Here is a 55,569-nt window from a genome sequence, read left to right as displayed (position 1 = left end):
CAATGTTCGTGAGGGCGGGCTTGCCGATCTGCCGGGCGCGCTGAGACGCGTCATGGCGGGTGGCCCCGACTACATCAGCATCCAGCCCGGCGCTGCGCGTCACCTCTGGTCGGATTATGCCGGAAAGGCGGCCCTCGTCATTCAGGGCGGCTGCTTCACCGCTGACGACAGGATTCGCCAGCTCATTGCCACCCCGGAAGACGCGGTGCGTTATGGTGCGGACGCTCTGGCCGTCGCCATTCCGGTGCGCGGCGCCACCGAGGGAGAGTATATCCGCTGGCTGACCGATACGGTCAACGCCGCCGCCCGCTACGAGATGCCGGTCGTTGCCCATGTCTATCCCCGTGATTTCTCCGACGGCGGCAAGATCGTCTTCACCCCGGATGAAATCGCCTATGCGGTGCGCATCGGTTTCGAAGCCGGCGTCGACGTGATCAAGGTCGGCTATACCGGAGATTTCGAATCCTTCCGCGAGACCGTCGCGACCTGCCCGGTCCCGGTGGTGATTGCTGGCGGCCCGAAGACCGATACGCTGCTTGGCGCGCTCGTCCAGACATCGGAAGCCTTGCGCGCCGGCGCCAAAGGCGCGGTCGTCGGCCGCAACCTCTGGGGCCACGGCGATACGACGATGGCCGCACGCGCCTTCAAATTCGTCATTCATAAAGGCATGGCGCCGGAGGAGGCGCTGGCGGCTGCCGGCGCTTGAGACGTGTCGCGCCCGCTCCAGGTTCTGGGCTTCGGCGCCCTTGCCATCGATGACATCATCTATGTCGATCGGGGGCTTTCGGCCGGCAAGGGAAAGGTGACCAAGCGGGCCATGGACCATGGCGGCAACGTGGCGACGGCCCTTGTCGCTGTCGCCAGGCTTGGTGGGCGCGCCGGCTTCATCGGCTGGCTTGGCGAGGATCCCGTAGCCGATCCGGCCGGCACCGAGCTCGAGCGCGAGGGCGTCGACATATCCCTGGCGCCGCGCCATGCCGCTGCCGCGCCGATCCGCTCGGTGATCACCGTCGGTCCTGACGGCGACCGGTTCATAGCCTATGACGACGATGTGCTGCACGGGACGTCGGATGCACTGCCCGACGATGTTTTGATGCAGGCCCCGGTCCTGCTGATCGATGGCTATGCCGTACACTCGGAAAGGGTGGTGGCACGGGCGCGCGCGCTTGGCCTTGCCGTGATAGCCGATATCGAATGGACGGTCGGTGCCGAGACGGACCGGCTCCTCGCCTGCGCCGACCATCTGGTGCTGCCGCTCGCTTTCGCCAGGGAGTATACCGGTGAAGGTGATCCGGCGACCATTCTGGAGAAGCTCTGGTCAGCGGAGCGGTCCGCTGTCGTGCTGACCGATGGCGAACGAGGGACCTGCCTCCGCCAGAAAGGCGATCCCACCCGGTGGCATTTGCCGGCCTATCAGGTTCAAGCGGTGGACACGACCGGCGCCGGCGACTGCTTTCACGGCGCCTATGCTCTTGCCCTTGCCGAGGGAAAGAGCCCGCTTGATTGCGTAGCCTATGCCACAGCGGCTGCCGCCATTTCCGTGACCGCGCGGGGAGGGCGCAGGGGCCTGCCGGACAACCGGACCTGCCTGGCATGGATGGCAGGGGAAAATGCACCGGCGCCGCGCCCGATGCCGGGATGTCACGATTAGCGCGCCGTTGATAGGTGTCGACCTTGTTGGCCGCCCGAGCGGAACCACACGCCGATCGTAGGGTTTGAAAGAGCCTTCAACAGCTGCCGTACCGGCTATAAAAATTACGCGCGTAAAAAAATATTAGCGCGCAAATAAATTGAATTAATGCGAACAATTTCAAAATGATATGCTGACACATAGATAACGTATGGCGAAATCACCTCGATTCTTCTGTTGACTTTAAAGCTCAGGCCTGAGCCTTCTTATCGAAAGGATCGGAGGTGGCGGGGAGCGCCGGTCGAAGACGTGAGCGGATTGATACGGGAGGATGAGACGTGGCTGTGGTTGTACTGGACAAAATCTGCAAGACCTACGGAAACAGCTACCATGCGATCAAGGATCTGAGCCTGACGATTCATGACGGCGAGTTTCTGATTCTGGTCGGTCCGTCCGGATGCGGAAAATCGACCGCGCTCCGCATGATTGCCGGCCTTGAGGAGATCAGCAGCGGAACCTTGAGCATCGGCGGTCAGGACGTCGTCGATCTTGCGCCCAAGGACCGGGACATTGCCATGGTCTTTCAGAGCTATGCTCTTTATCCGCACATGACCGTGTTCGACAACATCGCCTTTTCGATGAAGCTGGCGGGAAAGAGCAAGGCCGAGCGAACCAAGCGCGTGCACGAGATTGCCAAGATCCTGCAGCTGGAAACCCTGCTCGGCAACAAGCCCGCCCAGCTTTCCGGCGGCCAGCGCCAGCGTGTCGCGATGGGGCGCGCCATGGTCCGTGAGCCCGCGGCATTCCTGATGGACGAACCGCTCTCCAACCTCGATGCCAAGCTGCGTGTTCAGATGCGCGCCGAAATCGCAAGCCTGCAGCGACAATTGGGGGTGACGACGATCTACGTGACGCACGACCAGACCGAAGCCCTGACCATGGGCGACCGTGTCGCCGTGCTGAAGGGCGGCGTGCTTCAGCAGGTGGACACGCCCAAGGCCCTATATCACCGCCCGGTCAATGCCTTCGTCGCCGGCTTCATCGGCTCGCCGTCGATGAACCTTTTCGAGGGGCGTCTGGAGGGTATGCGAATCCATTTGCCGGGTTTTTCCATCCCCTTGTCCGACGGCGTCTTCGAGCGGGCGCCCGGTCTTTCCGCCTTCGAGGGAAAGGCATTGATCTTCGGCGTTCGGCCCGAGGATCTCTATGACAGCCAGCTGCCCTCCGGAGCCTCCTATCCGACGATCCCGGTTGTCGTGAAGTCGATCGAGGAGCTTGGCTCCGAGTTGATCGTGCATTTGAAGATTGACGCGGTTCGGATCGACTCGGGCGACCCCGATGCCGTCGAAGACTTGAGCGGTGCCGCCAACGCCGTTGCCCGCTTCGAAGCTGTCAGCACGGTCGAAACAGGCCAATCGATCAATCTGGCAATCGACCCGGCGAAACTTCATTTTTTCCATCCTCAAACACACATGGCTTTGAACTGACGAGGCAGAGCCGGCAGGCGGGTGATGTCGGGGTTGATTTCCAGAGAGCGATGCCATTCGGCGCCGAAACCGGCGTTCATCTTCAACATTCGATCCAGAGGGCTTATCGATGCCAGCAAAACAGGAACGGCGCCTCCGCATCGGCGTACTGGGAGCCGGCCAGATTGCCCAGGCCGCGCACTTCGAGAGCTGCACGAAGGCTATGAATGCCGATCTCTATGCGATTTGCGACGTCGCCGAGGATCTGCGCGAACGAATGGCGATCACCCATGGGGTCGGTAAAACCTATAACGACTACGACAGGATGCTGGCCGATCCCGACCTCGATGCGGTGATCATCGCCACCGCCGATGCCTTTCACGTCCCGGCCTCCATCCGCGCCCTTCAGGCGGGCAAGCATGTGCTGTGCGAGAAACCCGTCGGGGTCACCGTCGAGGAATGCCTTGAATTGAAGGCTGAAGTCGAGAAGTCGGGAAAGGTGTTTCAGGTCGGGCATATGAAGCGTTTCGACGCCGGGCTCCAGGCGGCGAAATCCTTCATCCGCGACGAGATGGGCGAGATGGTTGCTTTGAAGGCATGGTATTGCGACAGCACCCACCGCTATCCGATGACCGATGCGGTCCAGCCGCTGATCGTTGCCAGCGCCAATGCGCGAAAACCCGCCGCCAATCCGAAAGCCGACCTGCGCCGCTACTACATGCTGGCGCATGGTTGCCACCTGATCGACACGGCGCGTTATTTTGCCGGCGACATCGTTTCCGTCACCGCGCGGCTGAGTGAGCGAGCCGGTATCTGGTGCTGGTTCGTCGACGTGGAGTTTGCCTCCGGCACGCTCGGTCACCTCGATCTCACTGTGCAGGTGCGCATGGACTGGCACGAAGGTTTCCAGATCTATGGCAGGAACGGCAGCATTTTGGGCAAGACCTATAACCCGTGGTACTACAAAACCAGTGAGGTCGACATTTTCCGGGAAGCCGATGGCGCGACCCATCGCGTTCTCGGCGCCGACGGCCATTTCTATCGTCGTCAGGTCGAAGGCTTCGCCCGCACCATCCTGGATGGCGCAGTGATGGAAGGCGCCGACATCGATGATGGCCTGGCCTCCGTACGGGCCATGGTCGCCGTCGCGCGCTCCGTCGAAACCGGCAAGGCGGTCGCGCTGGCCGACGTGACGGGTGGCGTGTGATGAAGCTCGGCATCTTCGCAAAGACCTTCGAGGGAACGGAACCCTCGACCGTCCTCAATGCGGTCGCCCGGGCCGGCTTCGCCGCAGCACAATACAACATGGCCTGCTCGGGCCTGCCGCCGATGCCGGAGACGATTTCCGAGGCCCAGGCGCGCGCAGTCAGCGAGGCGTCTCTCAAAAGTGGTGTCGAGATCGTCGCCGTTTCCGGCACCTACAATATGATCCATCCCGATCCCGCCCTGCGCCAAGCCGGCCTTCGCAACCTGGCGACGCTGGCCGCGCGCTGCGCCGGCATGTCGACCGCCCTGATCACGCTCTGCACCGGTACACGCGACCCCATCGACCAGTGGAAAGCGCACGCCGACAATGACACGCCGGAGGCCTGGCGCGATCTTCTCGAAGCCATGGAGGCGGCCATCGAGATCGCCGAGCGCTATAATGTGGATCTGGCCATCGAGCCTGAGCTTGCCAATGTCGTCAACTCGGCTGAGAAAGCCCATCGGCTGATCGCAGCGCTCAATAGCCCCCGCGTCAAGATCGTCCTCGATCCGGCCAATCTTTTCGAGGTCGCAACGTTGGATGAGCAGCGGCGCATCGTTTCCTCAGCCATCGATCTTCTCGCCGATCGGATCGTCATGGCGCATGCGAAAGACCGCAATCCCGACGGCAGTTTCGCGACCGCCGGCAAGGGCGTCCTCGATTACGCGCATTATCTCGGCCGTCTCAAGGCAACCGGCTTTGGCGGCAGTCTCGTCACGCACGGTCTTTCGGCCTCGGAGGCGGCCAATGTGGCGTCCTTCCTGAAAAGGGCCCTCGACGGCGACGGCGCAGGGAGAGGACGATGAGACGGGCTGAACCGTTCGAAACCAGCGACGGAACCATTCTCAATGTCGATATGGCGGGCGAGGGCGCGTCGGCAATATTCCAGCACGGCCTCTGCGGAGACGCGGCGCAGACAGACGAAGTCTTTCCGTGCGAAACCGGATATCGCCGGGTTACGATCGAAGCCCGCGGCCACGGGCGTTCTCGGGCCGGCAATGTCGAGCGGTTGTCGATTTCGGCCTTCTGCGATGATATTGCCGCTTATATCGAGAAAAACCTTGCGGCGCCGGTCGTGATCGGCGGTATCTCGATGGGGGCCGCGATCGCCTTGCGTGTCGCCGTCAAACGGCCCGATCTCGTCAAGGCACTGATCCTGGCAAGGCCCGCCTGGCTGACGGCATCGGCGCCGGACAATATGGCGCCCAATGCCGAAGTCGGGCGGCTTCTGAAAACCCTGCCACTGGGCGAGGCAAAGCAGGCATTCCTTGCCGGGCCGGTCGGCGTGCGGCTCGCCGCCGAGGCGCCGGACAATCTCGCCTCGCTTGCCGGGTTTTTCTCCCGCACGCCTCTGGATGTGACCGCCGAACTGCTGACCAGGATCTCCAGCGACGGCCCTGACGTCACCGACGCGGAGGTCGGCAATCTCGCCCTGCCGGTGCTCGTCATCGGTCATGATCGCGACAGCATCCACCCTCTCGGGCATGCGCGTGCGCTTGCCGCGCAGATTGCCGGCGCGCGTTTCGTGCAGATCACGCCGAAAACGGAGAGCCGTCCGCAATATGTTGCCGACTTCAGGCTTGCCGTCGGCAATTTTCTAAAGGAGCTCTGAAACAATGCCTGTCCCCTCCAAGACCTGGATCGCCGATCTTCCGAAGGATCGATTGATTGCCGAATTCTCCGTCTGGTCGGCCGATCTCATGCGTCTCGCCGATGATCTCGCGCGTGTCGATCCTCACGTCGACATCCTCCACATCGATGTCGCCGACGGCCATTTTGCGCCGGCGATGTTGTTTTTCCCTGATCTCGTCGCCGGTGTGCGCAAAGCCTCCGCGCGCCCGATCCATGTTCACTTGATGGTTGCCGACAGCATTATCCTGTCGCAGATCGAGCAGTTCGCCGATGCCGGCAGCGACCTGATCAGTCTTCATGTCGAAAACGAAAGCGTCGCCGACCAGGCTCTCGATCTTCTCGATCGCCGCGGTGTCGCAGCCGGCATGGTTCTCAAGGTCGATACCCCCGTCGAGCGGATCGAGACATATGTGTCCCGGCTGCGTTTTGTGACGCTGCTCGGCACGGCGATCGGCGTCAAAGGTCAGGGCCTCGACGAGAAGGCCGGCACCCGGCTTCAACAGGCAAAGCAGATCATCGCCGGCTGCGGTGCGGCCGATCGGATCGTGCTGGCGGCCGATGGCGGCATTCGCGAGCATACTGTGCCTCTGCTTCGCCAGTCCGGTGCGGAAACGGTCGTTCTCGGTTCCCTGGCTTTCAATGCGCCGTCGCTCGATGAGCGGATGGCATGGATGCGCGCACTCTAACCGGCGGTCTTCACATGCAGCAGGTTGCCATTGGCATAGACCTCGGCGGAACGCAGGTGCGCGCCGCCCTTGTCGACGAGCAAGGCAGGATCCTGATGCGATTGGCCGAGCCAACGGATGCGCTGGCCGGCCCCGACCGGGTGCTCGCCCAGATTTGCGGCCTCGCCGATCGGCTGCTTGCGGCATCGAAGACTGCTTCGATCGTGGGCGTCGGCGTATCCGCCCCAGGCCCGCTCGATACGGTTGCCGGTGTTGCGACCGATATCCCGACCCTTTCCGGCTTCGTCGATTTTCCGCTGAAGGCGGAGTTGCAGAAGCGGTTTCCGTTTCCGGTCGATCTCGAAAACGACGCCATTGCCGCTGCGATCGGCGAGTGGCAGTTCGGCATCGGCAAGGGGCTTGATAACCTCGTCTATGTCACGGTGAGCACCGGGATCGGCGGCGGCGTTATCTCGGACGGTCGCGTGGTGCGCGGCCGCAAGGGCATGGCAGCCCATGTCGGCCACATGTCGGTCATGCCGAACGGAGACCTCTGCCCTTGCGGCAACAGGGGCTGTTTCGAGGCCTATGGATCCGGACCGGCTTTTGCTCGGCGCGCCCAAATGCGGGCGATGGAAAGCCGGGAGACGATGTTGGGCAGCAACGGCGGCGCCATCGACAGCCGCGGCGTTTTTGCGGCAGCCAGAAATGGCGATCGGCTCGCCAATCAACTGGTCGACGAGGAAGCGGAAATTCTCGGACGCGGCTTCACCAGCCTGATCCACATCTTCAGTCCCGATATCATCGTCATGGGGGGAGGGCTCTCCCACGAGTTCGACCGTCTGCAACCGGGCATTCAAGCCTATATCGGCCAATGGGCGATGCCGGCATTCAAGGATGTCAAGGTGATGCTGGCGGCATTGGATCAGAACTCGGGCCTTGTCGGCGCGGCGGCGCTGGCGTTCCTAGCGGGGAAGGTCGCTCCGATCGATCATCTTTAGAGAACACTCGGATCCTGTGCGCGCAGAGAGGCTGCTCCGTCAGGGCGGTGGCGCGGTACTTTCCCTGAGGATCAGTTCGACCGGCCACAATTCATGGACCTCATCCGCGGCACGTCCGGCAATGAGCTGTAGCGTTAACTCGGCACAGCGCGTGCCCGCAGCACGCATCGAGGATCGCGTTGTCGAAAGCGACGGCACCATGTTTTCGGCCGTCAGATAAGGGAAGACGTCGTCATGGGCGATGACCGACACATCCTGTCCCACCCTCATCCCGAGCGAACGGACGGCGCGGTAAACACCAAGCGCCGTCATCGTGGAGCCCGCGACGATGGCGGTCGGCGCATTCGCTCTCTCGAGGAAGGAGCGGGCATGGCGAAAGCCGCTTTCGTCGGAGAATTTATCGCAGACCATCAGGTTGGGATCGGCAGTCAGCCCACGCTCCTGATGGGCCAGCCGAAAACCCTGTTCGCGATGGATCGAATAGGTCTTGCCCCTGAGGCCGTTGATCATGGCGATGCGCCGGTGCCCGAGGTCGAGCAGGTGTTCGGTGGACCTGCGCACCGCATTTTCATTATCGATATCGAGCCAGGCGTGAACGTGTTCGGTCTCCGAGCGGCCGTGAACCAGGAACGGCAAGCCCAGGCTGCTGAGCAGCTCAATCCGCGGGTCCTTGGGACGAGGCGAATGAATGATCATCGCATCCACCCGGCGGCTTTCGACTAGGCGCCGGTAGGCCTGCATTTCGTCGTCGTCATTGTCCGCGGTAATCGGCGTGATGAGAATGTCGGTATCGGCAGTTTCCAGGCGTTGCGCCATGCCCGACATGAATTCGGCGAAATGGATTTCTCCCGACCGCGCCATCATGACGCCGATCGCCCCGGCTCTCCCGGTCTTTAGCCGCACGGCATTGATGTCGGGGCGATAGCCAAGCCGCATTGCTTCGCTTGCAACCCGCGCACGCGTGGCTTCGCTCACCTCTGGGTAGCCGCTGAGCGCACGGCTGACCGTCGTCGGAGAAAGTCCAAGCTGCTTTGCAAATTCACGAAGTTTCATCGGATGTCTTCTTTGTCCAGGCAATCAATGGACGATGCGTTGGCGATGCGCAACCGCCACCTATCCAATCAGATAATAATTGAAATCGATTTCAAATAAATCCGCTTGGAGCGTGGCCCTTGGGCGCCTAAAACTTTCTCTTAAGCTGTATTTTGCACCAAAATCACCGATATGTGCAACGGTGAAGTGCTCATTTAGCGGGTTGACGCCGTCCATGCCTTCTGCAATGTTCTGTTGGCCAAATCGATTTCAATTTCTGGGAGGAGATCATGAAAAAGTTTGCTTCAGGCCTGTCCGCGCTCGGCGTCGCCATTGCGGTCGCCGGCCCGATCCACGCCGCTGAAATTTCATTTGCCGCCAACACCACGGGAAAAAACGTCGAATTCCTCAACAAGCAGCTGGGGATTTTCGAGAAGGAGACCGGCAATCAGGTCAAGCTCGTTACCATGCCGTCATCGAGCAGCGAGCAGTTCTCACAATATCGCCTGTGGCTTGCCGCCGGAAACAAGGACATCGACGTCTATCAGACCGACGTCATCTGGGCGCCGCAGCTTGCCGACCAGTTCATCGATCTGAAGGAAGCCACCAAGGACGTCGCCGGTCAGTTTTTCCCGTCGATCATCGCCTCGCAGACGGTCAACGGCCGGCTCGTGGCGCTGCCGCTGTTTACCGACGCTCCGGCGCTGTTTTACCGGAAGGACCTGCTTGAGAAATACGGCAAGCAGCCGCCGAAGACCTGGGACGAGATGGCCGCGACCGCCAAGGAGGTTCAGGATAAGGAACGCCAGGCAGGACAGAAGGACCTCTGGGGCTACGTCTTCCAGGGCAATTCCTATGAAGGGCTGACCTGCAACGCGCTGGAATGGGTGAAGTCATCGGGCGGCGGCCAGATCGTCGAGCCGGACGGGACGATCTCGATCAACAATGGGAAGGCGGCGGCTGCGCTTGAACGCGCCAAGGGCTGGATCGGCACGATCTCACCCCCAGGCGTGCTCGCCTATCAGGAAGAAGAATCGCGCGGCGTCTGGCAGACCGGCAACGCCGTCTTCATGCGCAACTGGCCCTATGCCTATTCTCTCGGCAATGGCGCCGACAGTGCCGTGAAGGGCAAGTTCGACGTCATGACGCTGCCGGTTGCGGCGGCCGGCGACAAGCCGTCCTCGACGCTTGGCGGTTGGAACCTGGCGGTTTCGAAATATTCCGAAAAGCAGGAAGCAGCCATTGCGCTGGTAAAATTCCTGGCGTCGAAGGACGTCCAAAAGGCGCGCGCCATCGAGCTGTCCAACTTGCCGACGCTGAGCGACCTCTATGACGACAAGGATGTTGCCGCCGCGCAGCCCTTCATGCCGAACTGGAAACCCATCTTCCAGGATGCCGTGCCACGTCCGTCGGCGACCGCCAAGGTCAAGTACAACGAAGTGTCTTCGAAGTTCTGGACCGCGGTGCACAATACGCTGTCCGGTAGCGGCTCGGCTGCTGAGAACCTCGAGCTTCTCGAAGCCGACCTCACCACCCTCAAGGGCGACGCCTGGTAAGATTCCGGCCGGCGGCTGTGAAGCCGCCGGCCCGGTTTCGGACGAGCGAACGGGGAGAGGTGTTTCATGACTGAAATCGTAGTTTCGCAAGCAGTTGAACCCAGGATATCCAATCTCAGAGCCTCCACGGAGCTGCGATCCGAGCGTGTTCGGTCGGCGTGGATGTTTCTGGCACCGACGCTGCTGATCCTGGCGATCGTCGCCGGATGGCCGCTGTTCAGAACGATCTATTTCAGCTTTACCAATGCGTCGCTCAACGACCTCGGCAACGCGCAATTCGTCGGCTTTTCCAATTATCTGTCGTGGGTGACGCTGAAGAGCGGAAAGACCGTCTATCGCGGGCTGCTTGCCGATCCGGTCTGGTGGAAAGCCGTCTGGAACACGGCCAAATTCACCATGCTTTCGGTCACGATCGAGACCGTGCTCGGATTGATCGTCGCCCTGGTGCTGAACGCACGCTTCGTCGGGCGTGGCGTTGTTCGGGCCGCGATCCTCATTCCCTGGGCGATCCCGACGATCGTCTCGGCCAAGATGTGGGCCTGGATGCTCAACGACCAGTTCGGCATCCTGAACGACATCCTGCTTGGCTTCGGGCTTATCACTGAGAAGATCGCCTGGACCGCCAATCCGGAGACGGCGATGATCGCCGTGCTGATCGTCGACGTCTGGAAGACGACGCCCTTCATGGCGCTTCTGATCCTTGCCGGGCTGCAGATGGTTCCGGGAGACATCTACGAGGCGGCCAAGATCGATGGCGTCAATCCGATAAAAGTTTTCTGGCGTCTGACGCTGCCGCTGATCCGGCCGGCCATCATGGTTGCCGTGATCTTCCGGATGCTCGATGCGATGCGCATATTCGATCTGATCTATGTGCTAACGCCCAACAATGCGCAGACGAAAACCATGTCCGTCATGGCGCGCGAGAACCTGTTCGACTTCGACAAGTTCGCTTACGGCGCGACCGCCTCGACGGTGCTTTTCCTGATCATTGCCTCCGTCACCATCCTTTATATCTGGCTCGGCCGCGTCAGGCTCGGCGGGGAGGAACGCTGATGATGCTGTCGCTCACCAAGAACACGCTCTTCTACCTGCTCGTCACGGTCATCGTCGTCATTGCGGTCTTTCCGTTCTACTATGCGATCCTCACGAGCTTGAAGACCGGCACGGCCCTTTTCCAAGTCGATTATTGGCCGACCTCGATCTCGTTCGGCAACTATTTTTCCGTGATGGGGCAGGGTGGGTTCGTCCGCAGCCTCGCGAATTCCGCAATGATTGCCTGTGTCGTGGTTTCGGCGTCGCTGTTGCTCTCGATCACCGCTTCCTTCGCCTTGGCACGGGTGCACTTCCGCGGGCGGGCGCTGCTGATGCTGACCATCCTTTCGGTGTCGATGTTTCCGCAGATTGCCGTCCTTGCCGGCCTGTTCGAGCTCATTCGCTGGATCGGCATCTTCAACACGCCCTTCGCGCTGATCTTTTCCTACATGATCTTCACGCTGCCGTTCACCGTCTGGGTGCTGACCACCTTCATGCGCGAGTTGCCGATCGAGATCGAGGAGGCGGCGATCGTCGATGGCGCCTCGCCATGGGTCATCGTCACCCAGGTGTTCATGCCTCTGATGTGGCCGGCGCTGGTGACAACAGGGCTGCTCGCCTTCATTACCGCGTGGAACGAGTTCCTTTTCGCGCTGACCTTCACATCGTCGGATACGCAGAGAACCGTCCCGGTCGCCATCGCCCTGCTTTCGGGCAACAGCGAGTTCGAGATCCCGTGGGGCAACATCATGGCGGCTTCGGTGATCGTCACCGTGCCGGTGGTCGTGCTCGTTTTGATATTCCAGCGCCGGATCATTTCGGGGCTGACCGCCGGCGGCGTCAAGGGTTGAGGGAGTAAGACATGGCAGAGATCCGACTGGAGAATATCCGCAAGAGCTTCGGCGCTTTCGAGGTGATCAAGGGCGTAACGATGGACATCCGCCGCGGCGAGTTCATGGTGTTCGTGGGCCCGTCGGGATGCGGCAAGTCCACGCTGCTCAGGCTTATCTCCGGCCTCGAGGACATTACGTCGGGAACCCTCGCTTTCGACAACGTGATGGTGAACCGGCACGCGCCCTCGAAGAGAGGGATCGCCATGGTGTTCCAGTCCTACGCGCTCTATCCGCATATGACTGTTTTCGACAATATGGCTTTCGGCATGAAACTGTCCGGGCGCACCAGAGACGAATGCCGCAAGCGCGTTGAGCAGGCGGCCGGCATGCTGCAGCTCTCATCTTATCTGGAGCGTCTGCCGCGGCAGCTTTCCGGTGGCCAGCGTCAGCGCGTCGCAATCGGCCGGGCGATCGTCCGCGATCCGAAGGTCTTTCTCTTCGACGAGCCGCTGTCCAATCTCGATGCGGCGCTGCGCGTGGCGACGAGGCTGGAAATCGCCAAGCTTCATCGCAGCATGCACAATACGACGATGATCTATGTGACGCATGATCAGGTCGAGGCCATGACGCTGGCGGATCGGATCTGTGTGTTGCGGGACGGCGTCGTCGAGCAGATCGGTACGCCGCTGGAACTTTACGAAAGCCCGAATTCGCTCTTCGTTGCCGGCTTCATCGGCTCGCCGAAAATGAACTTCCTGTCGGGCGAGCTGGCAGACCCCTATGGCAGCCATACGATCGGTGTGCGCGCAGAGCATGTTCGCATCGCCCCAGAGGCGCCGGTTTGGAGCGGCACGGTCGTCCATTCGGAAATCCTCGGCTCCGACAGCTTCGTCTATGTGGATATCGGAACGGACGAGCCGCTCATCGTGCGCGAGGCCGGCGTCTCTCGCCACGAGCCGGGCCAGATGCTTGGCCTTGCCCCGCTTGCCGGCCATGTCCACCGTTTCGACCGTTCGGGCCGGGCGCTCGAGCGGCAATCCATGCAGGCTGCCTGACCTTCCCAGGATCGACGTTCCTCCCAAGGCTCGATCCGTTTTTAACGACAAGGAGAAAATGATGACCATTCGCACTATTGTGTGGGGTGAAAACATCCACGAGAATACCAATGAGATCGTCCGCGGCATCTATCCCGAGGGCATGCACACGGCGATCGCCAATGCGCTGAATGCCGACCCCGCCATCTCGGCGACGACCGCGACGCTGCAGGAGCCGGAACACGGGCTGAGCGAAGCCCGGCTTGCCGAAACCGACGTGCTGACCTGGTGGGGCCACAAGGATCATGGCGCGGTCTCCGACGTCGTTGTCGAGCGCGTCGCCAGGCGGGTGTGGGAAGGCATGGGCCTGCTGGTGCTGCACTCAGGCCATTTCGCGAAAATCTTTAAACGGCTGATGGGCACGCCCTGCGCGCTGAAATGGCGCGAGGCGGGCGAGCGCGAGCGGCTGTGGACGATCAACCCGCGCCATSCGATCGCCGCCGGCATCGGCGAGCATTTCGAGCTCGAAAACGAGGAAATGTAYGGTGAGCAGTTCTCGGTGCCGGARCCGCTGGAAACGGTGTTCATCTCCTGGTTCCAGGGCGGCGAAGTRTTCCGCTCGGGCCTGACCTGGCGGCGCGGCGCCGGCAACATCTTCTATTTCCGCCCCGGCCACGAGACCTATCCGACCTATCACGACGCCACCATCCAGAAGGTGCTGATCAACGGCGTCAAGTGGGCCTATAACCCTGAAGCAGCGTTGACGAGTATTACCGACGCCCCAAATGTGCCGGTAGAAAAGGCCCTGGAGCCGATCGTCGAACGCGGCCCGAAACTGCACCAGGCCGGCGAAGCCGGTTACCGCTGAGAGATGAGACGCTGTGGGCGCGGACGGCCCGCTCGGCCCCGCAAGGCGCCGCGATGATCTCGCGGCCGCTCACGCTTTGATGGATAACCATGAGGATAAAAAGAATGCGCTTGATCATTCTCGGTACCGGAGGATGGGCAAACACCCATGCCATGCATTTTTCGGAAATCGCCGGCGTCAAAATTGTTGCTGCCGTCGATACGGACGAGGTCCGGCTGCGGGCCTTCGCGCTCAGGCATGCTATCCCGTTGACGTTCACGTCGCTCGATGACGCCCTTGCCTGGGGTGAGTTTGACGCGGTGACCAATGTCACGCCGGATCGCGCGCATTATTCGACGACGATGAAGTTACTCGGCGCCGGCAAGCATGTGCTCTGCGAGAAGCCGCTGGCGGTCAACTACCGAGAGGCCAAGGAGATGGCCGACGCCGCGGCGGCCTCCGGCAAGGTCACGATGGTAAACCTGACCTATCGCAATGTGGCGCCGCTGCAAGCCGCCCGCAAGATGGTGCTGGGCGGGCGTCTCGGCGCGATCCGCCACTTCGAAGCGTCCTATCTTCAGAGCTGGCTGGTTTCGAAGGCCTGGGGCGACTGGACCAAGGAATCGCAATGGCTCTGGCGGCTCTCGACAAAACACGGTTCCAATGGGGTGCTGGGCGATGTCGGTATCCACATTCTCGACTTCGCGGTTTTTGCCGCAGGAAGCGACGTCAAGGCGGCCGCATCGCATCTCAAGGTGTTCGACAAGAGCCCCGGAAACCGGATCGGCGAGTATGATCTCGATGCAAACGATAGTTTCCTGATGATGGCCGAACTCGAAAACGGCGCGGCCGGCGTCATTCATGCGACGCGCTGGGCGACCGGCCATCTCAACGAATTGCGGCTGCGTCTGCACGGAGACAAGGGCGCGCTGGAGGTGTTGCATACGCCTGAAGGTTCGACCCTTAGGGCCTGTGAAGGCGCGGATGCCGACAAGGCGATCTGGCGCACGATCGAGGTCGAACCGGTCATCACGAACTTCCAGCGATTTGCAAACGCCGTGCAAAAGGGGCAGCCGGATGAGCCAGGCTTCGGCCACGCGGCCAAGCTGCAATTCGTCCTCGATCACGCCGTGAAGACGGCGGGCGCTCTGACTGAGCTTTAGACAAAGACGCTTCGGTTCAGGGCGGCTTCTGCAGATTGCTCGGTTCGTCAGATGTGCCGGTTCAACTCGTCCTCGCTCACGCCGAAGTGGTCGAGGATGATGCCGACGTTGCGGCGGTGAGACTTGAAATAGACGTCGAAAATATCGCCGATCAGCGGAACCGTGCCGCAGGCGGCGTCGACGCCGAGATTGACCGCCATGCGGGCGAGCTTGTGGGCGGGAAGGCCGAGCCGCCTTGCCTCGTCGATGATGAAAAGCCCGACCAGCGATCCGGCAATGTCGCCCACCGCCGGGATAAGGCCGAGAACCGAGTCCGCACCGATCCGTACACCGACGACCGGCAATCGGACCGCCGTATCCATCAGACGGGCTATGCCGGCAGCGCGCCGAATTCGCCCGAGCTCGGCAGAGGTGAGGTATGTCGTTTTGCCCGTGTCCATGGCCGTGAAACGCCGCAAAACCGATAAGGTTCGGCGCCGCGCGTGATCGGAGATCCCGCTATCTCTGCTCGGGAAGCACGACCAGTTTGCCGACGAAGTTCTTCGCCATGAAATCGGTCTGGGCGCGGTGGAATTCCGACAGCGGGTAGACGCCGCCGACGAGAGGCCGGATTTTCCGGCTTTCGATATAGCCGACGAGCCGGCGGAAATCGGCGCGGCTTCCCTGGCTCGAACCGTGCAATTCCAGCTGCTTCAGATACATGGTCCTGAGGTCGAGCTGGACGACCGGGCCGGCAATCGCGCCGGCCGTGGTATAGCGGCCTTCGGGGCGCAGGACCTTCAGGAGGTCGTTGAATAACGGCCCGCCGACGAGATCGGCGACGACATCGATCGGCTCGCCGCGGCTGGCGGAATGCACGGCTTCGACCAGATTGCCCTTGCCGCGGGTGACGACCGCTTCGGCGCCGATCTCGAGCATCGCCGCCTCCTTGCCGGGACCGGCGACAGCGATCGGGATGGCGCCGCGGGCACGCGCCAGCTGGATGATCGCCGAGCCGACGCCGCCGGAGGCGCCGGTGACGAGGACACGCTCGCCGGCGGCAAGCCTTGCCCGCTCCAGCATGCGCTCGCCGGTCAGATAGGCGCAGCAGAAGGTGGCGAGTTCGACGTCGGTCAGATCGGTTGCGACGACATGGGCGTTTTCGGCCGGCAGCGCCATATATTCGGCATAGCCGCCGTCGCGGCCATGGCCCATGTAATCGATGTCGGCGAGGCTGTCGTCGTCGCGATTGTAGATCGAGAAATCGACCATGACACGTTCGCCGATGCGCTTGGGATCGACGCCGGCGCCGACGCCGACGATATGGCCGACCGTATCGGTGCCCTGAATGCGCGGGAAGGTCAGCGTGTTGCCCTGCCTGCGCCAGGTGGAGACGGCGGACGGATCGTCCTCAGTGCCGTAGGCGCCCTGGCGCACCCAGACGTCGGTGTTGTTCATGCCGCAGGCAGTGACGCGGATCAGCACTTCGCCCTCCGGCGGCGTGGGAACGGGTACCTCCCTGTCATAGACGAGCTTGTCCAAGCCGCCGTGGCCGGTCAGCAATACCGCGGCCATCTTTTCCGGGATCGTCATGCGGCTTCTCCTCAGATTGCCTTGAAAACGCTTTCGATCGCGTCCGCTGCCGCCCTGACGACGACGTCCGCCTCTTCGCGTGTCAGGCAGAGCGGTGGCGCGAAGCCGAGAATATCGCCTTGCGGCATGGCGCGGCCAATGACGCCGCGTTCGAGAAGAGCAGCGGCGACCTGCGGCCCGATCTTGCGGGCGGCATCGAAGAAGCGACGGTCGTCTTTATCTTCGACGAATTCGACCGCGGCCATCAGGCCGTCGCCGCGGACGTCACCGACGTTGCGATGGCTGCCCACCGCTTTTGCCAGTTCCGAGCGGAAATAGGCGCCGGTCGCGCCGGCATTTTCGACGATGCCGAGTTCGTCGATCAGCTCCAGATTGGCGATGCCGGCGGCCGCGCAGATCGGATGGGCGGAATAGGTCCAGCCGTGGCCGATCGCCCCCATCTGATCGGAGCCCTGCACCAGCACCTGCCACATCTTGTCCGAAACGATGCTGCCCGAAAGCGGAGCGTAGGCTGAGGTCAGGCCCTTGGCGATGGTGATCAGATCCGGCTTCATGCCGTAATGATCCGAGCCGAACATCGTGCCGAGACGGCCGAAGCCGGTGACGACTTCGTCGGCGAGGAGCAGAATGTCGTATTTGTCGAGCACCGCCTGGATCTTCTGCCAGTAGCCCTTCGGCGGCGGCACGATACCGCCGGTGCCGAGAATGGGTTCGCCGATGAAGGCGGCGATGGTATCAGGACCTTCGGCGAGGATCATTTCCTCGAGCTTATCGGCGCAATATTGCGAGAACTGCTCCTCGTCCATCGAGCGGTCGGGCCGGCGGAAATAATAGGGCGCTTCGGTGTGCAGGATCGGCGCACGCGGCAGGTCGAAGGCATTGTGGAAGAGCGCCAGGCCGGTGAGGCTGCCGGTCATGACGCCGGAGCCGTGATAACCGCGCCAGCGCGAGATGATCTTCTTCTTGTCGGGCCGGCCGAGGATGTTGTTGTAGTACCAGATGAGCTTGATGTTGGTCTCGTTGGCGTCCGAGCCCGAGAGGCCGAAATAGACGCGGCTCATGCCATCAGGCGCGCGATCGATGATCATCTTCGAAAGCGTAATCGAGGCTTCCGTGCCGTGGCCGACATAGGCATGATAATAGGCGAGATCCTTCGCCTGTTCGGCGATGGCATCGGCAATCTTCTGGCGGCCATAGCCGACATTGACGCAATAAAGCCCGGCAAAGGCATCGAGGCTTTTGCGTCCGCTCGTGTCGGTGATGTAGACGCCTTCGCCGCCGGCAACGACGCGGGTCGGCGTCTCGCCGCGCGCATGCATGCCCATATGGGTGGAGGGATGGAAGAAGTGATCGCGGTCCCAGGCGGTGAGTTCGTTGCTTTTCTCGAGCATGTCCTGTCCTCTTCTTGAAATGGGCGGCTTAGTCCATGTCGCCCGGAAGTGTGGTTCCGGGATAACGACATGCATAAAAACAAAGAGCTTTAAGCGGCGGTGTCGATGCAGAGATATTTGAGCTCGGTGAAGGCTTCGAGCCCATGGCGTGAGCCCTCGCGGCCAAGACCTGATTGTTTCCAGCCGCCGAAGGGTATCGGGCCGCCGGTGATCTTCACGCGGTTGACCGCCACCATGCCGTATTCCAGCGCGCGCCCGAGGCGCATCTGCCGCGCGCCGTTTTCCGTGACGATATAGGCGACGAGGCCGTATTCGGTATCGTTGGCGCGGGCGACGACCTCGTCTTCGGTGTCGAAGGTGGTCAGTGCCGCCACAGGCCCAAAAGTCTCCTCGCGCATGATCAGCGCATTCGCCGGCACGTCCGTCAAAAGCGTCGGCTCGTAGAACAGCCGGCCGGCCTTGTGGCGCTTCCCGCCGGTGACGAGCCGGGCGCCGCGCGCCAGCGCGTCGGCGACCTGTTCCTCGACCTTGACGACGGCGCGCTCATGCATCAGCGGCCCGATCTCGGCGCCATCCTCAAGCCCGGCGCCGACCTTCAGCGCGGCGATGCGGGCGGCAAAGGCTTTGGCGAAGTCGTCAGCGATCCGCCGCTGGACGAAGATCCGGTTGGCGGCAAGGCAATCCTGGCCCGATGTGGCAAACTTGGCGTTGACGGCGATCTCGACTGCCTTGGCGATATCGGCGTCGTCGAAGACGATCAGCGGAGCGTGGCCGCCGAGTTCCATCACCAGCCGCTTCAGGGTCGGCGCGCATTGGCTGACAATAAGCTTGCCGATGCTTGTCGACCCGGTAAAGCTCAATGCACGCACCCGGACGTCTTCACAGAGAGCGCCCACAATCGGCGCGGCTTGGCCGGTAACGACATTGAAGACACCTGGGGGAATGCCGGCCCGTTCGCCGAGTTCGGCAAGGGCGAGCGCGGAAAGCGGCGTCTCGGAGGACGGGTGAGCGACGACCGTGCAGCCGGCGGCAAGGGCGGCGGCAGCCTTGCGCGTGACCATGGCCGAGGGAAAATTCCAGGGTGTGACGATACCAACGACGCCGAGCGCCTCGCGCCGGACGATCATTTCCGCGTCCGGCAGATGGCTGGTGACGCTTTCGGCATTCAACCGCTTACCTTCCTCGGCATACCATTCGAGGAAGGAGGCAGCGTAATCGATCTCGCCGCGCGATTCCGCCAGCGGCTTGCCCTGCTCGAGCGTCATGATCAGCGCCAGATCCTCCTTGGCCGCAAGGATCAGCGCGTGCCACTTCCGCAGGATCGCTGCCCGGTTCTGCGGCAGCATGGCGCGCCAGCCGGCAAAAGCCTCTGACGCTGCATCGATCGCCGCCCCTGTCTCGTCCGTGCCGAGGCTTGCAACCCAAGCCAGCGTCGCTGAGGAGGCCGGATCGGTAACCTCGAAACTTTCGCCGGTTTTGCCGGCGATCCAGCGGCCGCCGACATAGGCGAGATCGCGCAGGAGATGGCGGTCGGAAAGCCGCGACAGCGCATCATGATAGGCGGGGCGAGCAAAAACGGCGGTCATGTCCAGTCTCCTCGTGGCGGTGACGAGGAGTCTTCCACGGGAGCGGGCGAGAGATTGTCTGTTGGCGGAGGCGAAAAGAGAGAGACGGTCTAAAGAACGGTGGCGTGGCAGAGAGATTGTCTATGACGCGCTCTGGTCCTCGCCGGACGGGGCGAAAGAAGTGACCGGGAGCACCGTTTCCTCCTTCACCGTCTTGGTGACGATGTAGGTGAAGTAGCGGTCGATGCCGAGTTCGCGGTCGAGAAGCCCGTCGACCAGCCGCTGATAAGCGTCGATATCAGGGGCGATGATCTTCAGGATGTAGTCGACGCCGCCGCCGACCGACCAGCAGGCGACGATCTCCGGGATTGCAGCGACGGCGCGCTCGAAGCGCTCGAAATCCGCCTGGCGATGATTGGCGAGCGTCACCTCCATCATGACGCTGGCGACCGGCGCGATGCGCCGTGGAGCGATGCGGGCGTGGTAGCCGGTGATCACGCCTGCCTTTTCGAGCTTGCGCAGCCGCATCCAGCACGGGGTCGGCGACAGCCCGGCCCTTTCGGCCAGCGCCAGCTTGGTGATGCGGCCGTCGCGCTGGACGGCGTCGAGAATGCGCAGGTCGATGGCGTCGAGCTTCATGGTGCTTTCTTTAGAAAGAAATCATTTCAAACGCGGCGAAAAGACAATGGGAGCGCATTTTGGCATTGTCAATTGAACTGATTTTTAGCAGTGTTAAAATCATGACAAAGTGGCGCCCCGATCCCTCGCAACTCCGCCGGCCGGCCTACCTTTCGCTCGCCGAGCAGATCGCCAATGCAATCACCGACGGCAAGCTCTCCGACGGGGCGCAATTGCCGCCGCACCGCAAGCTGGCGGATGATCTGCATCTGTCCGTGCAGACGGTCAGCCGCGCCTATGATGAGCTCAGCCGCCGCGGGCTGATCTCGGGCGAGATTGGCCGCGGCAGCTTCGTCCAGACCAGGCCGCGCGAGCCGGAGCCGCCTTATCTGCCGGAGCGGCTGGGCGAGGTGATCGATCTGTCGATCCTGAAGCCGGTCTGCGAACAGATCCATCTGGAAAGGCTGCGCCAGGCCTTCGGCTGGCTTTCGGAAAACCTGCCCTCCAGCTCGGCCCTGTCGTTCCGGCCGAACATGGTGTTCCCGCGCCACCGCACGGTCGCCACCGAATGGTTGGCGCGTTGCGGGCTCGAGGTATCGCCGCTGAATATCAGCGTGACGAATGGCGCGACCTCGGGCATGACGGTGGCGCTCATGAGCGTCGCGCCGCCCGGTTCGACGATTGCGACCGAAGCGGTCAGTCACCATACGCTGGTGCCGCTCTGCGGCTATCTCGGCCTGCACCTCGAGGGGCTGGCGATCGACGAGGAGGGCATGATCCCGGAGGCGCTTGACGAAGCCTGCCGCACGGGGCCGATCCGGGCGATCTTCCTGCAGCCCTCGGTGATCAATCCGATGGCGGCGCTGATGAGCGCCGAGCGCCGCCAGGCACTGGCCGCCGTCGCCGCCAAGCATGACATAGCGATCATCGAAAACGACATTCTCGGGCCGATGGTCGAGGATCGGGCGCCGCCGATGGCGGCGTTCGCGCCGGAGCGGACGCTCTACGTCACCAGCTTCACGAAGATCACCGTGCCCGGCCTCAGGATCGGCTACCTCGTCGCCCCCGACCGCTATGTCGCCGCCGTCGCCAACCGGCATCTCGTTTCCAGCTGGATGGCGACGCCTGCCATGGCCGAGATCGCCAGCCGCTGGGTCAGCGACGGCACAGCGATGGAACTGGTCAACTGGCAGCGCCGCGCCCTTGCGAGCCGCCACGCGATCGCGGCGGAGATGCTGGCCGGGCTGCCTTACCGGGCGCATCCGCAAAGCCTGCACGTCTGGCTGCCGCTCGCCGGCCACCATGCGGAGGACGGGTTTGTCTCGCAGGCCAGGCTGCGCGGTGTGGCGATCGCGCCCGGCAAATCGTTCCGCACCGCCGATCAGGGCTCGACGCCGGCCGTGCGCATCTCGCTCGGTTCGACGACGGAAAGCGAATTGCGGACCGGCCTTGGGATCGTCGCCGCCTTGGCGCAGGGAAATCCGGAAGAGCTGCTGCTGGCGATTTGATGCCATTGCCCCTCGTTTGAGCACATGCAGAATAATTGTCATGATATTATTTTGCGAATTGACATGATTTCGATGGGCCGTCATCGTTAGGGCATTGCTTGTCTCAACAGGGAGAGACATGAATGCCTCAGCCCATCATCCGCATCGATAACATCGTCAAGAGATACGGCCCGCTGACCGTGCTCGATGGGCTGTCGATGAATGTCATGCCGGGTGAGAAGCTGGCGCTGATCGGGCCGTCCGGCTCCGGCAAGACGACGATCCTGCGCATCCTGATGACGCTGGAGACGATCAGCGGCGGCCATATCGAGGTCGACGGCGAACAGCTCTACCATATGTCTCGCGGCAGCAGTCTGGTGCCGGCCGATGAGCGGCATCTGCATCGCATGCGCGAGAAGATCGGCATGGTCTTCCAGCACTTCAATCTCTTTCCGCATAAATGCGTCCTCGACAATGTGACGCTGGCGCCGATGCTGACCAAGGGCATCAAGCGGCCGCAGGCCGAGAAGCGGGCGATGGAGCTTCTCGATATGGTCGGCCTGGCCGACAAGGCAAAAAGCGTCCCGGCGCAGCTTTCCGGCGGGCAGAAGCAGCGCGTCGCCATCGCCCGGGCGCTGGCGCTGTCGCCGAAAATCATGCTGTTCGATGAGGTAACCTCGGCGCTCGATCCGGAACTGGTCGAGGAGGTGCTGAACGTCATGCGGCGGCTGGCGTCGGAGACCGACATGACCATGCTTCTCGTCACCCATGAAATGGGTTTCGCCCATGATTTTGCCGACCGTGTGCTGTTCTTCGATCGCGGCAAGATCGTCGAGGAAGGCAAGCCGGGCGACATCTTCCGCAATCCGACGCAGGAGAGGACGCAGACCTTCCTGCGCAAGATCATAGCGGCGGGGCACCGCGTCTGACCTCAGACATTGCCCGCAAAGAACAAACTCAAAGGAAAGCCAGAGGAGTTGGGAACGATGAAAGCAGGATATGTTTTGAGTGCCGTCAGCCTGTCGGTGCTTCTGGTTACGGCGGCCGTCCCGGCATCCGCCGCCGATGACAAACTCGAACAGCTGAAGGAGCAGGGCTTTGCCCGCATCGCCATCGCCAACGAGCCGCCATTCACCGCCGTCGGCGCCGACGGCAAGGTTTCGGGCGCCGCCCCCGATGTGGCACGCGTGATCTTCGAAAAGCTCGGCGTCAAGGAAGTGGTCGCCTCGATCTCGGAATATGGCGCGATGATCCCCGGCCTGCAGGCGGGCCGCCACGACGCGATCACCGCCGGCCTGTTCATGAAGCCCGAGCGTTGCAATGCCGTCGCCTATTCCGAACCGATCCTCTGCGATGCCGAAGCCTTCGCTCTCAAGAAGGGCAATCCGCTGAAGCTGACGAGCTACAAGGATATTGCCGACAATCCGAACGCCAAGATCGGTGCGCCGGGCGGTGGCACCGAGGAAAAGCTGGCGCTCGAAGCCGGCGTGCCGCGTGACCGCGTCATTGTGGTTCCGGATGGGCAAAGCGGCATCAAGATGCTGCAGGACGGCCGCATCGACGTCTATTCGCTGCCGGTTCTGTCGATCCACGACCTGATGGCCAAGGCTAAAGATCCCACTCTCGAAACCGTCGCTCCCGTCGTCAATGCACCGGTCTATTGCGATGGCGCCGCCTTCCGCAAGCAGGACGTCGCACTGCGCGACGCCTTCGACGTCGAGTTGAAGAAGCTGAAGGAATCGGGCGAATTCGCCAAGATCATCGAGCCCTACGGCTTCTCGGCCAAGGCGGCGATGTCGACGAGCCGCGACAAGCTCTGCGCCGCGGCGAAGTAAATCGAGGCGGTATCCGGCCATGTCATCGGCATGGCCGGATTGTCGCAAAATAATCTCCAGAGAAGCGAGTTGCCGATGTCGGTATGGTCCGGCTATCTGACACTGATCCTTGAGGGCGCCCTGGTGACGCTCCAACTGACGGTCATGGGTTCTGCGCTGGCGCTTGTCATGGCCTTCCTGGCGGGGCTCGGCCGGCTGTCGCGCTTCTTCGCCGTTCGGGCTCTGGCGACGGCCTATATCGAGTTCTTCCGCGGCACTTCGATCTTCGTGCAGCTCTTCTGGGTCTATTTCGTCCTGCCTTTTGCCGGCTTGACCCTGACGCCGCTGCAGGCGGGCGTGCTGGCGCTCGGGCTCAATGTCGGCGCCTATGCGGCGGAAGTGGTGCGCGGCGCCGTCAAGGCCGTCGGGCGCGAACAGTCGGAAGCCTGTGTTGCGCTCAACCTGTCGCACTATCAGCGCATGCGCCACGTCATCCTGCCGCAGGCGCTGCCGCTGATGCTGCCGACCTTCTGCAACAATGCGATCGAGCTTTTGAAGGGCACGGCGGTCGTGTCGCTGATCTCGCTGACGGACATGACCTTCCAGGCGCAGGTGGTACGGGCGCAGACCGGCAATACGCTGGTGCCCTTCGCGACGATCCTCATTCTCTATTTTCTCATGGCCCTGGCGATTTCGGCGGCGATGCGCTGGCTGGAGCGGCGCATGGCCCGCAGCCTCGACGGCATAAGGACCTGATCGGATGGAATGGGATTGGGACTTCGTCTGGCAGATCATGCCGACCCTGCTCGAAGGGTTCAAGATCACTATTCTCGCCACCGTCCTCGGCGCTGCGGTCGCCATGGTCGTCGGGCTCGGCCTCGCCATCGCGCGGCGATCGCCGGTCGCCGCTATTTCCAGAACGGTCGGCTTCGTCTCGGAATTCATCCGCGGCACGCCGCTGCTGGTGCAGCTCTATTTCATCTTTTACGTGCTGCCGGATATCGGCATCCGGCTGGCGCCGCTCACCGCCGGCGTCATCGGCATGGGCATTCACTATGCGACCTATACCGCCGAGGTCTATCGCGCCGGCATTGAGAATGTGCCGCGCGGACAATGGGAAGCGGCGAAGGCCACCAATCTGACGACGCGCCAGGCCTGGATCCACGTGGTCCTGCCGCAGGCAATCCCGCCGATGATCCCGGCGCTCGCCAATTATTTCATCGCCATGTTCAAGGAGACGCCGCTGCTTTCGGCGATCACCGTGCTCGAGCTGATGAACCAGGCCAAGAGCATCGCCAACAGCAACTATCGCTACATCGAACCGATGACGCTGGTCGGCATCTTCTTCCTCGTCATCAGCCTGATCTCGGTCGTGGGCTTGCGCTGGCTCGAGGAACGTTACGCCAGGATGGATGACTGACCATGACAGCAAGGATCGAAATCATCCCCGCCGGCCGGCTGCCGCGACTGGATGACCGGCCGCTCGAAAAGCGCATCGGCCTGATCATCCTGGCGACGGACCATACGACGGAAGTCGATTTCCGGCGCATGGTCGCCAGCGACCGCATCGGCGTCTATGTCAGCCGCATCCGCTACGCCAATCCGGTCACGCCGGAAAACCTGCTGAAAATGCAGCCGTCGCTGACGGAAGGTGCTGCGCTGATCCTGCCGGATGAGACGCTCGATGCCGTCATGTATTCCTGCACCTCCGCCTCGGTCGTCATCGGCGACCGCAACATCGAAGCGGCGATCCACGCCGCCAAGCCGGGTGCTTCAGTGGTGACGCCGACGGCGGCGGCCGCGGCAGGTCTGAAGGCGCTCGGCGCCAGACGGATTTCAGTGCTGACGCCCTATACGATCGAGACCAGCCGGCCGATGGCGGATTATTTTGCGGATCTCGGTTTCGACATCGACCGCTTCACCTGTCTGGGCCTGACGGATGATCGCGAGATGGCGCGGATCGCGCCGGATGAAATTGCAGCCTTCGCACTTGAGGCGCTGGCGCCGCAATCCGATGCGCTGTTCATCTCCTGCACGGCGGTGCGCGCAGCCGAGATCGCCGCCCGCATCGAAGCGGAGACCGGCAAGCCCGTGGTCACCAGCAATCTCGCTACCGCCTGGGCTTGCATGAGGCTTTGCGGCGATGATCGGGCGCGGCCCGAACTCGGTCAATTGATGACCAAGCCCTACGGGGAAGGCTGAGATCATGGCGAGCACCTTGCCCGTTTCATTGGAGGATATTCGCGTGGCGGCGCGGCGGATCGCCGGCCGGGTTCTCGAAACACCGATGGCACAATCCGCAGCACTTGGCGACATTGCCGGTGTTCCCGTCTGGCTGAAGCTCGAACATCGTCAGACGACCGGCAGCTTCAAGCTGCGCGGGGCGACCAATGCGGTGCTCGCTCTGTCGCCGGCAGAACGTGCGCGCGGCGTCGTCGCCGCCTCGACCGGAAATCACGGCCGGGCGCTTGCCTATGCGGCGAAGGCTGAAGGTGCCGTCGCGACGATCTGCATGTCGCGGCTGGTGCCGGAGAACAAGATCTCGGAGATCCGCCGCCTCGGCGCCGAGATCCGCGTCGTCGGGCAATCACAGGACGAGGCGCAGCAGGAGGTCGATCGGCTGGTCGGCGAGGACGGGCTGGTGATGGTGCCGCCTTTCGACGACCCGGCTGTGGTGGCCGGACAGGGGACGCTCGGGCTTGAGATCATCGACGCCTTGCCGGAGGCATCAACGGTTCTGGTGCCGCTTTCGGGCGGCGGTCTTGCGGCTGGCGCTGCGGCCGCGATCAAGGGCGTCAATCCGAAGGTGAAGGTGATCGGCCTGACGATGGAGCGGGGCGCGGCGATGAAGGCGAGTCTCGATGCCGGCCGACCGATGCAGGTCGAGGAGTTACCAAGCCTTGCCGACTCGCTCGGCGGCGGCATCGGCCTCGACAATCGCGTGACCTTCGCCATGTGCCGCGCCCTTCTCGACGACGTCATCCTGCTGACGGAGGCGGAAATCGCGGCCGGTATGCGTCACGCTTATACCGCCGAACGCGAGATTCTGGAGGGTGCGGGTGCAGTCGGCATCGCCGCCCTGCTTGCAGAAAAGATCCGCTCCGGCGGACCCGTCGTTGCGATCCTGTCCGGACGGAATGTCGACATGGAACAGCACCGCCGGGTGATCAACGGCCAGATGGTGACGTTCGGGGAGGATGGCCGATGAGCCGGATGATCATTCTGACGGAAGCGCAATTGCGAGAGATCGTCGGGCTCGACCGCGATGCCGTCGCCTGTATCGAAGAGGCTTTCGCAGCGCTTGCAACCAAGGCGGTCGCCATGCCGCCGATTCTGCGGCTCGACATTCCGGACTATCGCGGCGAGGTCGATGTGAAGACTGCCTATGTCCCCGGCATCGAAGGTTTCGCGATCAAGATCAGCCCCGGTTTCTTCGACAATCCGAAGATCGGCCTGCCGAGCACCAACGGCATGATGGTGCTGCTGTCGAGCCGGACCGGGTTGGTGCAGGCGCTGCTCTTGGACAATGGGTATCTCACCGACATACGCACGGCGGCGGCCGGTGCGGTCGCGGCCAAACATCTGTCACGTGAAAATGCGTCCGTGGCCGCCGTCTTCGGGGCGGGCATGCAGGCGCGGCTGCAGCTTGAAGCCTTGACGCTGGTGCGTCCGATCCGCGACGCCAGGATATGGGCGCGTGATGCCGCAAAAGCCGAGGGCGCCGCGGCGGAACTGGCCGCAAGGCTTGGCTTTCCCGTCACCGCGATAAGGGATCCGAGAGAAGCAATCTCCGGCGCCGATCTCGTCGTGACCACCACACCCTCGGAGACGCCGATCATTAAGGCCGGGTGGCTGGAACCCGGACAGCATCTGACGGCCATGGGCTCGGATGCGGAGCACAAGAACGAGATCGCCCCCGCCGTCATCGCCGGCGCCGGCCTCTATGTCGCCGACAGCCTGAAGCAGACGCGGCGTCTTGGCGAGCTGCATCACGCCATCGACGCCGGCCTGATCGCGGCCGATGCGGTCTTCGCCGAGCTCGGCGAGATCGTCGCCGGCAGGTTACCGGGACGGATGAGCAACGACCAGATCACCATCGCCGACCTCACCGGAACCGGTATCCAGGACACCGCGATCGCCACGCTCGCCTTCGCCCGCGCCGGTGCGGCGAATATAGGCACCCCATTCGAAAGCTGACCGACGGAAAAGAAGGGAAAAAACATGACCCAGCCCAATCTCAAATTCTCGCTCGGCGAATATGCCGCGCGGCTGGAAAAGACGCGGCGCGCCATGGAGGCGAAGGGCATCGACCTGCTTATTGTCAGCGACCCCTCGAACATGGCCTGGCTGACCGGCTATGACGGCTGGTCCTTCTACGTGCACCAGGCAGTGATCGTGCCGCCGCAGGGCGAACCGATCTGGTTCGGCCGCGGCCAGGATGCCAACGGCGCCAAGTTCACCGCCTATCTGCAGCACGACAACATCGTCGGCTATCCCGATCATTACGTGCAGTCGACCGAGCGCCATCCGATGGATTATCTCTCCGGCATCCTGACGGAGCGCGGCTTCGGCAAGCTGACGATCGGCGTCGAAATGGACAATTACTGGTTCTCGGCGGCCGCCTTCGCGGCGCTGCAGAAGCACCTGCCGAACGCGCGCTTCGTCGACGCGACCGCGCTGGTCAACTGGCAGCGCGCGGTCAAGAGCGAGACCGAAATCAAATATATGCGCAACGCCGCCCGCATCGTCGAAGCCATGCATGCCCGCATCTTCGACAGGATCGAGGTCGGCATGCGCAAATGCGATCTGGTCGCGGAAATCTATGATGCCGGCACCCGCGGCGTCGACGGCATCGGCGGCGATTATCCGGCGATCGTGCCGCTGCTGCCATCCGGGATCGAGGCATCCGCGCCGCATCTGACCTGGGACGACCGGCCGCTGAAGAAGGGCGAGGGGACCTTTTTCGAAATCGCTGGTTGCTACAACCGTTATCATCTGCCGCTGTCGCGCACGGTCTTCCTCGGCAAGCCGACCCAGGCTTTTCTCGATGCCGAGAAAGCGACACTCGAAGGCATGGAGGCCGGTCTTGCCGTCGCCAAGCCCGGCAATAGCTGCGAGGACATCGCCAACGCCTTCTTCGCGGTCCTGAAGAAATACGGCATCGTCAAGGACAACCGCACCGGCTACCCGATCGGCCTGTCCTATCCGCCGGACTGGGGTGAGCGCACCATGAGCCTGCGGCCAGGCGACCGGACGGAGCTGAAGCCCGGTATGACTTTCCATTTCATGACCGGCCTCTGGCTCGACGACATGGGTTTCGAGACGACCGAAAGTATTCTCATCACCGACAGCGGCGTCGAATGTTTCGCCGACGTGCCGCGCAGGCTGATGGTCAAGGATTGAGGCTGTCATGAACGAGATTGGCTTACAGCCGTCGCCGATCAGCGCGACGGTGGATTTCGCCGCCGAGGGTGTGCAGCACGGCTTCCTCAGGCTGCCTTACAGCCGCGACGATTCCGCCTGGGGGTCGGTGATGATCCCGATTATGGTCATCCGGAACGGCAAGGGACCGACAGCGCTGCTGACCGGCGGCAATCACGGCGATGAATATGAAGGACCGATCGCCCTCTTCGATCTTGCCCGCAGCCTGAAGGCCGAGGAGGTGAGCGGCGCTGTCATCATCGTGCCGGCGATGAATTATCCGGCGTTTCAGGCGGGAACCCGAACCTCGCCGATCGACCGGGGCAACATGAACCGCAGCTTTCCGGGTCGGCCGGACGGCACGGTGACCGAGAAGATCGCCGATTACTTTCAGCGTGTGCTTCTGCCGATGGCGGATCTCGTGCTCGACTTTCATTCCGGCGGCAAGACGCTCGACTTTCTGCCGTTCTGCGCAGCCCATATCCTGCCGAACAAACAGCAGGAGGCGAAGGCTTTCGATTTCGTCACGGCCTTTGCCGCGCCCTATTCGATGAAGATGCTGGAGATCGATGCGGTGGGCATGTACGACACCGCCGCCGAGGAGATGGGCAAGGTCTTCATCACCACGGAACTCGGCGGCGGCGGCACCGCCACGGCCAAGAGTGCGGCGATCGCCAAGCGCGGCACCATGAATGTGCTGCGCCATGCCGGGATCGTCGCTGGCGCTGTCGATGCCGGTCCGACGATCTGGCTCGACATGCCGGACGGCCGCTGTTTTTCCTTCGCGGAGGAGGGCGGATTGGTCGAACCGGTCATCGATCTCGGCGAAGCTGTCACGGAGCACGCCGTCATCGCCCGCATCTATCCGACCGGAAGGACGGGGGTGGTCCCCCGCGAAATCCGCGCCGGCATGGACGGCATTCTCTGCGCCCGGCATTTCCCGGGCCTGGTCAAACCAGGCGATTGTGTTGCCGTCGTCGCAACCGTCGACAAGTGAGGTGAAAGGAGCTTGGCCGCAACCGGTCAAGCGGCTTGACGCGGCCTAGACATGCTGGTTGCCGCATCGATCTGAAAGCGCCTGACGACCCCTTCCAATGTCTGCGTTTGGGCGCCGAGCGCGCGGCAGGCCGAAGCGGTTTCGACGGCCATTGCCGCGTTGTGTTGCGTCACCTGGTCGAGAGCATTGACGGCGGCGTTGATCTCGCGGATCGCGACCGCCTGCTCGGAGGATACCGAAACGATCCGGGCGATGAGCCCGGCAACCTGCTCGACCTGTCCTTCGATTTCCTGAAGCGCCTTGCCGGTGCGGTTGACAAGCTCCACGCCGGTGGAAACCTGAGACGAGGATGTGGAAATCAGGGCCCTGATCTCCTTGGCGGCGTTGGCCGAGCGCATGGCGAGTTCGCGCACCTCCTGCGCCACGACGGCGAAACCCTTGCCGGCTTCGCCCGCACGGGCGGCTTCGACGCCGGCATTGAGCGCCAGGAGATTGGTCTGGAAGGCGATTTCATCGATGACGTTGACAATGTCGCCGATCTGCGACGACGAGCCTTCGATCCGTTCCATGGCGGCGATGGCTTCGCGAACGACGGCCGCCGAACGCTCGGCGCTGGTGCGGGTCTCAGTCATCATGCCGGTTGCCTTGCCGGCATGTTCGGCGGCGTCTTTCGCCTTGGCATTCATCTCGTCGAGCGCGGTTGTGGCCTCTTCGAGCATGGCGGCCTGCTGTTCGGTGCGCGATGCGAGACTCTCGGTTGCACCCGTAATGTCGGCCGAGGAGCTATCCACTTGTTTGGAGGTCTGGGCGATCTCGGCCATCGAGGCGCAAAGCGCGTCCATGCTGTCGTTGAACTTGGCGCGCAAAGTCTCGTAAGCGGCGGCAAAGGGTGTGGCGATCCGGCAATCGAGATTGCCGTGCGATAGCTGGTCCAGGCCGTGGGTCAGCTGAGCGATCACCGTTTCGCGTCCCTGCTCCTCGGCGGCTTTGTCGGCCATCTGGCTGCGTTCGCGTTCAAATTCCGCATCGCGAAGCGCCGTCTCGCGCTTCTGCGCGTCCTGCCGCTCGAGCGCGTTTCGGCGGAAGACCGCCACGGCCTTGGACATGGCGCCGATCTCGTCGGAACGGCTGGCATAGGGAACCTCGGTCGAAAAATCGCCGTCTGCGAGATTGCCCATATAGGCCTTCATGCCGTCGAGCGGCACGATCGCCCGGCGGCGCAGGAGATAGAGCCCGACCAGCAACAACGCGAAGGATCCGAGGCCGGCGCCACCTGCATAGATCGTCCAGGTGACGATTTCCGAGGCGGCATTGCGCTCCTCGCCCTTCAGGAAGGCGTCGGAATTGGCGACGAGTTTTTCGACCGCGTCCTGGTGCGAATGAAAGGCGACGCGCAACTGCTCGATCGCCCCGTGCGCCCTGTCCTCGTCCTTGGCGGTCAGGGCCGGGATGATCTCGCGGTTCATCACGTCCCAGAATGTATCGCCCTTGGCAAGCACATCGTTTTCGAGTTCGTCCTTCAAAGACTGCGGCAGCCGGGTGGTTTTCCAATAGGCGCGGCGGTCGTCGTAAGCGGCCTTGAGATTGGCGATCTTGGCAAGATTGGTGTCGGTGAGTTCGGGAAATTTGCTCGCCTCGAAGGAAAGCATGTAGGATTCGACGACAAACAGCGGCGGCGGCAGGATATCGGCGATCAGATCCTTGCCGTAGACGACCTGCTCATAAACCGGGCCGTTGACCTTCAGCCTTTCGAGCGCCGATTGCTGCAATCCAATCGACATGAAAAGGCCTGCTGAAACGGCGACACCAAACGCCACTAAACTGCGGGCAATAGTAAAGGCCAAGGTTCGTCTCCAAATAACTTTTGGCTTCTCGTTCGCGAGATGCCTGATCTACGTACCGCATTATTTCGCACGAACGCTGAAATATGGTTAATTCTTCTGGGTATCAGAAGTTGATCGGCCCGCCCGGGGCGGAGGCAGGCGTCCAAAATTGGGGTGATCAGCGACAATGGCTATTTTGGTAGCATTACCTTCGTCTGGCTGACGGGGTCAGGCCGAGCACGAGCCAGCCATGGCCTTCTATGCCCGCCCTTCAGCGCAAGCCGGCACGGATATCGATCTTGCCGCGAGATTCACAAAGGCATAGAGCTTTGAACTTCTCGATGAATGGCCACCGGGCCAAAGCTTTTGGAACTCCTGGCTCATCTCACGCGCCATGCATGATTTCGATGATTTGCGTGCGGTTTTCCCAGGTTGCGACGATGGTCGGCTCGTCCATCTCGATCGGCATCTCCGGTGCGCGTTCCAGCAAAAGCAATTTCTGATTCCTCTTGGGCAATGATGATCTGGTGCGGGCGGCGCCCATCGAGCCGGCGGCGGGCATACTTGCAACTACGCGTGCACATGGTTTGACTTAAAAATCGTTTTAAAATCAAACGATTGGCTAGCGCCAGGCGCCGGAAATTTCGAACGCCTACGACATTCTGGGCGACAGCGCGCTTTTCGAGTTTTTTACAACCAGATTCAACCTGTCCAGCTATGTCTCGAACATGGACGTCGACAAGCAGGCCGAGATGGTCGAGATTTTCATCGACATCAAGGATCTGCGGGATTCTGACAAAGTCGACAATCTGATCAAACGCTTCACGGCCATGTTGACGTCGCCACCGGCACGGGCACCACGTCGTCAGCGCTTCGGTCCTGGCTCAGCGACGATAAGCGCAGACACGCTGCTTGCGATGGCGCAACTGAAAACCGGCTGAGCCATTAAACCTTATATTAATCATTAAATCCCCATTAATAAGCACAGTAAAATATTCGTGACGTGTCCGAATTGACTGCGATGAAATCTGGGGGGATTTACGAGTGAGCATTCTTGATCGTGGTGCAAATGCCGTTGCGGCTCTTGCCGCTCTATCGAACTCGCAAGCCATGATCGAATTCGACCTGTCGGGCATAATCCTTACCGCGAACGAAAATTTCTGCCGGGCGCTCGGCTATGAGTTGCGGGAGATCGCCGGACAACATCACCGCATGTTCGTCGAGCCTGCCTATGCGGCCTCGGCGGAATACAAAGCCTTCTGGACGAAGCTGTCAGCCGGGAAATTCGATCAGCAGCAATATAAGCGGCTCGGAAAAGGCGGCCGCGAAGTCTGGATCGAAGCGTCCTACAATCCGGTGTTCCGGCGCGGCAGGCCGGTCAAGGTCATCAAGATCGCAACCGATATCACCGCGCAGAAGCTGAAATCCGCCGAGGATGCGGGCAAGATCGACGCATTATCGCGCGCTCAGGCGATCATCGAATTCACCCCGGCCGGCGAAGTTTTGAACGCCAACGACAATTTCCTCGCCGCCCTCGGCTATTCGCTTGCCGAGATCCGGGGCAAACATCATTCGATGTTCTGCGAAACCGACTATTCGAGATCGGAGGCTTACAAGGAATTCTGGCGCAAGCTTGCGAGCGGCCAGTTGATCGCCGACGAATTCATGCGTGTCGGAAAGGGCGGGCGGAAGGTCTACATCCAGGCCTCCTACAATCCGATCTTCGACCTGAACGGCCAGGTGTTCAAAGTCGTCAAGTTTGCCACCGATGTCACGGCGCGCGTCGAGAATGTCGAACAACTTGCCCGTTGCCTGACGAACTTCGCCGACGGCGACCTGTCGCAGGCGATCCGGATGCCTTTCATTCCCTCATTGGAGCGGCTGCGCACCGACTTCAACAGCGCCTCGGAAAAACTGAAGGACGCAATGGCAACGGTTGCCGAAAATGCCAAGGCGATTTCGGCTGGTTCCAACGAAATCCGCACGGCAGCCGATGACCTGGCAAAACGCACCGAGCAGCAAGCGGCCTCGGTCGAAGAGACGGCGGCCGCGCTTGAGGAAATTACCACCACGGTCAAGGATTCGAGCCGCCGCGCCGAGGAAGCCGGTCAGCTGGTGGCGCGCACCAAACACCATGCGGAGCATTCCGGCCAGGTGGTGCGGGATGCGATCGGAGCGATGGATCAGATCGAAAACTCGTCACACGAAATTTCCAACATTATCGGCGTCATCGATGAAATCGCCTTCCAGACGAATCTTCTGGCGCTCAATGCCGGCGTAGAGGCGGCGCGGGCAGGGGAGGCCGGCAAGGGGTTTGCGGTCGTTGCACAGGAGGTCCGTGAGCTGGCCCAGCGGTCGGCGAAAGCCGCGAAAGAGATCAAGAGCCTGATTACCGCGTCCGGTTCCCATGTCGCAAACGGCGTCGCTCTCGTCACGAATGCCGGATCGGCGCTGCGGGAAATCACGAGCCAGGTTCATGACATCAATACCAACGTCACGGCGATCGTCGAGGCGGCGCGCGAGCAATCGACGGCGCTTGGCGGCATCAGCCAGACCATCAACACCGTCGACCAGGGAACGCAGCAGAATGCCGCGATGGTTGAGGAGCAGACTGCCGCAAGCCATGGCCTTGCCCGGGAGGCTGCGGCACTCTTCAAGCTTCTTGAGCAGTTCCGTTTCGAGGACGCGCCGAAATCACGCTCTTCGTCTACGCAGGCCGGGCGTCATCCTTCGGTGCCGGCGGCTTTGAAAGTCGTCCGCACGGCCTCGGCTCATGGATCGGCGGCCGGCGCGCTGAAATCCGATTGGGAAGAATTCTGATTCAGCTCAAATTAAAGGTCTGAAAAAAGCGCGGCGGGCCTGACAGCCGCTTCGCGGGATATTGGGCTTCTGCCTCGTTCCAACGCCGAAGACATTGCCGACGCTTACGACGCGGCTTCCCTATCCATTCACCGAAACGATCGGAACGCGGCCAGGCGATCAGCCTCGGAGGCGGGCGGAAATGCTGCACTGCCAAAAAAATCGTCACGCGCGCGCCTGCGCGTTTTTTCGGCATGACCCATTGACAATTCATCCTTGATGGCACTTGATACGTTATTCCAGTAAAACAGACAGAAGTCCATTATACTGGAACAATCGGAAAGCATCCATAAGGGGAACGCCATGACCATTTCCTTTCGCACCGGCGTGATGTCGCTGATCGCCGCCGCCTTGTTGTCCACGCCTGTGCTGGCCGAGGGCAGCAAGCTCGATGAAGTGCTGGCCCGCGGCCACCTCGTCCTCGGCACGGGCAGCACCAACGCGCCCTGGCACTTCAAGAGCGCGGACGACAAGCTTCAGGGTTTCGACGTCGACATGGGCCATATCATCGCCAAGGCACTGTTCGGCGATCCCGAGAAAATCGAATATGTGAACCAGTCTTCCGACGCCCGCATCCCGAACATCACCACCGACAAGGTCGACATTACCTGCCAGTTCATGACCGTGACCGGCGAACGTGCCCAGCAGGTTGCCTTCACCATTCCTTATTATCGCGAGGGTGTCGGCCTGATGCTCAAGGCGGACGGAAAATATGGCGACTACGCCGCGCTCAAGGCCGCCGGTTCCTCCGTCACCATCTCGGTTCTGCAGAATGTTTATGCCGAGGCAATGGTGCATGCGGCCTTGCCGGAGGCGACCGTCGATCAGTATGATTCCGTCGACCTGATCTATCAGGCGCTGGAGTCGGGACGCGCCGATGCCGTCGCCACGGACCAGTCGTCGCTTGCCTGGTACATGACGCAGAACCCGGGCCGCTACAAGGACGCCGGTTACGGCTGGAATCCGCAGACTTACGCCTGCGCCGTCAAGCGCGGCGACCAGGACTGGCTGAACTTCGTTAACACCGCTCTGCACGAAGCCATGACCGGCGTCGAGTTCGACTTTTACGCCAAGTCCTTCAAGACCTGGTTCGGCAAGGATCTGGCGCCGCCGCAGATCGGCTTTCCTGTTGAGTTCAAGTAACGGCCACGCGGAGCGGGATTGTTCTCCCGCTCCGCTGACGCGCCGCGCGTCTTTCCAGACGCGCAAAGGACGCTGCAACACTTCGAATCTGCGCATCGTGCACGATGCGTTAGTCTGAAAGGGCGGCCCGTATGGGTTACACGCTGAATTTTGCTGCCGTCTGGCGCAATTTCGATTTTCTTTTGAGCGGGCTTGCGCTCAGCCTCGGCCTGGCCGTGATCTCGATCCTGATCGGGGCGGCGATCGGTCTCGTCGTCGCCTTCGCGCTGACGTCCAAGAGCCGCTTTGCGGTGGTGCCGGCGCGGGTCTATGTCACTGTCATTCGCAACCTGCCGATCCTCGTCCTGGTGCTTTTCGCCTTTTTCGCGCTGCCGCAGATGGGCTTGCGCCTCGACAAGATAAAAAGCTTCGTGCTGGTTTTATCCCTCTATTCCGGCGCCTATCTGGCCGAGGTGTTCCGCGCCGGCTTGTTGTCGATCCCGAGAGGGCTGACCGAGGCGGGCCTCGCCATCGGCCTGACGGGGATGCAGATCCGCAGCTCGATCATCGCTCCGCTGATGCTGCGCAACGTGCTGCCATCGCTGTCTTCGACGATCATCTCGCTCTTCAAGGACACCTCGCTTGCCGCCGCCATCGCCGTGCCGGAACTGACCTTTGCCGCCCGCAAGATCAATGTCGAAAGTTTCCGCGTCATCGAAACCTGGATGGTCACCTCGGCCCTCTATGTCGTGACTTGTTTCCTCATCGCCGCCGTGATGCGCTTCGTCGAGCGCCGTCTGGCCCTGCCGAGATAGATCTGATGTCCCACACCTTTCTCGAACAGCTCTGGATCGCCCGCTACGTCATCATCAACGGCATCGGCGTGACCGTGTCGATCTCTCTGCTGGCCATTCTCGCAGGGTCGGTCCTCGGCGTTTTCGTCGGCCTGGCGCTCGTCTATGGCGGCGTTGTTTTGCGTCTGATCGTGCGTGCCTACACGGATATCATCCGCGGCACGCCGGTGCTCGTGCTGGTGCTGGCAAGCTATTATGTTTCCGCCGCCGTCGGGCTCGATCTCGGGCCGTTCTCCGCTGGCGTGCTCGCCCTTGCGATCTTCTGCTCCTCGCATGTCGGCGAGATCGTCCGCGGAGCGCTTCAGGCGATCCCTAAGGGGCAGACCGAAGCCGCCAAGGCGATCGGCCTGACCTTTACCCAGACCTTCACCTCGGTGCTGTGGCCGCAGGCCATGCGCCAGTGCCTGCCGGCCTGGGTGAATACGGCGGCCGAAATGGTGAAGGCCTCGACGCTGCTCTCCGTCATCGGCGTCGCCGAGCTTCTGCTGCGCACGCAGGAGATCATCTCCCGCAATTTCATGAGCCTGCAGTTCTATTTTCTGGCCGGCGGTCTCTATTTCCTCGTCAATTACGGTATCGAGCACTTCGGCAAATATGTCGAGCGCAAGACCGCCCTGCCGTCTTAAGGAGCCCCCGATGGCCAAGACCATTCTCGACATCAAGGGTCTGCGCAAGACTTACGGCATCCACGAAGTCCTCAAAGGCGTCGATTGCGCCGTGGAAGAAGGCGAGGTCATTTCCATCATCGGCTCGTCCGGCTCCGGAAAGACCACCTTGCTGCGCTGCGTCAACATGCTGGAAGAATTCCAGGGCGGCACGATCAGCCTCGATGGCGAAGAGATCGGCTACCGCGTCGACGGCGCAGCCCGCCGCCGCAAGGGCGAGAAAGAGATTGCCCGCCAGCGCGCGCTGACCGGCATGGCCTTTCAGCAGTTCAATCTCTTCCCGCATATGAGTGCCGCCGAAAACGTCATGCTCGGCCTCGTCAAGGTGAAGAAAATGACGAAGCCGGATGCCCGCGCCGTCGCGGAAAAATGGCTCGATCGCGTCGGCCTTTCCGCCCGCGCGAACCATTATCCCGGACAGCTTTCCGGCGGCCAGCAGCAGCGCGTCGCCATCGCCCGGGCCATTGCCATGTCGCCGAGACTGATGCTGTTCGACGAAGTGACCTCGGCGCTTGATCCGGAGCTGGTGGGCGAAGTGCTGCAGGTGATCAAGGGGCTTGCCGCCGACGGCATGACCATGCTGCTCGTCACCCATGAAATGCGCTTTGCCTACGAGGTTTCGTCGCGCGTTATCTTCATGAACCAGGGCGTCATCTGCGAAGAAGGCGATCCGAAGGAGATGTTCGTGCGGCCGAAGACCGAACGGCTCGCGGAATTCCTCAAAACCTCGAGTTTCAATTAGAGCATGATGCCGAAAAGTGTGAGCGGTTTTCGGGTAACATCATGCTTTAACTCTTTAATTTAGAACAGAATGATTTTAGGTCAACCGGGCCTTAAATCATCCTGTTCTAAAGGCGAAGACGATCGGCGCGGCTGTTCGACCGCAGAGCTGAAAGATCGCGGTCGCACCAACCGGCGTCTTCGGGCGCCGGCGCCCGCACAAATTACGTTCAATCTGCATTCCCGGCAGGCAAATTTCCCGCACAGCATTCGCGGCATCTTGAAAATCCTGAATACAGGATTTTGGCATGCGCTTTGCTTTCTGTCTTGTATGCAAGATAGCCACACATCCGAGACCACGCAGAAATCCATCGAGGCGACGATCGTCTCCGGCATCCTTTCTGCCAAGATTCGGCCCGGTACGCGTCTCGGCGAAAACCAGCTGGCCGCGCTCTTCGGCGTGTCCAGAACCCGCGTCCGCGAAGCGATGATGCGCCTGGAGACACGCGGCATCGTGCATGTCAGTCCTCGGCGTGGCTGGTTTGTCGTCGAGCCGTCCGCCGAAGATGCGATCGCGGTCTATGAGGCGCGGCGTATCGTCGAGGCCGGTCTGCTGCGCAGCATGCGGACGCTGACGGACGAGGGTAGCAAGGCGCTCGACGCGCATCTTACTGAGGAACGAAATGCGATGGCGGCCGGCGACCGCCAGCGCCTGACCTATCTGATGGGCGATTTCCATATCCGCATCGCCGAATTGAGCGGCAACGCCATCATCGTCGATATCCTGCGCGACCTGACCGCTCGGACGATCCTCATTTCAATGCTCTATCAATCCGAATTTCATGCCGCACAGTCCCATGACGGGCATTGCCGCATCTTCGAGGCCATGCAGGCGGGCGATTTCGTCAGGGCTGCGGAACTCTCTGTCGAGCATCTCGACGAAGTGGAAATGGGCCTCGACCTCACGACCCGCCCGGACCCGCTCTCTGAACTGCGCAGTTCCCTGTCGCTTCCCCCCAGAACCGCATCCTCACCTCTCGGATCTAAAAAACCACAACTTCAAAGGAGTCATTAACGCATGCTGACAAGACGAGTTTTCTTCGCAATCGCGACCCTGGCGGCAACCTTCGGCTTCGGCTCCGCGTCTCATGCCGATGCTCTCGCCGACATCACGGCGCGCGGTACGCTGCGTGTCGCCGTCCCGCAGGATTTCCCGCCATTCGGCAGCGTCGGCACCGATATGGCGCCGATGGGCTACGATATCGACGTTGCCAATCTCATTGCCGAAAAACTGGGCGTCAAGACCGAGCTCGTGCCGGTCACCAGCGCCAACCGGGTGCCTTATCTGCAGACCAACAAGGTCGATCTGGTCATATCAAGCCTCGGCAAGAATGCGGAGCGCGAAAAGGTGATCGATTTCTCCGCAGCCTACGCTCCCTTCTTCAACGGCGTGTTCGCGCCGGCCGATGTTTCGATCGCCAAGGCGGAAGATCTCGCCGGCAAGAGCATCGGCGTCACGCGCGGCTCGGTCGAGGATCTGGAGCTGACGAAGATCGCGCCGGCCGACGCCACGATCAAGCGTTACGAGGACAATAACGGCACGATCTCGGCCTTCCTGTCCGGTCAGGTCGACACCATCGCCACCGGCAACGTCGTGGCTGCTGCGATCCTTGCCAAAAATCCCCCCAAGCGCCCTGAGCTCAAATTCCTGATCAAGAACTCGCCCTGCTATATCGGCCTCAATAAGGAGCAGGCGGCTCTTCTGGAGAAGGTGAACGGAATCATCGCTGCCGCCAAAACCGATGGCGCGCTGAACGCCATATCGCAGAAGTGGCTCGGCACCGATCTTCCGTCGGATCTCTGATGGGCTTGTTCTTACGGATGTCATTCTCGCCTGCAGGCGGGATGACATCCGCTCGTCACTGCAAGAGGGGACAATTCCTTGAGCTATCATTTCGAATTCGGCTGGCTGCTTCAATATTACCCTGAGATCATCAAGGGCATACTGGTCACCCTGGAACTGATCGCGATCGGCGGAGTGCTTGGCATTTCGCTCGGCATCGTCTGTGCCTGGGTGCGCGCACTCGGGCCGGTCTGGCTGAAACCTGTCGTTGCCAGCTATGTCGAACTGATCCGCAACACGCCGTTCCTGATCCAGCTGTTTTTCATCTTCTTCGGCCTGCCGTCGCTCGGCCTCCAGCTTCCCGAATTGACCGCCGCCAACCTGGCAATGGTCATCAACCTCGGCGCCTATAGCTGCGAAATCATTCGCGCCGGCATCCAGGCGACCCCGAAGGGGCAGTTCGAGGCAGGCGAGAGTCTTGCCATGACGCGCTTCGAAACCTTCCGCCATGTCGTTCTCGTCCCGTCACTGCAGCGCATCTGGCCGGCGCTGTCGTCGCAAGTCGTCATCGTCATGCTCGGCTCGTCGGTCGTGTCGCAGATCGCCGCCGAGGATCTGACCTTTGCCGCGAATTTCATCCAATCGCGAACCTTCCGCGCCTTCGAGGCGTACATCGTCTCGACAGCGATCTATCTGGTGATGGCAATCCTCCTTCGGCAGCTGCTGGGGATCGTCGGCGGTTTGATTTTCCCGAGGAGAAAAGCACGATGATCGAGTTCACCCTCTGGGACATCCTGCGCAACCTGCTGCTGGCAACGCGCTGGACCATTCTCCTCTCGCTCGTGTCCTTCGCCGGCGGCGGTGCGGTCGGGCTGGGGCTGCTGTTCCTGCGCATCAGCAAGCGCAAGACATTCAGGGTGCTCGCGAAATACTACATCGAACTTTTCCAGGGCACTCCGCTGCTGATGCAGCTCTTCATCGCCTTCTTCGGGCTCGGCCTGTTCGGCATCGACGTGCCGGCCTGGCTTGCTGCGGGACTGACGCTTACCCTGTGGAGTGCCGCCTTCCTCGCCGAAATCTGGCGCGGCTGCGTCGAGTCGATTGCGAGGGGCCAATGGGAAGCGTCCGCCAGCCTCGGCATGGGACGGTTGCAGCAGATGCGCTATGTCATTCTCCCGCAGGCGCTGAGGGTCGCCATACCGCCCACGGTCGGTTTCTCCGTTCAGATCGTCAAGGGTACGGCGCTGACCTCGATCATCGGCTTCGTCGAACTGTCAAAAGCCGGCACCGTGGTCACCAATGCCACCTTCCAGCCCTTCACTGTCTACGGGCTCGTCGCCCTCATCTACTTCGCCCTTTGCTGGCCTTTGTCGAAAAGCAGCCAGATCCTGGAAAGGAAGCTCAATGTCGCTCATCGAAATCACTGAAGTCCGCAAAAGCTTCGGAACCACCGAGGTGCTGAAAGGCATCAATCTCGATGTGCAGGCTGGCGAAGTCATCGCCATTATCGGCAAAAGCGGTTCGGGTAAGTCGACACTGCTTCGCTGCATCAATGGCCTGGAAAGCATCACCGACGGTTCCATTTCGGTGGCCGGCGCGCAGCTCCTCGACGACGAAGTGCATCTGAAGGCATTGCGGCTCAAGGTCGGGATGATCTTTCAGCAGTTCAACCTCTTCCCGCACCTGACGGTCGGAGGCAACGTCATGCTGTCACAGACCGTGGTCAAGAAGACCCCGAAGACCGAAGCAGAGGCCACCGCCCGCAAAATGCTGGAGCGGGTGGGGCTCGGCCACCGGTTCGGCGCCTATCCCGACGAGCTGTCGGGCGGCCAGCAGCAGCGCGTCGCCATCGCCCGCGCGCTCGCCATGCAGCCGGCAGCACTTCTTTGCGACGAGATCACCTCGGCGCTCGATCCGGAGCTGGTCGCCGAAGTTCTGGCCGTCGTGCGTGAGCTTGCCGCCGAGGGAATGACGCTGCTGATGGTCACGCATGAGATGAAGTTCGCCCGCGACGTCTGCAACCGTGTCGTCTTCATGCATCAGGGCCGGGTCCACGAGGTGGGCCGGCCCGAGGAAGTCTTCGCTAACCCGCAGACGGCAGAGCTGAAGCAGTTTCTCGGCGTCAGTTAGAAACGCCGGCGTCGTCGAAGAGGATGGCGCACGAGCCGTTTTCAACCAACAAGCGCGCCGGCGCTCGAATCCGCAGACGTGCTGGGAACGGCAGGCAAGGCTGCCGTTCCCAGGGATTGTCAGTCATTCTTGCCGGCGGGCGCGGGCAGCAAGACGGGCTCGGCCGAATGTTTGGGGAGCATCAGTTGCGCCAGAATGTCGTCGGCCGAATGGCTGGAACCGCCAATGCCGGCTTCGCGCAACTGACGATCGAGATCGCCGCCGTTTTCCAGTGCGGCGAGCTCAGCACCGGCTTCGATGCGGCCGGCAGTGACTTCCTGGCGTTTCTTGATGCGTTCGAGACTTTCGACGGCGCTGCCGAGACGGGTATTGATGCCCGACTGGTTATGGGCGATCGCCGACTGAGCGCGCAACAGCGACTCGTTGGCTTTGACGTTCTCCACCTCGCGCTTCATCTGAGCAATGCGTGCTTCGGTGTCCTGGATCGTGCGCAGCATCTGTTGCTGGCGGGGCAGCAGCCGATCGAGTTCTTCCTGGTCGCGCTGCACTTCGGAACGGCTGGTGGCGATGCGCTGCGCCAGACCCTGGGCGAGATCCGTACGGCCCGCCGAGATCGCAGCGCGCGCGCTGTCGGTATCCTTGGTTTCCTTTGCGCGGTTTTCTTCAAGCCGGCGCATGACGCTCTTGTTGGAGGCCATGATGCCGGCCAGATCGGATCGCGCCCGGCGCAGCGACTGTTCGGCGTCGCGGATTTCCTGGTCGAGAATGCGCATGGACTGGCTGTCGGCGGCGGCTTCCGCTGCCTCGTTGATGCCGCCGCGAATGGCGGTGAAAATCTTTCCCCAGGTGCTCATGCGGCAATCTCCCCGCTCTTCCATTCTTCAATCATGTGTGCCGCATCGACGGCATTGGCCGCCAGAATCGCCACCTCTTCGACCACCGTGTCGGCCGACGAGTGCGCCGACAGCGAACCGAACAATTCATACCATTCCTCACCGTCGATGGTGGTGATGCCGAAGCTAGAGAGCGGCACGAACTTATGCGTCTTGAGCACCATGCGTTCGAAGGCTTCGCGCTTGGGCACGTCCTTGCACGGCAACAGAACGGCGCTAACAAGGATATCGCGCTCCCCGCTCACCGCGACGAAGACGTCGAGATCGCCTTTTTCCTTGAGAGTCACGCATATGACGTCGCCCTGTTCGGGTACGGCCACATCCACATCACCGAGTGCCTCCGGATCGGCGGCGAACAGGCGCGTTAAGGTGGTGAGGTTCCAGGTCTCCAAAAAATCCTCCATCGGTTAGAATTTCGAAAAATATCTGGGTATTCGATATGCCACTTAAAGGGGTGGCGCGCTAAATAAATTTCGCTAGGCTACGCATCGGGAACGGGGGCGAATCGCGTGCCATTTATCGCTTCATTACTGCGGCGTGTATATCTCTCGCTCAGCGAATTGGCCTGGTCCGCTCTTTTTATTCTTCTCGTGATCCACTTGGCCGCCTCCTGCCTGCTCTTTATGCTGGCCGGCGAAGGCGATCTTGTCGGCAGTCCGATCGATTTTCTTTATTACTATATGGTGACGGCAACGACTGTCGGCTATGGAGATTTGTCTCCAAAAGCGGGATTTGGCCGGATCATTGCCGTGCTGTTCGTTCTTCCCGGCGGCATTGCCATCTTCACCGCTGTTCTTGGCAAATTGTTGACAACGATCGGCACGATCTGGAGGAACCGTATGCGCGGATTGGGTGACTACAGCGAACGCACCGGCCATATCATCGTCCTCGGCTGGCAGGATGGGCAGACACACCAGACGCTGCGGCTGCTGCATGCCGAACGGCAGGCCAACGAACCGATGAGCGTTCTGGTTGCCAAGGACCTGGCGGAAAATCCCGCCAGCGATTTCGCCGACTATATCAGAACCGAGCGGCTCGCCGATGCCGAGGCTCTGGCCCGCGCCGGAGTGGCGCAGGCCCGGGCGATCATCGCGCGCGGAGCAAATGACGACGAGACGCTGGCCGCCGTGCTGATTGCCGAGGACCATGCGCCCAATGCCCATATCGTCGCCTATTTCGCCGACGATCGCACAGCTCAGATGGTCAAACAACTCCGGCCGCGCGTCGAGGCGGTGGGCTCGCTAGCCGAGGAGCTCTTGTCGCGTGCAGCCCGGGACCCGGGCTCTTCGGAGATCACCGCACGGTTGCTGTCGGCCGCGTCCAACGATACGGCCTTTTCCCTGCCGGTTCCGCCTTTGCAAAAGCCGTTGCTCTATGGAGATGTGTTTTTGAGCCTCAAGCGTCAGCATAATGTGACGCTGGTGGGCTTGCTGAGCCAGGGCATAACCGACCTCAATTGCCGGGACGAGGTGCTGATGCGGGGCGGCGAGACCCTTTACTACATCAGCGGAATGCGGCTAGATCCCGCTGCCATCGCTTGGGCTCGAATGGGAGACGTATCATGATCGGCTGGTTCGGCAGAGACAAGAATGAAAAGCCCTTGCCCAGAGAGCTTGGCCCCTTGAGCGCCGCCATCGGCGGGGCTCTGGAGATCGATTTCCTCTCCCTCGAGGCCGAGGCTTTGGGGGGCGAGCCGGCCATGCCGCTGCCACGGAGCGGCCCCTTCATCATTGCCGGCTACGGCGAGAGTTCGCTCGATGCGGCAACGGTTCTGTCGCGTTACTACGATGAAGACCACCGGATGATTCAGGTAATGTCGGCGTCGGGCCAGCCGGGCGATGCCGTCGACGACATCAGCTTTTATCAGTCCTGGGACAGCGTCGTGCCGGCCGGGCAGGGCGAATGGAACCGCTGGACCGGGCCGGGCGGCCTGATCGGCCAGCCATCCTACGATGCCGACGGTATCCTCTATAGCCGCTTCTGGGGCGAAGGGCCGGAGCGTGCGCAACTGGTGGAATTTGTCGAAAAGGTCGACGATGGTGACGTGCAGCGCTCCATTCACCAGACCTGCATGCTGTATTACCGCCCGCTTGGCTCGACGCGCGAAATGCTTCTGATCAACGTCGAGCGCGATCTCGACCTCGGACAGAGCCAGGCGGGAAGCTCGGTGGAATTTCTGATCGGTTACGGACTGGCTCCCGCTGATGTCCGCCGCGTCTGACACCCTATCAATTTTTGACGGAGGAGTTTTTCAATGCTCGATTACGTGGCGGGTCTGCCTGCCTTCCTTGGTTATTTCGCCGTCGGTCTTGGCGCCTACGTTGTTTTCGCGGTGATCTACACATTCCTGACGCCGCAAAAGGAAGTCCAGCTCATTCGTGCCGGCAATCTCGCCGCCGTCACGGCATTCCTCGGCGCGCTTGTCGGTTTCAGCCTGCCGCTGGCTTCTGCCGCCGCCAATTCGGTCAGCATCATCGACTACATCATATGGGCGGCGATCGGCATTCTGGCGCAGATCCTTGCTTTCTATATTGCGAATTTCACCATGCCTGATCTGCACGAGAAGATCACTGCCGACGATATCGCCGCGGGCATATGGGGCGGCGGCATTGCATTGGTCATCGGTATTCTCAACGCCGCCTGCATGACCTATTGAGGGGAGGGGAACGATGCGCAGACGTAAGAGCGGGCACAGACGACCTTTCCTCGCCCTCGGCACCATCGCTGCCTCGACCCTGGCGCTATCCGGTTGCGGCGACCAGACACCTTCGGAGGTCATGTTCACCTCGGTCGACCAATGCGTGACCTCAGGCATGGACCGGCAGGTCTGCCAGGCCGGCTATCAGGATGCCATGCGGGCTCATCTCGCCACCGCGCCGCGTTTCAACGGCATGGCGGCCTGCGAGGCCGAATACGGCGCGGGCCAATGCACCGAACAGCCGGCCAATTCAGTCCCCAACAATAGCGGCGGAAGCGGCAGCGTCTTCATGCCGTTCCTGGCAGGCTACATGCTGTCTTCGGCACTGAACAACATCACTGACTATTCCGATTATCGCCGACGCCAGGAGGCGATAGGCTACTACTACGGTTCGACGCCGATTTATCGCAATCGCTCAGGGCAGACGGTAACAACGACGGTTCGCTCAGGCGGCGCGGGCGGAGACAGTGTGACTGCGCCCTCGCGCCAGAGCGTCAAGCCTGTCAACGTCAATACCCGCACCGTCGCCCGTCAGGGCTTCGGCGGCCGTTCGTCGTTCAGTTTCGGCGGCTGACATGAAGCGCATCACCCTTCCGGCCCGTCCCGACTGGCGTGACAAGGCGCGCGCCGTCGGCTTCGGGTTTCACGTCATGTATGGCGAGCCCTACTGGCTCGACGATGCCGCCTATACTTTCACGCTCGATGAGATCGAGACTGAGATCGAAGAGCCGAGCCAGGAACTGCACGACATGTGCATGGATATGGTCGGTGATATCGTCAAAAGTGAAGAGGCGCTCGACAGGCTGGCCATTCCGGAGGATCTGCGCGATGTGGTGCAGCGCTCCTGGCAGCGCCGCGACCGGCACCTCTACGGTCGGTTCGATCTTGCCTATGATGGCAATGGCCCCGTCAAATTGCTCGAATACAACGCCGATACCCCGACTTCGGTGTTCGAGACGGCCTATTTCCAATACAACTGGCTGACCGACCAGATGGCTTTGGGCACCCTGCCCAATGATGCGGACCAGTATAATTCCCTGCAGGAAAGCCTCGTCGAGGCGTTCGAGCAGTTTCCCAAAGGGCCGATCTTCCACTTCGCTGTGATGACCGACAATGAGGAGGATCGAGGCACGACGGTCTATCTGATGGACTGCGCAGTGCAGGCTGGCCATCGCGTCGAGCTTCTGGACATACGCGAGATCGGCATCGATGCTGAGGGCCGTTATACCGACCTGCAGGATCGGGTGATCGATCGCTGCTTCAAGCTATATCCCTGGGAGTTCATGCTGCGCGAGCCGTTCGCCCGCGAACTCGCGCGCTCCGGCGATGTTTTCATCGAGCCCGCCTGGAAGGCCGTGCTCTCCAACAAGGGGCTTCTGCCTCTGCTCTGGCAGCGCCACCCCAATCACCCCAACCTGCTGGCCAGCTATTTCGCCGACGACCCGGCGGCTTCGGCCTTGACGGATTATGTGCGCAAACCGCTGCTGTCGCGCGAGGGCGAGAACGTCACGATATTCCGCGATGGCCGGGAATTTGTTTCCGCTCCCGGCGATTACGGCGACGAAGGCTTCGTCGTCCAGGCCTATGCCCCGCTTTTCGAAAGCGAAGGCGGCTTCGCCGTGCTCGGCAGCTGGGTCGTCGGTGATCGCGCCTGCGGCCTTGCCGTGCGCGAAGACCGCTCGCGCATAACCGCCAACCTGTCGCGTTTCGTGCCGCACGTCATTATCGATTGAGAGGGATAGGTCCTCTTATGCAAACATCAGAAACCGTTCTCATGACTTATCCTGTCGGCGCCTATTCAATGCCCGGAACCTGCTTTTTCGATCTGGCTCCAACTGCAGGCGGCGAGCCCTATCGCATATTCCTGTCCATTCCGGCGCAGACGCCGCCGGCGGGAGGATGGCCGCTTCTGGTGATGGCCGACGGCAACGCCACGTTCCCCTTCGCGGTGGCCAGCCTGGTCACGCAGGCACCTTATCCGACGGGCACGAATGTCGGCTGGGGGGTGATCGCGGCGATCGGCTATCCCACAGACGAGCCCTATGATGCGCTCCGCCGGTCCTGGGACCTCGGACCTCCGCCGGTCAAATCCTATCCGCCTTTCGTTGAGGGCGGTCCCCCGGTGGTCATCGGAGGGACCGGTAAACTGGTGGATTTCATCGAGAACGAGCTGATACCGCGGATTGCGGAGATGGTGAGCCTGGATCCGCTGCGCCGATCGCTTTTCGGGCATTCCTTCGGCGGCCTCTTTACCCTCTATGCCCTGTTCGAGCGTCCGGGTCTGTTTGCCAATTGGATTGCGGCCAGCCCGACCATCTATTGGGAGAACAGTGAAATCCTCAACAACGAGGCGCAGCGTCAACTCATCCCGGGACATGCCGCCTTCCTGCATTTGTCCGCCGGAGAATATGAAGGCGATGAGCTTGCTCCCTTTCAGTATCGGAACGAGGATGCCGCCATGCGCCTGGAGAAAAGGAAGGCGGAGCGGACCATCCTCCTGGCGCAGGAGATGGCGGAGCGATTGACCAGCACGGCCGATGGATTGCGTGCCGAATTCGAGCTTTATGCCGGCCAGACCCACATGTCGGTTCTTGCGGCGGCTGTGAACCGGGCGGTCAGTATCGCCTTCGCCGTCGGGGGACCGACCGGCGCGTGAGGTCTTCCCGGTCATTGCCGTCGGCGCCTATGGCGAGGTCTTTAAACCATCGAGAACTGCCGCGCCTCGGCTCGCGGCGCGGCGACGGAATGGCGCTTGACGAGCGAGCATTCGAGCTTGGCAATTGGATAGCGCTTGCCGGGCATGGTTTCGGGGTTGAGATGTTCGATCGCCCATTGCCCCATGGCAAGATGGGGAAGGACCGATGTCGTCAGCGGCGGGACGAGATGTCGTGAAATTTCTTCGTCGTCATAACCCACCACCGACATGTCCTGGGGAATACGAAGCCCTGCATCCTTGAGCGCTTCGTAGCAGCCGATGGCGGTGCGGTCGTTCTGGCAGAAAATCGCGGTCGGCGGCTCTTTCAGAGCAAGCAGTTTCATCGTGGCGGCATAGCCGGCACCGGCCGACCAGTCGCCTTCGATGACCAGTTCCGGATCGAAGGGGATATCGGCGGTCGCCAGCGCCCGGCGATATCCCGTCAGCCGGTCCTGCGCGGCCTGCATCCAGATTTCGCCGGTGATTGTTGCGATGCGATGGTGCCCGTGCGTGATCAGATGCCGGGTGGAGCTCTGGCCTCCCGCGATCTCGCTCGGCACGACGGCCGGAAAAGCATGGTCCGCCGTATAACAATTCAAGAGGACCGTCGGGATGTTGAGCTTGCCGATATAGGACGGAAGCTCGACCTGGCGGGTATAGATCGTCATATAGATGAGCGCCGATATGCCGCCGCTGGTCAACGCCTTGATGGCTTTCGGCTCCATGACGGGGTCGCTGAGCGTCTGGGCGACCAGCAGGACATTGCCGGCGTTCCAGGAGGCTTGCCGCGCGCCTTCGATCGCAACGATCGCTTCCGGGCTGGTGGCAAGTTGATCCACGGCGAAACCAATCACATTGTCCAGCCCCGAATAAGAGGCCTTCGCCGTATAGGTCGTCCCGGTGTAGCCGAGCGCGCGCGCCGCCTCCCACACGCGGTCGCGGGTCTGCTGCGAGATACGGGTGCCGGGTGTGTCGTTGAGAACGAAGGAAACGGCCGCCTGCGAGCAGCCGGCGGCGGCGGCGATATCCATCATCGTCACGCGGGCAGGCTTGTCCACGGCGGGCTTATTGCTCTTTTGGGTCTTGGGTTGTCGCATTCGCGGAAAACTGTTTTCTGCTTGGGTTTGCCATTTTGGTAATTAGTATTAGCATCTATCTGAAAGCGTTGGCAATTGCATCAATTGCTGCAATGCCCACAGTTACTGGCAATTGCCAGTACAAAATTGCATCCTGGTCCATGCATGATGAAATGTTTTGATCTGGATTGATAATACTATTTACTAATTAAGATTCTTCTATACCGTCACGGAGCGATCGGAACCAATGCCACTCGTCGCATTGCGACGGCCCTGGGAGGGGGCGCATCCGGCCGGCCGTAAGTCGAAAACGGGCCCATGCGACTGCGGCCCCTCGGGAGGTGTATTATGAAACAGCTGAAACGCAATGCAGCCCTGTTCTTGGCCGGTTTGATGCTGAGCGCGGCGCCGGCTGCCGTATCGCATGCTGCCGACAAGCCGACACTTGCATTCGTCGTCAACGGAGCGTCCGACTTCTGGAAGGCCGCAGAGGCGGGCGTGAAGAAGGCGCAGGGCGAAATGCCGGACTACCAGATGGAGCTGAAATATCCAGAGCAGGCGGCTGTCGCCATTCAGCAGCGGCTGATGGAAGATCTCGTCAGCGCCGGCGTCAAGGGGATCATGGTCTCCGCTGTCGATCCCAAGACCCAGACGGACGGCCTCAATAAGATCGGCTCGCAGACGGCTCTGTTCACCACTGACAGCGACGCGCCGAAGACCAACCGCGTTGCCTATATCGGTTCTTCGAACGTCGACGCCGGCAAGCAGGCCGCTGAAATCGCCAAGAAGGCGATGCCGGACGGTGGTAAATGCATGGGTTTCGTCGGTCTGCTCGGCGCCGATAACGCCCGCGAACGCATCGAAGGGATGAAGGAAGGGCTCAAGGGTACCAAGATCGAGCTTGTCGATGTTCGCGGTGACGACATCGACCAGACGCGCGCCAAGAAGAACGTCGAGGATGCGCTGGTGGCCAGCCCCGACCTGACCTGCATGGTGGGCTTCTACTCCTACAACACGCCGCGCATCTATGAGGCGCTGCGCGACGCCGGCAAACTCGGCCAGATCACCGTGGTCGGCTTCGATGACGATCCGATCACGCTCGGTGGCGTCAAGGAAGGCACGATCGCGGCAACCGTCGTACAGCAGCCGTTCGAATGGGCCTATCAGGGCATGAAATTGATGGCCGCCTACCTCAAGGGCGACAAATCAGGCGTTCCCGCCGATGGCCTGATCATCATCCCGACGGTGATCATCGGCAAGGATGACGTTGACAAATATGCCGCCAGCCTGAGGGCCATGGCTGGAAAATAACCTCTTTCGCGGCGGCGGCACTCACCGCCGCCGCGAAAGGCATTTCATGCCGACGGCATCAGCAGCCATGGACAGCCGATGAACCATAGTTCCGACATCCCGTCACCGGGCGCGCCCGGAACGCCATTCCTTTCGCTTTCCGGCGTTGGCAAGACCTATCCGGGCGTCGTTGCGCTCGAAGGCCTGTCAATGGACATCATGCCAGGCGAGGTCATCGGCCTTGTCGGCGAAAACGGCGCTGGAAAATCGACGCTGATGAAGATTCTCGGCGGCGTGATCGCCCCCGACCGAGGCACGATCCTGCTCGACGGGGCGGAGCATCGTTGCCTCACTGTGGAATCGAGCATCTCATCCGGCATCGCCTTCGTGCATCAGGAACTCAATCTCTTCGACAATCTCGACGTTGCGGCCAATATCTTCCTCGGCCGCGAGCCGCTGAAGGCCGGACCTTTCAAGCTCGTCGATCGCGATCGGCTGCGCGACATGGTGAAGCCGCTCTTGAAGCGCGTCGGGGCGCATTTTTCCGCCGACACGCCGGTGGCGTCGCTTTCCCTTGCCGAGCAGCAGATGGTGGAAATCGCCAAGGCGCTGTCCATCAACGCCAGGCTCGTCATTTTCGACGAACCGACGTCCAGCCTGCCGCTGGCCGAAACCGAACGGCTTCTCAGCATTATCAAATCGCTGAAAGCCGACGGCATCAGCGTCATTTTCATCTCGCATCGCCTCCACGAGGTTGAGCGTGTCGCCGACCGTGTCGTCGTGCTGCGCGACGGCACGCTTGTCGGCACGCTCGCCAGGAAAGACATCGGCCACGACCAGATGGTGAAGCTGATGATCGGCCGGGTGCTTGCGGCCCGGACCGCAAAACCGCAGCGCTCGCCGGGCTCGGTGGCGCTGAAGGCAAGCGGCGTGCGCACCGAGGCCTATCCCGGCCGTCCCGTCGATCTGGAAATCCGCTATGGAGAAATCATGGGGCTTGCGGGCCTCGTCGGGTCGGGCCGTACTGAGCTTGCAAGGGTATTCTTCGGCATCGACCGGAGCTACGGCGGGACCATCCTGCAGGACGGGCAGGAAATTTCTGTCCGTTCCGCCCGCGACGCCGTCGCTCGCGGCATTTTCCTGGTGCCGGAGGATCGCAAGCGCAACGGCATTCTTCTCGATTTCCCGATCGCCCAGAACATCACCCTTGCCGATCTTCCCAAGCTTTCCAGCCGCTTCATGCTTTCTGCCGACCGGGAGACGGCGGCGGCCGAAAAGCAGCGGGTTCGCCTTGCGATCAAGGCACCTTCCGTTTCAACGCGAACCGGCACGCTATCCGGCGGCAACCAGCAGAAGGTGGTGCTTGCCAAATGGTTGTCGATGAGCCCGAGGGTGATGATCTTCGACGAGCCGACGCGCGGCATCGATATCGGCGCGAAGAACGAGATCTACGGTCTGATGCGGGCGCTTGCCGATGCCGGGGTGGCAATCCTGATGATCTCCAGCGACATGGAAGAGGTGATCGGCGTTTCCGACCGCATCGCCGTCATGCATGAGGGCCAGATCGCCGGCATATTGGAAGAGGACGAATTCAGCCAGGAAAGCGTGCTTTTGCTTGCCGTCGGCAAAAGCGTAAAGTAGCGGCTGCGGCCAATACACAAGTATCGGAGAATGGATCTCGAATGGTCAAAAAAGATCTTGGACTGCTGCTTTTGATCGTCGTCGTCGGCATCGTCGTCGCCATCATCAATCCGCGCTTCCTGCTGCCGATCAATCTTGCCAATACCGCCAACCTGATCGGCCTGTTCGGCATCCTGTCGATCGGCCAGGCCTTTGTCATCATTACCGGCGGTATCGAGCTTTCCGTAGGTTCGCTCGTCGCCCTTCTCGGGGTGCTGTTCGTCGATTTCATCGCCGTCCAGGATATGTCCTGGATGTTGGCGCTGCCGCTCATTCTCGCGCTTGGCGCGGTCATCGGCGCTGTCCACGGCTGGCTGATCACCCGGCTCAACCTCCAGCCCTTCGTCGTCACCCTCTGCGGCCTGCTGATTTATCGCGGGGCAGCGCGATTCTACACCGCCGACGGAACGGCGGGCTTTGCGTTCGGCCAGAATTTCCCGGACCTCGAATTCCTGACCGCCGGACGGTTCTACGGCGTTCCCAACACCTTCATCACACTCGTCATCATAACCGTGGTCATGTGGATCATGCTGCATCGCTCCGTCTTCGGGCGTTATCTTTACGCCATCGGGAAGAACGAGGAGGCGGCCCGCTACTCCGGTATCCGCACTGGCCGCATGATCATGTCGGCCTATATCATTTGCGGGCTGCTGACGGCGCTTTCGGCGATTTATTTCGCCATGTACACACGCTCGATCTCACCGGCGAGCCATGGCCAGTTCTACGAACTCTACGCGATTGCCGCCGCCGTCCTCGGCGGCTTTTCGCTGCGCGGCGGCGAGGGCTCGATCGTCGGCGTGGTGCTCGGCACGGTCCTGCTCCAGGAACTGCAGAATCTCGTCAATCTGCTTGGCATCCCGTCGTCGCTGAATTTCGCCGTCATGGGCGGCGTGATCCTCATCGGCGTCCTGATCGACCAGCAATGGCACGCCATCCGTGTACGGCGCCGCATCGTCTCCGCCGCCCGGCAGACCGAGGCCCGTCATTCGAACGAAGGCAGTTTGCCGGTGGCTGCCAATCAGGATTAGGTCATCCGCTGCAGGTCACGCTCGCTCATCGCAATCAGTCCCATCCGCTTGTCTCCCGCGCCATCAAACGCGGGGAGAGTGACATTCCAACTTTGCAGAAACAGGACACTTCAACTTTGCGCCTACAAAACATGTCAAAGCTGATTAGAGGGGCGACATTGTCAGCCAGTTAGAAACGCGACGCTGGCTCTGATGATCAGCCCCGATCCGACCGGCTGGGCCGGGTTGAAAGGGCGGAGCGGGGGCGGGTGAGGGGCGCCCATCGGCTTTAGCTTTAAGACGATGCGATCGACGCCTCACTCGGCAGCATCGCGCTTTGCCAGCGCAGCTTTATGGCGTTCGATGACGGCCGGATCGTTCGTAAAATCCTTCCGCCGTCCCGGACCGTGAGCACGTCGCACATAGCCGTTCATCTCGCTGTTGGTCATCACCACCGGCTTCGACGGCTGCTCCTGACGCTCCTTGATATAAGACAGAACGTCGCCGAGCCGTTTGTTCTCGGTGATCGCCGCATGCGTCACCCGCTGGTCCTTGTCGAAGGTTTTGTAGGGCAGGGAATGTCCCTTCCATCGTACATCGAGGCGGCCGTCGGCATAGGCATAGGTCTCGACATAGCGGCCGGCCAATCCGCGCGTCACGTCGCTCTCCTCCAGCATGATCCGCTTACGCTCGAACGAAAACGTCAGCTGCGATCCGACATAGCGCTGCTCGCGTTTGCACAGGATCTCTTTCAACCGATCCGGTGCAAGATTTACCGGCCGGTGCAGGTCATCGGATCGGGCAGGGACAATCGCAAACCGCCCATTGTAGTCCACCATGAAGCCCGGCAGAAATGCATTGCCTGCCTCCATGCTGTCGATGCCTGCCAGTCGCAATTCCTTGACCAGACGATCCTGCAGCGTCCGGTTCATCCGCTCGACACGGCCTTTGGCCTGGCTGGAGTTTGCACAGAGAATCTCGATATTTAGCTCCGAGAGTGCCCGAACTGGGTCATGCCCTGACCACCCTTGGCCTCCTTCTTCGTCACCCGGAAGACCGAGTGCTTGTCGGAATAAAAGGCAGAGCGCACGAACCGCAACTGCATCAACCGGCCCGTCGCATCGTCGACAAACACCAGGAGCGAGCACGGATCTCCACGATCCTCGAACCAGCGATGCTCGGACCCGTCGATCTGCACCAGCCCGCCATAGGCTTCGCGCCGCAAGCGCGGCTGATGAAACGTCCGCCGCTGCTTGCGTGACAGCCACAATCCGGCCTGCGTCATCCAGCCGCGCAACGTCTCGCGCGACACACGCAATCCATCGCGCTCGGCAAGCTTCTCGGCCGCCAGCGTCGGACCGAAATCCGCATAACGTTCACGAACCAGCGTCACCGCATAATCGCGAACACCATCGCTGATCCGGTTGTTCGACGGCCGGCCGATCGCCTTGTGCCGGATCGATGCCGCACCGGTCGTTCTGATGCGATCCAACAGCCGCCGCACCTGGCGCTCGCTGAGAGCAAGCACATGCGACGCCGACACCATCGTCATGCGGCCGTCGGCAACCTTCGACAAAACCGCGATCCGCTGCAGATCACGCTCGCTCATCGCTATCAATCCCATCTGCAATCTCCGCCGTCATCAAAACGGGGAGAGTGTGACATTCCAACTTTGCAGAATCAGGACACTTCAACTTTGCGGCTACAACACCTGTCAAAGCCGAATAGGGCTGCGACGCTGTCGGCCAGTTAGAAACGCGACACTGGCACCGATGATCAGCCCCCGATCCGACCGGCTGGGCCGGGTTGAAAGGGCGGAGCGGGGGCGGGTGAAAGAACACCTCTTCGGCTTTAGCTTTCTCAATAGCAATTGTTCAGTCGCCGGCTGATACTCGCTTTTATCTGAATTGAGCGGGTAGGGATCAAAGCTGCACGATGCTTCCGGAAATCAAGCTGCAGGGTGACGTCGATGTCGCCGCGCTGTCACCTCTTCTTCGCGGCATGCTTCTGTCCGTTGCCTATGCTGACGGTGAGGGTGGCATAGGATTGACCGCGACCGGTGCTATGAACCGCAAATTCGTACATTGGGCCGCTGTGAACTTCCTGTGGCCCGACTTCACAGCCGAAGACCTCTACAGCATGAACAAAGTGCTGAACGAAAGCGACATGCCGCCGCTCTGGGTCGTGCGGGACATGACCCGCCATCTGAAGC

Annotated in this window: 54 protein-coding genes and 4 pseudogenes (1 of these 58 only partly in view); 45 read left to right on the top strand and 13 right to left on the bottom strand. The window is 61.5% G+C overall.

Translation table 11 applies throughout. The annotated features are described in order from the left end of the window. The 8 genes from BBJ66_RS15915 to BBJ66_RS15880 all read left to right on the top strand — a co-directional run. Window positions 1-706: the 3' portion of a class I fructose-bisphosphate aldolase gene (locus BBJ66_RS15915; protein WP_049731116.1), read on the top strand. The gene continues 95 nt to the left of window position 1, outside the view; the window shows 706 of its 801 coding nt (coding positions 96-801); the start codon falls outside the window, past its left edge; its stop codon occupies window positions 704-706. A 3-nt stretch (window positions 707-709) separates the two neighbouring features. Further along, on the top strand, window positions 710-1,651 hold the full coding sequence (locus tag BBJ66_RS15910; RefSeq protein WP_071088234.1) for a PfkB family carbohydrate kinase: 942 nt from the start codon (window positions 710-712) through the stop codon (window positions 1,649-1,651). A 317-nt stretch (window positions 1,652-1,968) separates the two neighbouring features. Then, a complete protein-coding gene (locus BBJ66_RS15905) occupies window positions 1,969-3,117 on the top strand; it encodes an ABC transporter ATP-binding protein (RefSeq protein ID WP_071088232.1) in 1,149 nt (382 codons plus the stop codon). Window positions 3,118-3,226: 109 nt separating this feature from the next. Next, window positions 3,227-4,303: a Gfo/Idh/MocA family protein gene (locus BBJ66_RS15900; protein WP_071088230.1), complete on the top strand. Its 1,077-nt coding sequence runs from the start codon at window positions 3,227-3,229 to the stop codon at window positions 4,301-4,303. Continuing rightward, a complete protein-coding gene (locus BBJ66_RS15895) occupies window positions 4,303-5,148 on the top strand; it encodes a sugar phosphate isomerase/epimerase family protein (protein ID WP_071088229.1) in 846 nt (281 codons plus the stop codon). Before BBJ66_RS15900 ends, BBJ66_RS15895 begins: the two co-directional genes overlap by 1 nt. Beyond that, window positions 5,145-5,954, top strand: a complete 810-nt coding sequence (locus tag BBJ66_RS15890; protein WP_071088227.1) for an alpha/beta fold hydrolase — start codon at window positions 5,145-5,147, stop codon at window positions 5,952-5,954. The genes BBJ66_RS15895 and BBJ66_RS15890 overlap by 4 nt, the downstream gene beginning before the upstream one ends. A gap of 4 nt (window positions 5,955-5,958) precedes the next feature. Then, window positions 5,959-6,660 (top strand): ribulose-phosphate 3-epimerase, encoded by a 702-nt coding sequence (locus BBJ66_RS15885; RefSeq protein WP_071088225.1) that lies wholly within the window; start codon window positions 5,959-5,961, stop codon window positions 6,658-6,660. A 14-nt stretch (window positions 6,661-6,674) separates the two neighbouring features. Beyond that, on the top strand, window positions 6,675-7,640 hold the full coding sequence (locus BBJ66_RS15880) for an ROK family protein (protein WP_071088223.1): 966 nt from the start codon (window positions 6,675-6,677) through the stop codon (window positions 7,638-7,640). 39 nt (window positions 7,641-7,679) lie between these two features. On the opposite strand, the gene BBJ66_RS15875 is transcribed toward BBJ66_RS15880, so the two are convergent. Both BBJ66_RS15875 and BBJ66_RS34750 read right to left on the bottom strand, forming a co-directional pair. Beyond that, a complete protein-coding gene (locus BBJ66_RS15875) occupies window positions 7,680-8,693 on the bottom strand; it encodes a substrate-binding domain-containing protein (RefSeq protein WP_071088222.1) in 1,014 nt (337 codons plus the stop codon). A 60-nt stretch (window positions 8,694-8,753) separates the two neighbouring features. Next, entirely contained in the window at window positions 8,754-8,909 is a 156-nt protein-coding gene (locus BBJ66_RS34750) for a hypothetical protein (RefSeq protein ID WP_161492677.1), read from the bottom strand. A 53-nt stretch (window positions 8,910-8,962) separates the two neighbouring features. On the opposite strand from BBJ66_RS34750, the gene BBJ66_RS15870 reads away from it, so the two are divergent. From BBJ66_RS15870 to BBJ66_RS15845, 6 genes are all read left to right on the top strand, one after another. Next, window positions 8,963-10,228: an ABC transporter substrate-binding protein gene (locus BBJ66_RS15870; protein ID WP_071088220.1), complete on the top strand. Its 1,266-nt coding sequence runs from the start codon at window positions 8,963-8,965 to the stop codon at window positions 10,226-10,228. Window positions 10,229-10,294: 66 nt separating this feature from the next. Then, window positions 10,295-11,281 (top strand): carbohydrate ABC transporter permease, encoded by a 987-nt coding sequence (locus tag BBJ66_RS15865; RefSeq protein WP_071088218.1) that lies wholly within the window; start codon window positions 10,295-10,297, stop codon window positions 11,279-11,281. Beyond that, entirely contained in the window at window positions 11,281-12,111 is an 831-nt protein-coding gene (locus tag BBJ66_RS15860; RefSeq protein WP_049731127.1) for a carbohydrate ABC transporter permease, read from the top strand. Before BBJ66_RS15865 ends, BBJ66_RS15860 begins: the two co-directional genes overlap by 1 nt. Window positions 12,112-12,122: 11 nt before the next feature. Continuing rightward, window positions 12,123-13,148, top strand: coding sequence for an ABC transporter ATP-binding protein (locus BBJ66_RS15855; protein WP_071088216.1), 1,026 nt, complete (start codon window positions 12,123-12,125; stop codon window positions 13,146-13,148). A gap of 61 nt (window positions 13,149-13,209) precedes the next feature. Then, on the top strand, window positions 13,210-13,995 hold the full coding sequence (locus BBJ66_RS15850) for a ThuA domain-containing protein (protein ID WP_071088215.1): 786 nt from the start codon (window positions 13,210-13,212) through the stop codon (window positions 13,993-13,995). Between the two features lie 104 nt (window positions 13,996-14,099). Beyond that, a complete protein-coding gene (locus tag BBJ66_RS15845) occupies window positions 14,100-15,137 on the top strand; it encodes a Gfo/Idh/MocA family protein (protein ID WP_071088213.1) in 1,038 nt (345 codons plus the stop codon). A 47-nt stretch (window positions 15,138-15,184) separates the two neighbouring features. Here the strand turns inward: BBJ66_RS15845 and BBJ66_RS15840 are convergent, their stop codons facing one another. From BBJ66_RS15840 to BBJ66_RS15820, 5 genes are all read right to left on the bottom strand, one after another. Next, complete coding sequence (locus tag BBJ66_RS15840) at window positions 15,185-15,577, bottom strand: DUF4112 domain-containing protein (protein WP_049734915.1); 393 nt, start codon at window positions 15,575-15,577, stop codon at window positions 15,185-15,187. Window positions 15,578-15,635: 58 nt separating this feature from the next. Beyond that, window positions 15,636-16,709: an alcohol dehydrogenase family protein gene (locus tag BBJ66_RS15835; RefSeq protein ID WP_071088211.1), complete on the bottom strand. Its 1,074-nt coding sequence runs from the start codon at window positions 16,707-16,709 to the stop codon at window positions 15,636-15,638. Window positions 16,710-16,720: 11 nt separating this feature from the next. Then, window positions 16,721-18,100 carry an aspartate aminotransferase family protein gene (locus BBJ66_RS15830; RefSeq protein ID WP_071088209.1) on the bottom strand — a complete coding sequence of 460 codons (1,380 nt, stop codon included), beginning with the start codon at window positions 18,098-18,100 and terminating at the stop codon, window positions 16,721-16,723. Between the two features lie 89 nt (window positions 18,101-18,189). Then, on the bottom strand, window positions 18,190-19,686 hold the full coding sequence (locus BBJ66_RS15825; RefSeq protein WP_071088207.1) for an NAD-dependent succinate-semialdehyde dehydrogenase: 1,497 nt from the start codon (window positions 19,684-19,686) through the stop codon (window positions 18,190-18,192). Window positions 19,687-19,806: 120 nt separating this feature from the next. Then, complete coding sequence (locus BBJ66_RS15820; RefSeq protein WP_071088205.1) at window positions 19,807-20,304, bottom strand: Lrp/AsnC family transcriptional regulator; 498 nt, start codon at window positions 20,302-20,304, stop codon at window positions 19,807-19,809. Between the two features lie 101 nt (window positions 20,305-20,405). Between BBJ66_RS15820 and ehuR the strand changes: the two genes are divergently transcribed. From ehuR to doeB, 10 genes are all read left to right on the top strand, one after another. Continuing rightward, window positions 20,406-21,791: a MocR-like ectoine utilization transcription factor EhuR gene (gene ehuR / locus BBJ66_RS15815; protein WP_071088203.1), complete on the top strand. Its 1,386-nt coding sequence runs from the start codon at window positions 20,406-20,408 to the stop codon at window positions 21,789-21,791. Window positions 21,792-21,913: 122 nt separating this feature from the next. After that, complete coding sequence (gene ehuA / locus BBJ66_RS15810) at window positions 21,914-22,699, top strand: ectoine/hydroxyectoine ABC transporter ATP-binding protein EhuA (protein WP_049734909.1); 786 nt, start codon at window positions 21,914-21,916, stop codon at window positions 22,697-22,699. Between the two features lie 57 nt (window positions 22,700-22,756). Further along, window positions 22,757-23,605: an ectoine/hydroxyectoine ABC transporter substrate-binding protein EhuB gene (ehuB, locus tag BBJ66_RS15805; RefSeq protein ID WP_071088201.1), complete on the top strand. Its 849-nt coding sequence runs from the start codon at window positions 22,757-22,759 to the stop codon at window positions 23,603-23,605. A 75-nt stretch (window positions 23,606-23,680) separates the two neighbouring features. Beyond that, on the top strand, window positions 23,681-24,340 hold the full coding sequence (ehuC, locus tag BBJ66_RS15800) for an ectoine/hydroxyectoine ABC transporter permease subunit EhuC (protein ID WP_071088199.1): 660 nt from the start codon (window positions 23,681-23,683) through the stop codon (window positions 24,338-24,340). Between the two features lie 4 nt (window positions 24,341-24,344). Continuing rightward, entirely contained in the window at window positions 24,345-25,004 is a 660-nt protein-coding gene (gene ehuD / locus BBJ66_RS15795) for an ectoine/hydroxyectoine ABC transporter permease subunit EhuD (protein ID WP_071088197.1), read from the top strand. A gap of 2 nt (window positions 25,005-25,006) precedes the next feature. Further along, a complete protein-coding gene (eutA, locus tag BBJ66_RS15790) occupies window positions 25,007-25,786 on the top strand; it encodes an ectoine utilization protein EutA (RefSeq protein WP_071088195.1) in 780 nt (259 codons plus the stop codon). A gap of 4 nt (window positions 25,787-25,790) precedes the next feature. Then, a complete protein-coding gene (eutB, locus tag BBJ66_RS15785) occupies window positions 25,791-26,792 on the top strand; it encodes a hydroxyectoine utilization dehydratase EutB (protein ID WP_071088193.1) in 1,002 nt (333 codons plus the stop codon). Then, the gene (eutC, locus tag BBJ66_RS15780; RefSeq protein WP_071088191.1) at window positions 26,789-27,781 is read left to right on the top strand and encodes an ectoine utilization protein EutC; all 993 of its coding nucleotides are present in this window, start codon (window positions 26,789-26,791) and stop codon (window positions 27,779-27,781) included. Before eutB ends, eutC begins: the two co-directional genes overlap by 4 nt. A 24-nt stretch (window positions 27,782-27,805) precedes the next feature. After that, window positions 27,806-28,987, top strand: a complete 1,182-nt coding sequence (gene doeA / locus BBJ66_RS15775; protein ID WP_071088189.1) for an ectoine hydrolase DoeA — start codon at window positions 27,806-27,808, stop codon at window positions 28,985-28,987. 7 nt (window positions 28,988-28,994) lie between these two features. Next, complete coding sequence (doeB, locus tag BBJ66_RS15770) at window positions 28,995-30,002, top strand: N(2)-acetyl-L-2,4-diaminobutanoate deacetylase DoeB (protein WP_071088187.1); 1,008 nt, start codon at window positions 28,995-28,997, stop codon at window positions 30,000-30,002. Window positions 30,003-30,028: 26 nt separating this feature from the next. Here the strand turns inward: doeB and BBJ66_RS15765 are convergent, their stop codons facing one another. Together BBJ66_RS15765 and BBJ66_RS34965 are read right to left on the bottom strand one after the other, a co-directional pair. Beyond that, window positions 30,029-31,846, bottom strand: a complete 1,818-nt coding sequence (locus BBJ66_RS15765) for a methyl-accepting chemotaxis protein (protein WP_049734901.1) — start codon at window positions 31,844-31,846, stop codon at window positions 30,029-30,031. A 364-nt stretch (window positions 31,847-32,210) separates the two neighbouring features. Further along, window positions 32,211-32,387, bottom strand: coding sequence for a hypothetical protein (locus BBJ66_RS34965; protein ID WP_190238086.1), 177 nt, complete (start codon window positions 32,385-32,387; stop codon window positions 32,211-32,213). Window positions 32,388-32,451: 64 nt separating this feature from the next. Between BBJ66_RS34965 and BBJ66_RS15760 the strand changes: the two are divergent. The 11 genes and pseudogenes from BBJ66_RS15760 to BBJ66_RS15705 all read left to right on the top strand — a co-directional run. Next, window positions 32,452-32,766 (top strand): annotated as a pseudogene (locus BBJ66_RS15760) (DUF1217 domain-containing protein); the annotation flags it as partial. 103 nt (window positions 32,767-32,869) lie between these two features. Then, window positions 32,870-34,645, top strand: coding sequence for a methyl-accepting chemotaxis protein (locus tag BBJ66_RS15755; RefSeq protein ID WP_071088183.1), 1,776 nt, complete (start codon window positions 32,870-32,872; stop codon window positions 34,643-34,645). A gap of 342 nt (window positions 34,646-34,987) precedes the next feature. Continuing rightward, window positions 34,988-35,827, top strand: coding sequence for a transporter substrate-binding domain-containing protein (locus BBJ66_RS15745; RefSeq protein ID WP_071088182.1), 840 nt, complete (start codon window positions 34,988-34,990; stop codon window positions 35,825-35,827). A gap of 131 nt (window positions 35,828-35,958) precedes the next feature. Further along, window positions 35,959-36,621: an amino acid ABC transporter permease gene (locus BBJ66_RS15740; protein WP_071088180.1), complete on the top strand. Its 663-nt coding sequence runs from the start codon at window positions 35,959-35,961 to the stop codon at window positions 36,619-36,621. Between the two features lie 5 nt (window positions 36,622-36,626). Then, entirely contained in the window at window positions 36,627-37,286 is a 660-nt protein-coding gene (locus BBJ66_RS15735) for an amino acid ABC transporter permease (RefSeq protein WP_071088179.1), read from the top strand. 10 nt (window positions 37,287-37,296) lie between these two features. Further along, window positions 37,297-38,067 carry an amino acid ABC transporter ATP-binding protein gene (locus BBJ66_RS15730; protein ID WP_071088177.1) on the top strand — a complete coding sequence of 257 codons (771 nt, stop codon included), beginning with the start codon at window positions 37,297-37,299 and terminating at the stop codon, window positions 38,065-38,067. 309 nt (window positions 38,068-38,376) lie between these two features. Continuing rightward, window positions 38,377-39,120 (top strand): GntR family transcriptional regulator, encoded by a 744-nt coding sequence (locus BBJ66_RS15725; RefSeq protein WP_071088175.1) that lies wholly within the window; start codon window positions 38,377-38,379, stop codon window positions 39,118-39,120. A gap of 3 nt (window positions 39,121-39,123) precedes the next feature. Beyond that, on the top strand, window positions 39,124-39,909 hold the full coding sequence (locus BBJ66_RS15720; protein WP_071088173.1) for a transporter substrate-binding domain-containing protein: 786 nt from the start codon (window positions 39,124-39,126) through the stop codon (window positions 39,907-39,909). A gap of 78 nt (window positions 39,910-39,987) precedes the next feature. Next, the gene (locus BBJ66_RS15715) at window positions 39,988-40,659 is read left to right on the top strand and encodes an amino acid ABC transporter permease (protein WP_071088171.1); all 672 of its coding nucleotides are present in this window, start codon (window positions 39,988-39,990) and stop codon (window positions 40,657-40,659) included. Beyond that, window positions 40,656-41,315, top strand: a complete 660-nt coding sequence (locus BBJ66_RS15710; RefSeq protein ID WP_049734891.1) for an amino acid ABC transporter permease — start codon at window positions 40,656-40,658, stop codon at window positions 41,313-41,315. Before BBJ66_RS15715 ends, BBJ66_RS15710 begins: the two co-directional genes overlap by 4 nt. Then, on the top strand, window positions 41,293-42,018 hold the full coding sequence (locus tag BBJ66_RS15705) for an amino acid ABC transporter ATP-binding protein (protein ID WP_071088169.1): 726 nt from the start codon (window positions 41,293-41,295) through the stop codon (window positions 42,016-42,018). Before BBJ66_RS15710 ends, BBJ66_RS15705 begins: the two co-directional genes overlap by 23 nt. A gap of 119 nt (window positions 42,019-42,137) precedes the next feature. On the opposite strand, the gene BBJ66_RS15700 is transcribed toward BBJ66_RS15705, so the two are convergent. After that, window positions 42,138-42,872, bottom strand: coding sequence for a PspA/IM30 family protein (locus BBJ66_RS15700; RefSeq protein WP_071088167.1), 735 nt, complete (start codon window positions 42,870-42,872; stop codon window positions 42,138-42,140). Further along, window positions 42,869-43,315, bottom strand: coding sequence for a YjfI family protein (locus BBJ66_RS15695; protein ID WP_007634306.1), 447 nt, complete (start codon window positions 43,313-43,315; stop codon window positions 42,869-42,871). Before BBJ66_RS15695 ends, BBJ66_RS15700 begins: the two co-directional genes overlap by 4 nt. A gap of 105 nt (window positions 43,316-43,420) precedes the next feature. On the opposite strand from BBJ66_RS15695, the gene BBJ66_RS15690 reads away from it, so the two are divergent. Genes BBJ66_RS15690 through BBJ66_RS15665 form a run of 6 tightly spaced genes read left to right on the top strand, consistent with a single transcriptional unit; the run spans window position 43,421 to window position 48,265 of the window. After that, the gene (locus BBJ66_RS15690; protein ID WP_071088165.1) at window positions 43,421-44,476 is read left to right on the top strand and encodes an ion channel; all 1,056 of its coding nucleotides are present in this window, start codon (window positions 43,421-43,423) and stop codon (window positions 44,474-44,476) included. Then, entirely contained in the window at window positions 44,473-45,132 is a 660-nt protein-coding gene (locus BBJ66_RS15685; RefSeq protein ID WP_071088163.1) for a DUF2491 family protein, read from the top strand. The genes BBJ66_RS15690 and BBJ66_RS15685 overlap by 4 nt, the downstream gene beginning before the upstream one ends. Before the next feature lie 33 nt (window positions 45,133-45,165). Continuing rightward, window positions 45,166-45,567, top strand: coding sequence for a DUF350 domain-containing protein (locus tag BBJ66_RS15680; protein WP_049734886.1), 402 nt, complete (start codon window positions 45,166-45,168; stop codon window positions 45,565-45,567). Window positions 45,568-45,580: 13 nt separating this feature from the next. Further along, a complete protein-coding gene (locus BBJ66_RS15675; RefSeq protein ID WP_071088161.1) occupies window positions 45,581-46,183 on the top strand; it encodes a DUF1190 domain-containing protein in 603 nt (200 codons plus the stop codon). A gap of 1 nt (window position 46,184) precedes the next feature. After that, entirely contained in the window at window positions 46,185-47,342 is a 1,158-nt protein-coding gene (locus BBJ66_RS15670; protein ID WP_071088159.1) for a glutathionylspermidine synthase family protein, read from the top strand. 41 nt (window positions 47,343-47,383) lie between these two features. After that, the gene (locus tag BBJ66_RS15665; protein WP_184342074.1) at window positions 47,384-48,265 is read left to right on the top strand and encodes an alpha/beta hydrolase; all 882 of its coding nucleotides are present in this window, start codon (window positions 47,384-47,386) and stop codon (window positions 48,263-48,265) included. Window positions 48,266-48,292: 27 nt separating this feature from the next. On the opposite strand, the pseudogene BBJ66_RS15660 reads toward BBJ66_RS15665, so the two are convergent. Next, window positions 48,293-49,401: pseudogene (locus BBJ66_RS15660) on the bottom strand (LacI family DNA-binding transcriptional regulator). Between the two features lie 327 nt (window positions 49,402-49,728). Between BBJ66_RS15660 and BBJ66_RS15655 the strand changes: the two are divergent. The 3 genes from BBJ66_RS15655 to BBJ66_RS15645 all read left to right on the top strand — a co-directional run bounded on the left by BBJ66_RS15655 (window position 49,729) and on the right by BBJ66_RS15645 (window position 53,378). After that, window positions 49,729-50,691, top strand: a complete 963-nt coding sequence (locus tag BBJ66_RS15655) for a sugar-binding protein (protein WP_071088153.1) — start codon at window positions 49,729-49,731, stop codon at window positions 50,689-50,691. Window positions 50,692-50,769: 78 nt separating this feature from the next. Then, window positions 50,770-52,311 (top strand): sugar ABC transporter ATP-binding protein, encoded by a 1,542-nt coding sequence (locus BBJ66_RS15650; protein WP_049734880.1) that lies wholly within the window; start codon window positions 50,770-50,772, stop codon window positions 52,309-52,311. A 41-nt stretch (window positions 52,312-52,352) separates the two neighbouring features. Then, window positions 52,353-53,378, top strand: coding sequence for an ABC transporter permease (locus BBJ66_RS15645; protein WP_049734879.1), 1,026 nt, complete (start codon window positions 52,353-52,355; stop codon window positions 53,376-53,378). A 296-nt stretch (window positions 53,379-53,674) separates the two neighbouring features. Here BBJ66_RS15645 and BBJ66_RS15640 read toward each other — a convergent pair. Then, a pseudogene (locus tag BBJ66_RS15640) lies at window positions 53,675-54,981 on the bottom strand (helix-turn-helix domain-containing protein). Window positions 54,982-55,292: 311 nt separating this feature from the next. Here BBJ66_RS15640 and BBJ66_RS15635 point away from each other — a divergent pair. Further along, window positions 55,293-55,569, top strand: a pseudogene (locus BBJ66_RS15635) (hypothetical protein); the annotation flags it as partial.

The organism is Rhizobium sp. RSm-3, assembly GCF_001854685.1.
GTDB lineage: Bacteria > Pseudomonadota > Alphaproteobacteria > Rhizobiales > Rhizobiaceae > Rhizobium > Rhizobium ecuadorense.
Note: the sequence above shows the minus strand (reverse complement) of the source record. Positions and strands in the feature narration are given on the sequence as shown.

What these genes read in the sequence shown, in the direction of transcription:
- BBJ66_RS15900 (WP_071088230.1), top strand. Translation starts at nt 3,227, where the DNA reads ATGCCAGCAAAACAGGAACGGCGCCTCCGCATCGGCGTACTGGGAGCC.
- BBJ66_RS15895 (WP_071088229.1), top strand. Translation starts at nt 4,303, where the DNA reads ATGAAGCTCGGCATCTTCGCAAAGACCTTCGAGGGAACGGAACCCTCG.
- BBJ66_RS15890 (WP_071088227.1), top strand. Translation starts at nt 5,145, where the DNA reads ATGAGACGGGCTGAACCGTTCGAAACCAGCGACGGAACCATTCTCAAT.
- BBJ66_RS15885 (WP_071088225.1), top strand. Translation starts at nt 5,959, where the DNA reads ATGCCTGTCCCCTCCAAGACCTGGATCGCCGATCTTCCGAAGGATCGA.
- BBJ66_RS15880 (WP_071088223.1), top strand. Translation starts at nt 6,675, where the DNA reads ATGCAGCAGGTTGCCATTGGCATAGACCTCGGCGGAACGCAGGTGCGC.
- BBJ66_RS15875 (WP_071088222.1), bottom strand. Translation starts at nt 8,693, where the DNA reads ATGAAACTTCGTGAATTTGCAAAGCAGCTTGGACTTTCTCCGACGACG.
- BBJ66_RS34750 (WP_161492677.1), bottom strand. Translation starts at nt 8,909, where the DNA reads ATGGACGGCGTCAACCCGCTAAATGAGCACTTCACCGTTGCACATATC.
- BBJ66_RS15870 (WP_071088220.1), top strand. Translation starts at nt 8,963, where the DNA reads ATGAAAAAGTTTGCTTCAGGCCTGTCCGCGCTCGGCGTCGCCATTGCG.
- BBJ66_RS15865 (WP_071088218.1), top strand. Translation starts at nt 10,295, where the DNA reads ATGACTGAAATCGTAGTTTCGCAAGCAGTTGAACCCAGGATATCCAAT.
- BBJ66_RS15860 (WP_049731127.1), top strand. Translation starts at nt 11,281, where the DNA reads ATGATGCTGTCGCTCACCAAGAACACGCTCTTCTACCTGCTCGTCACG.
- BBJ66_RS15855 (WP_071088216.1), top strand. Translation starts at nt 12,123, where the DNA reads ATGGCAGAGATCCGACTGGAGAATATCCGCAAGAGCTTCGGCGCTTTC.
- BBJ66_RS15845 (WP_071088213.1), top strand. Translation starts at nt 14,100, where the DNA reads ATGCGCTTGATCATTCTCGGTACCGGAGGATGGGCAAACACCCATGCC.
- BBJ66_RS15840 (WP_049734915.1), bottom strand. Translation starts at nt 15,577, where the DNA reads ATGGACACGGGCAAAACGACATACCTCACCTCTGCCGAGCTCGGGCGA.
- BBJ66_RS15835 (WP_071088211.1), bottom strand. Translation starts at nt 16,709, where the DNA reads ATGACGATCCCGGAAAAGATGGCCGCGGTATTGCTGACCGGCCACGGC.
- BBJ66_RS15830 (WP_071088209.1), bottom strand. Translation starts at nt 18,100, where the DNA reads ATGCTCGAGAAAAGCAACGAACTCACCGCCTGGGACCGCGATCACTTC.
- BBJ66_RS15825 (WP_071088207.1), bottom strand. Translation starts at nt 19,686, where the DNA reads ATGACCGCCGTTTTTGCTCGCCCCGCCTATCATGATGCGCTGTCGCGG.
- BBJ66_RS15820 (WP_071088205.1), bottom strand. Translation starts at nt 20,304, where the DNA reads ATGAAGCTCGACGCCATCGACCTGCGCATTCTCGACGCCGTCCAGCGC.
- ehuR (WP_071088203.1), top strand. Translation starts at nt 20,406, where the DNA reads ATGACAAAGTGGCGCCCCGATCCCTCGCAACTCCGCCGGCCGGCCTAC.
- ehuA (WP_049734909.1), top strand. Translation starts at nt 21,914, where the DNA reads ATGCCTCAGCCCATCATCCGCATCGATAACATCGTCAAGAGATACGGC.
- ehuB (WP_071088201.1), top strand. Translation starts at nt 22,757, where the DNA reads ATGAAAGCAGGATATGTTTTGAGTGCCGTCAGCCTGTCGGTGCTTCTG.
- ehuC (WP_071088199.1), top strand. Translation starts at nt 23,681, where the DNA reads ATGTCGGTATGGTCCGGCTATCTGACACTGATCCTTGAGGGCGCCCTG.
- ehuD (WP_071088197.1), top strand. Translation starts at nt 24,345, where the DNA reads ATGGAATGGGATTGGGACTTCGTCTGGCAGATCATGCCGACCCTGCTC.
- eutA (WP_071088195.1), top strand. Translation starts at nt 25,007, where the DNA reads ATGACAGCAAGGATCGAAATCATCCCCGCCGGCCGGCTGCCGCGACTG.
- eutB (WP_071088193.1), top strand. Translation starts at nt 25,791, where the DNA reads ATGGCGAGCACCTTGCCCGTTTCATTGGAGGATATTCGCGTGGCGGCG.
- eutC (WP_071088191.1), top strand. Translation starts at nt 26,789, where the DNA reads ATGAGCCGGATGATCATTCTGACGGAAGCGCAATTGCGAGAGATCGTC.
- doeA (WP_071088189.1), top strand. Translation starts at nt 27,806, where the DNA reads ATGACCCAGCCCAATCTCAAATTCTCGCTCGGCGAATATGCCGCGCGG.
- doeB (WP_071088187.1), top strand. Translation starts at nt 28,995, where the DNA reads ATGAACGAGATTGGCTTACAGCCGTCGCCGATCAGCGCGACGGTGGAT.
- BBJ66_RS34965 (WP_190238086.1), bottom strand. Translation starts at nt 32,387, where the DNA reads ATGCCCGCCGCCGGCTCGATGGGCGCCGCCCGCACCAGATCATCATTG.
- BBJ66_RS15745 (WP_071088182.1), top strand. Translation starts at nt 34,988, where the DNA reads ATGACCATTTCCTTTCGCACCGGCGTGATGTCGCTGATCGCCGCCGCC.
- BBJ66_RS15740 (WP_071088180.1), top strand. Translation starts at nt 35,959, where the DNA reads ATGGGTTACACGCTGAATTTTGCTGCCGTCTGGCGCAATTTCGATTTT.
- BBJ66_RS15735 (WP_071088179.1), top strand. Translation starts at nt 36,627, where the DNA reads ATGTCCCACACCTTTCTCGAACAGCTCTGGATCGCCCGCTACGTCATC.
- BBJ66_RS15730 (WP_071088177.1), top strand. Translation starts at nt 37,297, where the DNA reads ATGGCCAAGACCATTCTCGACATCAAGGGTCTGCGCAAGACTTACGGC.
- BBJ66_RS15725 (WP_071088175.1), top strand. Translation starts at nt 38,377, where the DNA reads ATGCAAGATAGCCACACATCCGAGACCACGCAGAAATCCATCGAGGCG.
- BBJ66_RS15720 (WP_071088173.1), top strand. Translation starts at nt 39,124, where the DNA reads ATGCTGACAAGACGAGTTTTCTTCGCAATCGCGACCCTGGCGGCAACC.
- BBJ66_RS15710 (WP_049734891.1), top strand. Translation starts at nt 40,656, where the DNA reads ATGATCGAGTTCACCCTCTGGGACATCCTGCGCAACCTGCTGCTGGCA.
- BBJ66_RS15705 (WP_071088169.1), top strand. Translation starts at nt 41,293, where the DNA reads ATGTCGCTCATCGAAATCACTGAAGTCCGCAAAAGCTTCGGAACCACC.
- BBJ66_RS15700 (WP_071088167.1), bottom strand. Translation starts at nt 42,872, where the DNA reads ATGAGCACCTGGGGAAAGATTTTCACCGCCATTCGCGGCGGCATCAAC.
- BBJ66_RS15695 (WP_007634306.1), bottom strand. Translation starts at nt 43,315, where the DNA reads ATGGAGGATTTTTTGGAGACCTGGAACCTCACCACCTTAACGCGCCTG.
- BBJ66_RS15685 (WP_071088163.1), top strand. Translation starts at nt 44,473, where the DNA reads ATGATCGGCTGGTTCGGCAGAGACAAGAATGAAAAGCCCTTGCCCAGA.
- BBJ66_RS15680 (WP_049734886.1), top strand. Translation starts at nt 45,166, where the DNA reads ATGCTCGATTACGTGGCGGGTCTGCCTGCCTTCCTTGGTTATTTCGCC.
- BBJ66_RS15675 (WP_071088161.1), top strand. Translation starts at nt 45,581, where the DNA reads ATGCGCAGACGTAAGAGCGGGCACAGACGACCTTTCCTCGCCCTCGGC.
- BBJ66_RS15670 (WP_071088159.1), top strand. Translation starts at nt 46,185, where the DNA reads ATGAAGCGCATCACCCTTCCGGCCCGTCCCGACTGGCGTGACAAGGCG.
- BBJ66_RS15665 (WP_184342074.1), top strand. Translation starts at nt 47,384, where the DNA reads ATGACTTATCCTGTCGGCGCCTATTCAATGCCCGGAACCTGCTTTTTC.
- BBJ66_RS15655 (WP_071088153.1), top strand. Translation starts at nt 49,729, where the DNA reads ATGAAACAGCTGAAACGCAATGCAGCCCTGTTCTTGGCCGGTTTGATG.
- BBJ66_RS15650 (WP_049734880.1), top strand. Translation starts at nt 50,770, where the DNA reads ATGAACCATAGTTCCGACATCCCGTCACCGGGCGCGCCCGGAACGCCA.
- BBJ66_RS15645 (WP_049734879.1), top strand. Translation starts at nt 52,353, where the DNA reads ATGGTCAAAAAAGATCTTGGACTGCTGCTTTTGATCGTCGTCGTCGGC.